Source organism: Sphingomonas sp. CARO-RG-8B-R24-01, from assembly GCF_022662295.1.
Lineage (GTDB): Bacteria > Pseudomonadota > Alphaproteobacteria > Sphingomonadales > Sphingomonadaceae > Sphingomonas.
The window spans coordinates 279,873-335,553 of sequence record NZ_JAKNQI010000004.1 but is presented as its reverse complement, the minus strand read 5'-3'; the positions used below and the strand labels follow the sequence as shown (position 1 = coordinate 335,553).

The window sequence follows — 55,681 nt, the reverse complement described above, 5'->3', positions numbered from 1 at the left end:
CCGGGGAAGCAGATTTGTGGTTTCGAGCTCGGGTATATCGGCTGGATTCGCGCGCGGCGCATCCGGCGGGGGTGCCGATCGCGTCCGGCGGAATCCGCCGCACCCTTTCCTTAACCCTTCCCCGGCGGAGGCCGGGGCCCAGTAGCGAAGGTTTTTGCAACTGTGCGCAGCCTGCGACCATTCCGGTTGCGCTTCTGGGCCCCGGCCTTCGCCGGGGAAGCAGATTTGTGGTTTCGAGCTCGGGTATATCGGCTGGATTCGCGCGCGGCGCATCTGGCGGGGGTGCCGATCCCGTCCGGCGGAATCCGTCGCACCCTTTCCTTAACCCTTCCCCGGCGGAGGCCGGGGCCCAGTAGCGAAGGTTTCTCAACTGTGCGCAGCCTGCGACCATTCCGGTTGCGCTCTTGGGCCCCGGCCTTTGGCGGGGAAGCGTAGCGTAGCGGAAGTCCAGCGTAGGGGGGCTTATCGCAAGCGTCCGGGGGAAGCATCGAACCGATCGCTTCCCCTCAAACCGAAACAATCCTAGACCGGCGCGCATGACCCGTCTCGTATCGCCGACCACCCCCGCGCTGTCCGTCGTCATCCCCTGCTACAACGAAGCCGCGTGCCTCGACGTGCTCCACGCCCGCGTCTCCGGCGCGGCACGCGCGGCGGTGGGGGACGATTACGAGATCCTCCTCATCAACGATGGCTCGCGCGACGATAGCTGGCCGGTAATGCAGCGCCTCGCCGCCGCCGACCCGCGGCTGGTGGTGATCAACCTGTCGCGCAACCACGGGCATCAGCTCGCGCTGACCGCGGGGCTCGACCTGTGCAGCGGCGCGCAGATCCTGATCATCGATGCCGATCTGCAGGATCCCCCCGAACTCCTCACCGACATGCGCGCGGCAATGGCGTCACAGGGCGCGGACGTGGTCTATGCGGTGCGCCGCAAGCGCGAGGGGGAGACGCTGTTCAAGAAGGCGACCGCCGCCGCCTTTTATCGCCTGCTCGACCGCGTGACCGATACCGCGATCCCGCTCGATACCGGCGATTTCCGGCTGATGAGCAGGCGGGCGCTCGATGCGTTCCTGTCGATGCCCGAGCAGGCGCGCTTCATCCGCGGGATGGTCGCGTGGGTCGGGTTCAAGCAGATCCCCTTCCCCTACGACCGCGCCGAGCGCCATGCGGGCGAGACCAATTACCCCTTGAGCAAGATGATCCGGCTCGCGTTCGACGCGGTCACCGGCTTCTCGACCGCGCCGTTGCGGTTCGCGAGCCACCTCGGGCTCGCGCTGACGGGGGCGTCGCTGCTGCTGTTCCTCTATATCGCGGTCGGCTTCTTCAGCGGCAGTGCGGTCGCGGGCTGGACCTCGACGATGCTCGTCGTCGTGCTGCTCGGCGCGTTCCAGATGTTCGTGCTTGGGATGATCGGCGAATATCTCGGGCGGCTCTACGTCGAATCGAAGCGCCGCCCGCTGTACATCGTCGGCGACGTCGTCGGCCCGATCCAGGGCCGCGCGACGCTCGGTTATCGCGCGGAGGACCCCGCCGCCGACAGCAACGTCACGATCGAGACCCCCGGCGACAGCGGCACCCTGCCGACCAGGTGACGCTCGAACCGGAAGATCGTCTCGAACAGGCGGTTGAGCACGGGCGGCGGGGGTGAATCGTCGCTGTCGTCGCGCCCGGTCATCCGCCCCGCGACGCGCGCGGCAGCGGCAAGCGGGAACAGCAGCGAATTGAAATAGCGCAGGCCGTTGGACTTGAGCCCCGCGTCGCTGATCGCCGTGGCGAGCGTTGCCTTGGAATAGCGCCGGTGGTGGTGGTTGACCACGTCGTGCGCGCTCCACATCCAGCGATGCGCGGGCACGGTGACGAGAATCTTGCCGCCGGGCTTGAGGCACGCCGCCATCGCGCGCAGCGCCGCCACGTCGTCCTCGATATGCTCGACCACGTCGAGCACCGCGATCAGGTCATACGCGCCGCGCTCGATCCCCGGGAGCATCGGCAGCGGTGCGGCGCTGATCGGGCGCCCCAGCCGTTCGGCCGCGATCTCGCGCGCGGCGGGGTCGATCTCGATCGCCTCGACCGAGCCGAACGCCGCGAGCATCGGCAGGTTGTGCCCGGTGCCGCAACCGATCTCGAGGATCCGCGCGTCCTTGGGCAGACCGCCCTCGCGCGTCAGATAATCGGCGAGGATGTCGCGCCGCGCGCGATACCACCAATGCGTCGAATCATGCGCCGCCATCCGGTCGTAAACGATGCGATCCATCAGCCGAACACCCACATGCGGTTGAGCGCGAAGGTCGCCAGCGGGACGACCGAGACCGCGAACAGCAACGGCACCCAGGTCGGCTGGTGGAACCAGCCGGTGACGATCCAGGTGATCAGCGCGTTGAGCACCAGCCCGAACGCCTGCACCGCGACGAACTTGCCGTGCTGCTTGCCGCTGTTGTCGCGCGTGCCATGCCCCTTGAAGCTCCAGTAGCTGTGGAGCGGGAAGCCGACCAGCACCGCGACCGCGAAGGCGAACGGCACCGCGTAAACGGCATGGGCCGGCTCGAACACATAATGCGTCATCGGCAGGTAGACCGCGGCATAGACGATGGTCGACAGCCCCCCTGCGATCCCGAACCGGATGATCTGTCCGAGCATGCCGCTGTCACGCAGGCTTTGAAACTGTCGGTTGAGTGCTGTCACGTTCGCTTGCCCTTTACGCCTGCCGCACTAGAGGGCGTTCTCATTCTAGGAAAGCGTTTTGGATGAATGACGGTTCGCTGGCGCGCACGGTGGAGCGCGATTGGGTTCGCCTGAGCCTGCTCGCCTGGGCACTGGTCGCACTCTATTACGTGATCAATCGCTGGACCGGAATCCATTACCTCCAGCTCGGCGACACCGACGACAACATGCGGCTGATGCAGGTCCGCGCCTGGCTGAACGGCCAGGGCTGGTACGACCTGCGGCAATATCGCATGAACCCGCCGCACGGCTTCGACATCCACTGGAGCCGCATCGTCGACCTCCCGATCGCCGCGTTGATCGTGACGCTGCGTCCGTTCGTGGGATCACGCGAGGCGGAGATGCTCGCGTGCGGCATCGCGCCGTTGCTGCCGCTGAGCATCGCGATCCTTGGGCTTGGCGCGACCGTGCGGCGGCTGGTCAGTCCGGCCGCGTGGCCGGTTGCGATCGCGGTGCTCGTGTTCTGCTGCGTGGCGACGATGCTGATGTTCATGCCGGAGCGGATCGACCATCACGGGTGGCAGCTCGCCATGCTGAGCCTCACCGTCGCCGGGCTGTGCGATCCGCGCGATGCGCGCGGCGGCGCGATCGTCGGGCTGGCGAGCGCGGTGTCGCTGTCGATCGGGCTCGAGATGCTGCCCTATGCCGCGATGGCGGGGGCGATTCTCGCGCTCCGCTGGATCTGGGACCGCGACGGCGCGCGCCGCCTGACCGTCTATGCGCTCTCGCTCGGCGGCGGATGCGCGATCGGCTATGCCGCGTTCGCCTCCTACGCCAACAGCGTGGCGCGCTGCGACGCGCTGACTCCGGTATGGCTGAGCGTGATGGTCGTGGCGGGCGCGCTGCTGTTCGCCATGGCCTGGGCCAACCCCGCGAACCGCTGGGTGCGGCTTGGCCTCGCCGTGCTGGCGGGGGGCGTGATCGTCGCGGGGTTCGCGCTGGTCTTCCCGCAATGCCTCGGCCGCCCCGAACAGGTTTCGCCCGAGCTCGCCGCGAGCTGGCTCAACAATGTGCGCGAAGCCAAGCCGATCTACAGCCACCCGTTCCGCACCGCCTTTCCGATCGTCGTCCTGCCGATCATCGGGGTGATCGGCGCCGCGCTGGCAAGCTGGCGGGCGCGCGGCACCGCGCGAGGGGGGCTTTGGGCACCCGTACTGCTGTTCGTCACCTTCGCCGCGCTGATGCTGTTGTGGCAGGCGCGCGCGGGCCCCGCGGCGCAGATGCTGGCGGTCCCGGGCGCGGTTGCGCTGATCTGGCTGTTCGTCCCCGTCATGCAGGCGAGCAAGAGCGTCGTGGTCCGCGTGCTTGGCACAGCAGCGGTGGTGGTGCTTGCCTCAGGCAGCTTCGCGGGCGCGGTGATGACGCCGATCGACCTGCGCTGGGCCGGGCTCAACCTGCAATACAGCCCGCCCGACCGACCGACCAGGCGTGTCCAGATCATCAACCGTGCCAGCGCCTCCTGCCCGACGATGAGTGCGATGACCCCGCTCGATCGCGTGCCGGCGCAGACGGTCTTCACCTTTGTCGACCTGGGGCCCCGGCTGATCACGCTGACGCATCACAATGCGATCGCGGGGCCGTATCACCGCAATGGCGACGCCATCCTCGACGTGCAGCATGCCTTCAAGGGTACGCCGGAGAATTTTCGCGCGATCGCGAAGCGGCATGGGGCGACGCTGCTGCTGGTGTGCCCGAACATGTCGGAATCGACCAATTACCGCGTGCGCGCGCCCAACGGCTTTTACGCGCAGCTCGCGCATCGCAAGACGTTCGACTGGCTGGAGCCGATCGACTTGCCGCGGGGGTCGCCGCTGCGGTTGTTCCGGATCAAGCCTGCGTGAATGCGGTATCGGACCGATCGCTGGGACGGTCGGGCTGGAAATGCGACGCGTGCGACGGGACGCTGGCCGGGCGCAGGCGACTCACGCACTTTTGACCGAGCGGTGGATGAAACAAAAGCCACCAGCCTTTCGGCCGGTGGCTTTCATCAGCGCATCGCGGCGATCTTACGCGTAGGCCACCGCTGCCTTTTGCTTACGACGACGGACCGTTCCGCCGATCATCCCGAGACCGGTGATCATCAAGCCCCAGGTTGCCGGTTCGGGGACGGCGGACGTCCCGAAGGTGACGTCGTCCAACCCGGCGTTGCCAACGGCGCTGGCCAGGGTGAACGACTTCGCCGTGCCGGAGAACGCCACCGAACCAGCAGAAAACGCATTATCCAAGCTGGCGATATCCGCCGCGAAGGTCCGCGTGCTCAGAAGGCTTCCGGTACCGTTCAGCCCGGAGAATACCGATATCGTGCCGGTACCGAAAAAACCGTACAGAAAGTTGAGGGACTGGAATCCTGCCGCGAAGGTGCTGGTCGCGACGGCGGCGCTGTTATAGGCGATCGTGCTGCTGGGCGACCCGGCCCCGACATAGCTGCTGAAATTGGTGAAGGCGACCCCGATGTTCGGGCCGCTCGACCCATTTGCGGCAATACCGCCATTGTAATAGTCGTTGATCAGAACCTGGTCCGGCACCCCCTCAAAGGTGACGACCGTGGTAGCGGACGCCGGAACCGCGGCAACGGCTAGAACCGTCGCGGCGAAAGCATGCTTGATGGCATTCATGGTCTTTCTCCTACCCCGTCATTCGGGTAGTGAAACCGAAGCAAACAGCGTGCCGGACGTAGTTTGCCAATCATCTGAACTTCGTCGTCAAGTCGGGACAGCGTCATCTGTAAGGTTTCGTTACGAGTCGGCCCTATTCGGTCACGACAGTTTACCGACCGGATGTACGATCATAGATTTACTTCACAATTATTACAAGACGTCCTCCCGATACGGAAAGACATCCGCCCGGTACTTACCGTTCGACCGCCTCCGGCACCGTCGAACGTCGGTCGTCGCCTGCGACGTTACGCCAGGCTCACCCGGATCCCGTCGATCACGAACTGCACCGCCAGCGCCGCGAGCAGCACGCCCAGCAACCGCGTGATCACCGCCTCGATCTTCGCGCCCAGCACGCGCATGATCGGCCCCGCTGCGAGCAACGCCACCAGCGTCAGCAGCAGGATCGTGACCAGCGCCCCCAGCACGACCGCGGAGCGCTCGATTCCTTCGTTGCGGCTCATCAGCAGCATCACCGACGCGATCGACCCCGGCCCCGCGATCATCGGCATCGCCATCGGGAAGATCGAAACGTCCTCCACTTCGGGCGTGCCGGCAATCTTGGCGGCGCGGTCCTCGCGGCGTTCGGTGCGCTTTTCGAACACCATTTCCAGCGCGATCAGGAACAGCATGATCCCGCCCGCGATGCGGAACGAGGCGAGGCTGATGCCGAGCCCGTGGAGCAGCGCCTCGCCGAACAGCGCGAACACCAGCAGGATGCCCGATGCGACCATCACCGCGCGGATCGCCATCGAACGCGCGTGGACCGGGGACGCGCCCGCGGTCAGCCCGGCGTAGATCGGCGCGCAGCCGGGAGGATCGATCACCACGAAGAAGGTGATGAGCGAGGAGATGTAGAGTTCGATCATGCCCCGATCGCCACCCGGGCGGCGATCACAGGGCCGTCTCGTCGAGCACCACGCCTTCGCGCCGTGCCGCCGACACGAGCGTGTTGCGCAGCAGGCAGGCGATCGTCATCGGGCCGACCCCGCCCGGCACCGGCGTCACCGCGCCCGCGACGCTCATCGCGCCTGCGAAATCGACGTCGCCGACGAGCCCCGCCTCGGTCCGGTTGATCCCCACGTCGATCACGGTCGCGCCGGGCTTGAGCCAATCGCCCTTGACCATCTCGGGCCGTCCGACCGCCGCGATCACGATGTCCGCGCGCTTGACCACGCTCGACAGGTCGCGCGTGCGCGAATGCGCGACCGTGACGGTGCAGCTTTCGGCGATCAGCAATTGCGCCATCGGCTTGCCGACGATGTTCGACCGGCCGATCACCACCGCGTCGAGCCCGGTCAGGTCGCCGAGCGTATCCTTCAGCAGCATCACGCAACCAAGCGGGGTGCACGGCACGAAGCCTGCGATCCCGGTCGCGAGCCGTCCGGCATTGACCGGGTGGAAACCGTCGACATCCTTGTCGGGATCGATCCGCGTCGTGACCGCGAGCTCGTCGATATGGCCGGGGAGCGGGAGCTGGACGAGGATCCCGTCGATCGCGGGATCGGCATTGAGCGTGTCGACCAGCGCGAGCAGGTCGTCCTGCGCGACGTCGACCGCGAGGCGATGCTCGACGCTGATCATCCCCGCGCCCTGCGTCGCCTTGCCCTTGTTGCGGACATAGACCGCGGAGGCCGCATCCTCGCCCACCAGCACGACCGCGAGGCCGGGCGCGCGGCCGGCGGCCTCGGTAAAGGTCGCGACCTGTGCGGCGATGCGCGCGCGCAGGCCGGCGGCGAACGCCTTGCCGTCGATGAGGGTAGCGGTCATGTCGAGCCCTTCCGGATCAGAGCGGCGCGCCGACCAGCAGGTGCGCGTCGTAATTGTTGAGGACGATACTGATGATCCGCAGCGTCAGCAGCAGCGCGAACGGTGCGAGATCGATCTGCCCGAAATCGGGGAGGATCCGGCGGAACGGGCGGTACAGCGGTTCTGTCCCGCGGTTGAGGCCGTTGTAGATCGAGCGCACCAGCTCGTTGTAGGTATTGATGATATTGAACGAGACGAGCAGCGACAGGACCACCTGGATCAGCACGATCGTCGTGATCGCGCTGATCAGGACCTGCAATATCTGGATGATCGTATGCAAAATGGCGTCTCCGGGCGTTGAGCTGTGCGATCCTAGCGGTATCTCGCAAATGCGAACACCCCCTTAGCGTCTCGCGACGGCACCGGATCGTTTCGCCCCCCCCGGACGCCGTTCCGCCCCACCTTCCGTCATGCTGAACTTGTTTCAGCATCCACCGCGCGACGGGCCCGGACCGGACTCGCTGTGCGGTGGACCCTGAAACAAGTTCAGGGTGACGGCAGAAGTATAGGTCGGTCGCTCAGCGCCGGACCAGCGTCCCCGCCCCACGCTTGGTGAAGATCTCGAGCAGCATGGCATGCGGCACGCGCCCGTCGAGAATGACCGCCGCGCCGACACCGCTCTCGACCGCGTGGACGCACGTCTCGAGCTTGGGGATCATCCCCCCCGAGATCGTCCCGTCGGCGCGCAGCCGGGCGACGCCCGCCGGATCGAGATCGGTGACGAGCTCCTTGTCCTTGTCGAGCACGCCGACCACGTCGGTCAGCATGAACAGCCGTTCCGCGCCCAAGGCGGCGGCGATCGCGCCCGCCATCGTGTCGGCGTTGATGTTATAGGTATGGCCGTCGGTGCCGATCGCGATCGGCGCGACCACCGGGATGATCCCGGCCTCGGACAGCGTATCGATGATCCGCCGGTCCACGCCGACCGGCGTGCCGACGAACCCGAGATCGACGTGCCGCTCGATCCCCTGCAGCGTATCGGGCGTCTCGCGCCCGACCTTGACCGCAGTGACGAAGTTCGAATCCTTCCCCGAAATGCCGACCGCGCGGCCGCCCGCCTGGCCGATCCAGCCGACGATTTCCTTGTTGATAGAGCCCGCGAGCACCATTTCGGCGATCCGCGCGGTTTCCGCATCGGTTACGCGCAGACCGTCGACGAACCGCGATTCGACGCCCAGGCGCTTGAGCATCGCGCCGATCTGCGGCCCGCCGCCGTGGACGACGACCGGGTTGATCCCGACCGCCTTCATCAGCACGACGTCCTCGGCGAAATCGCGCGCGGCCTCGGGGTCGCCCATCGCGTGCCCGCCATATTTCACGACGAAGGTCTTGCCGGCATAGCGCTGCATGTAGGGCAGCGCCTCGACCAGCGTTTCGGCCTTGGCGAGCAAGGCTGGAGCGGGGGAATGATCGGTCATGCCCGCGCCTTATCTCGGATGGCATGGATGCGAAAGCCACAAGCCGTCACCCCGGCGAAGGCCGGGGCCGTGTGGTTATTTGAGCGCGGCGGGACGCCGGGGTGCGGTATCGACGGTTTTGCCCGCTGGCATGGCGGCCCCGGCCTGCGCCGGGGTGACGGGAAGGCAACAAGTCGACTTTCACAGAGGTCTCGCCGTCGACGGGGTGACGGTTAAGCGCGATCCAGTCGCCGCCCGATGCCCACCACCAGATAGATCAGCGGTGGCACCAGCACCGCCGACAGCGTGACCTTCGCGAGCATCTGCCCGGCGAGCAGCGACCCGATCGGGAACACGCCGTAAAAGGCGATCGTCACGAACAGCAGCGTGTCGACGATCTGGCTGAGGATGCTCGAGATCCCCGCGCGCAGCCACAACAGCCCGCCCGTCTCGTTGCGCTTCAACCAGCTGAAGATCGTGACGTTGAGCGTCTGCGAAATCCCGTAGGCGACGATCCCGCCGAGCCAGATCCGCGGCGTGCCCCCCATCATCAGCGCGAACGCGTCGCGCCGCGCGGGCTCCATCGCGGGTGCGGCGGGGGCGGCGAGCACGGCGATCGACAGCAGGATCGATGCGATCAAGGGCACGAACCCGATCTGCACCAGCCGGTTGGCGACCGTCCGCCCATGCAGTTCCGCCACCGCGCTCGACACGACGACGAGCAGCAGGAAGGCGAAGATCCCGGATTCGACCGCGAGCGGCCCGATCCCGACGAGCGGCCCGAGCAGCGAGATCGGCCCGAGCGAGACCTGCTTGTTGCCGAGCACTCCCGCGATGCAGACCATGCCGCCGTAGAAGATCGAAAAGGCGAAAAGCGAACGCGGGATCGCAGGAGCAGGTGTCGTCATCGCGCGGGACGCTAGCGGAATGTTCGCAAAAAGGGAATCGGTTCCCCCGTCTTGTGTTCCTGCGCAGGCAGGAACCCAGAGTTACATATGACAGGGCCCGTAACCCTAGGCTCCTGCCTGCGCAGGAGCACGACCTAGTTTATCCCAAACCAGCCGCCCGCCCCCTAGCCCTATCCGCGTCTGCGTGTATGGTCCCCACCCGTTGCGCGCCGTAATTTGGGGAGTGCGCGCGAAACTGCGGGGAATACGTGGACAAATTTCCGATCGGCATCCTGGGCATCGTCGTGATCCTGGGGCTTGCCATCCTGTTGTCGACAAATCGCCGCGCGATCCGGCTGCGCGTGGTCGGCGCGGCGTTCGCGTTGCAGGTGACGATCGCGATCCTCGTGCTCCACAGCACGATCGGCCGCCAGATGATCGAGGGCATGTCGCGCGGGGTGTGGAACCTGCTCGGCTATGCCAAGGCGGGCACGACGACGATCTTCGGCGGGCTCGCGAGCGACCCGACCTTCGGGACGGCGTTCGCTTTCTCGGCGCTTCCCGTCATCATCTTCTTCGCGGCCCTCGTGTCGATCCTCTACCATCTCGGGATCATGCAGTTCGTGATCCGCTGGGTCGGCGGCGCGATCGAGAAGGTGATCGGCGTGTCCAAGGTGGAAGCCTTGTGCGCCGCCGCCAACATCTTCGTCGGGCAAAGCGAATCGCCGCTGGTGATCCGCCCGTATCTTGCTGGCCTTACCCCGCCGCAACTGTTCGCGGTGATGACGGTCGGCATGTCGGGCGTCGCGGGGACGATCCTGCTCGCTTACGCGACCTTCCTCGGCCAGGGTGCTTTGCCCTATCTGCTCGCGGCGTCGTTCATGTCCGCGCCGGGCGGGTTGCTGATGGCCAAGATCATCATGCCCGACGAGACGACGGCACCGGCGGGCGAACTCGCGCTCGGCGACGATCCCGAGGAAGCGGTGCTCCACGTCGCCGAAAAGGCGCTCGAGGAAGAACGCGCCGCCAACATCATCATGGCCGCCGCCAACGGCGCGCAAACGGGCGTTCGGATCGCGGTTGCGGTCGGCGCGATGGTGCTCGCGTTCGTGGGGCTGGTCGCGCTGGCGAACGGGATCCTCGGCGGGATCGGCGGATGGTTCGGCTATCCCGATCTGAGCTTCCAGGGGATGCTCGGCTTCGTCTTCGCGCCGGTCATGTTCCTGCTCGACATCCCGTGGACCGAAGCGCGCGCGGCGGGCGAATTGTTCGGGCAGAAGATCGTGCTCAACGAATTCGTCGCGTTCATCGATCTCGGCAAGCTCAAGACCCTGTCGCCGCACACCACCGCGGTGGTGACCTTTGCCTTGTGTGGCTTTGCCAATTTCTCGTCGATCGCGATCCAGATGGCATCGGCGGGGAGCCTCGCGCCCAATCAGCGCCCGATGATCGCCAAGCTCGGCCTGCGCGCGCTGGCGGCGGGGAGTCTGGCGAATCTGATGTCGGCGGCGCTGGCCGGGTTGTTGCTGGGGTAACGGTCTGAAGGCGCGTTGACGATCCCCTCCCCCCTTCCGTTCGCCCTGAGCGAAGTCGAAGGGCCGGCGTGGCGCGGGGGCTTCGACTGCGCTCAGCCCGAACGGATGTTTGGAGCGTAAGTGGGTCGGGTGCGGCTTCAGGCCAGCACCGCCACCTCCGCCACATCCTCCGCGCGCCGCGCATAACGCCGCGCGAGCGTCGCGCAGACGAATAGTTGCGCCTGGTGGAACAGCATCAGCGGCAGCACGATCAGGCTGACCGAATGCCCCGCGAACAGGATCGTCGCCATCGGGATCCCGCCCGCCATGCTCTTCTTCGACCCGCAGAACACGATCGCGATCTCGTCCGGCTTCGAGAAACCGAGCCAGCCGCTGAGCAAAGTCGTGATCGCCAGGATCAGCGCGAGGATCACCAGGTCGATCGCCAGCACGATCGCGAGATCGCCCGGCGACAGGCTGGTCCACACCCCCGCGACCACCCCGGCGCTGAACGCGGCATAGACGACCAGCAGGATCGACCCGCGATCGACCACCGACGTGATCGTGCGATGCGCGACCAGCCACCCGCCGATCAGCGGTCGCGCGACCTGCCCGGCGACGAACGGCAGCAGGATTTGCAGCGCGATCCCCTCGATCGCATGGAGCGACACGCCGCCCCCGACCGAGCGCAACAGCAACGCGACCAGCAACGGCGTCAGCACGACCCCGAGCAGGTTGGAGACCGACGCGCTGCATAGCGCCGCGGGCACGTTCCCGCGCGCGATCGAGGTGAACGCGATCGATGACTGGACGGTCGACGGCAGCAGGCACAGATACAGCAGACCGACCGCGATATCCTGGGGCAACCAGCCGCGCGTCGCCCAATACGCGCCAAGCCCGATCAGCGGGAAGATCAGGAAGGTGCTCGCGAACACCAGCGATTGCAGCCGCCAGTGCGTGATCCCCGCCCACACCGCGCCGGGCGACAGCCGCGCGCCGTACAGGAAGAACAGCAGCCCGACCGCGATCGTGACGCTGCCTTCCGCAATGGGCTGTGCGGCCCCACGCGCCGGAAAGGCGAACGCCACCGCGACCGTCGCGATCAGCAGCAGCAGATAGGGGTCGATCGGCAGGCGGCGGATCATCGTGCGAAAAGCAGTCATCGTGGTAAGTCCCTTCGTCCTGCCCCGAAGTACGTCGCGCCGACGTCATGCACAATCATGATGGACACGATAACAGTCATCATGCATCGTGATGACCATGGACAGTATCGGGCCCGACCTGCTGCGCGCCTTCCTCGCCGTGCTCGAAACGGGCACCTTCACTGCCGCGGCCCGCGCGCTCGGCACGCGCCAGTCGACCGTCAGCCAGCAGATCAAGCGTCTGGAAGGGCTGACCGGGCGGCGGCTGTTCGCGCGCGACACGCACCGCGTCGCGTTGACGGTCGAGGGGGAAAGCTTCGTCGATCCGGCGCGACGCATCCTCGAGGCCTATGACACGATGGACCGCCACCTGACCGGCGTACCGCTGCGCGGTCGGCTGCGGTTCGGCGCATCGGAGGATTTCGTGCTCTCGGCGCTCCCCGACGTACTCGCCAGCTTTGCGCGGCGGCATCCCGAGGTGGACCTGCTCGTAACCGTGGGACTGAGCGAGATCCTCTATGATGCGTTCGACGCGGGGCAGCTCGACATCATCCTCGCCAAACGTCGGTCGGGCGATCCGCGCGGAGTAACCGCGTGGCGCGAGCAGGTCGCCTGGGTCGCGCGGCCCGACTATTCCCTGGACCCGACCGTGCCACTCCCGCTGCTGCTGTATCCGCCCCCCAGCGTCACCCGATCGCTCGCGATCGCCACGCTCGACGCAGCGCGGCGTGCGTGGCGTGTCGCCTTCACCAGCGCGAGCCTCAGCGCACTGACCGCCGCCGCGCGCGCCGGAGTCGGGATCATGCCGCATTCGCAGCGACTGCTGCCCGCCGGGTTGGCGCGGGTCACGCCGGAGGGGCTGTTGCCGGTCTTGCCGGAGATCGAATTCATCATCCTCGGCCCCGGCCGCGGCGAGCGGGTCGCCGAAGCGCTGACCCGATCGATCCTGCACTGGGCGAGCCTGGGATAGCCGCCGCGGCCGGTCCGCCTGGAAACTCTCCGGGCGGATCTGCCCCCCGGCTGTCGTGCCATGACCCTTTGTTCGGAACGATTTGCGCCGTCCGGCCTTCCTCCCCTGACACTCGGGAGAATGATGATGGAAGACGCACGGCTGTGGAGCTTCGAGGAAAGCCTCTGGACCGAAGGGCCTGACAATTACCGCGAAAAGGTCGACCCCGAGGTGGTGATGGTCCTCCCCCGCCCGCCGTTCGTGCTGCAGGGTACAGCCGCGATCGACGCGGTCGCCGACACGCCGGTGTGGGACAGCGCCGAGCTCACCGAACGGACCGTCTCGCGCCCGCAGGAAGGGCTGATCGTGATCGGCTATCACGTCCACGCGCAGCGCGGCGATGAGGCCTATGAAGCGCATTGTTCGTCGGTGATCCGTCGGCTCGAGCACGAAGTGTGGCGCGTCGTCCAGCATCAGCAGACCCCTGTGTTGACCAAGTCGGTCGAGCGGTAATCCCGGAGGCGATGATGAGCGACGACACCACAATTCAGGTCCGCCAGCGCGAGATCGCGACCGAGCATCTGCTGTTCAAGCTGATGGAATATGTCGAGGATAAGCATCCGGGGCTGCTCGATTATCTCGAGGGGAGCCTGGATCATCTAGGCGATCCGGCAAGCGACGGGACGCAGGATGACGAGGCCGTGCGCGGGATCGCGCGAAAGATGATCGTGGGCGCGCGGAAGCAGGGGATGGCGTCGGGCGACTGATTTGCGCGCGAACGTCCCCTGCGCTTTTGCACTTCCCCGGCGGAGGCCGGGGCCCAGGCGAAGTGGCTGAGGTAACGAAGCGCAGTCCTTCGACTTCCCCGTTTCGCTACTGGGCCCCGGCCTTCGCCGGGGAGGCGTTCGGTGTGGCTGACGGTGGTATTTCGGGAACGCTTTCTTCAGCCTCGCGTGCGCTGATTTAGCTTTTCCTCCCTAACGGTGCACTTCCCCGGCGAAGGCCGGGGCCCAATCGAAGTGGTCGAGGTAACGGAGCGCAGTCTTTCGACTTCCCCCGTTTCGCTCCTGGGCCCCGGCCTTCGCCGGGAAGGCGTTCGGTGTGGCTGACGGGGGTATTTCGGGAACGCTTTCTTCAGCCTCGCGTGCGCTGATTTAGCTCTTCCTCCCTAACGGTGCACTTCCCAGGCGAAGTGGTCGAGGTAACGGAGCGCAGTCTTTCGACTTCCCCGTTTCGCTCCTGGGCCCCGGCCTTCGCCGGGAAGGCGTTGGGTGTGGCTGACGGTGGTATTTCGGGAACGCTTTCTTCAGCCTCGCGTGCGCTGATTTAGCTTTTCCTCCCTAACGGTGCACTTCCCCGGCGAAGGCCGGGGCCCAATCGAAGTGGCTGAGGTAACGAAGCGCAGTCCTTCGACTTCTCCCGTTTCGCTCCTGGGCCCCGGCCTTCGCCGGGGAAGAGCGAGAGGGGGCAATGACGGACGCTACCCCAGCATCGCCTTCTTGAGCTTGGCATGCGCCGACGCCTTGATCTGGCACACCCGCGCCGCGCCGACGCCGATCACCAGCCCGATCTCCTCGAGGTTCATTTCCTCGACATAATAAAGCTGGATCACCAGCGCCTCGCGCTCGGGAAGCGACGTGATCGCGGTGATCAGCGTGTCGCGTTCTTCGCTCTCCGAAAGCTGCGCGAAGGCGTCGGGTTCGTCGCTTGCGAACCACGGGCCTTCGTCCGAATACAAATCCTCGATCGGCTCCAATCGAACCGGCTGCGCGCTTGCATAATCGATCCGCAGTTTCTCGTGCGACACGCCCAGCCGCGCCGCGACCGCCGCCTCGTCGGGCGCGCTTCCAAGCTCGGTCGTCATCGCCGCCACCGTCTGCGCATACAGCCGCTTGCGCTGCATCGCGCCGCGCGTGAGCGTAGCCGAACGCCGCAGCGCATCGATCATCGCGCCGCGCACGCGCGTCATGAGATATTGCTCGAACGTCACCTGCCCGCGCTCCTCGAACGCACCTGCCGCCTCGACCAAGGCGACCAGCCCGATCTGGACGAGATCCTCGACCTCGACCGAGGAGGACATGCTGCCGTGGACATGCCACGCGATCCGCCGGACTAGCGGCAAATGCTTCTTCGCGAGCAACTTGAGGTCGGGCGCGGCGGCGGTGCGGCCATAGACCAAAGGCTGCGCATCCGAGAAGGCGGTGGGCGAAAGCTGCATCATGCTGGGAGAGCTCCGGGAGCGCCGATCACGGCGACGACTTCGACGGCTTTTTCTTCCGGCACTTCGAAGAAGCTCATCACCGGAATGTCGGGCAGGCAGGTCTTGACCAGCTTGCGGATCGCGACGCGGATCGCGGGCTGGACGACGAGCGCGAACGGCTTGGCCTCGTCCACCAGCGGCTGTGCCGCGCGTTGCAGCGCATCGACGATGCGACGGCCGAGATCGGGCTCGATCGTGTGGCGGCGCGACGGATCGGCGCGCATCGCCTGGCCGAGCAGCCCCTCGAGCCCGCCCTCCAGCGTCATTACGCGGAGCGGCTCGCGCACGCCGCAGATCTTTCCGATGATCAGCCCGCCGAGGTCGGGGCGGATCGCCTCGATGATTTCCTCGGCATCGGCGGTGCGCTGCGCGGCGACCGCGATCGCGGCGGCGATCCGGCGGAATTCCTTGAGCGGGATGTTCTCCGCGAGCAGCCCCTTCAACACCTGCGTCAGCGTCGTCAGCGGGAGCGGGTTGGGCGACAGCGACGCGACGAGGCTGGCGGCCCGGTCCTTCAACCCGTCGAGCAGCGACTGGACTTCGTCGGGGCCGAGCAGCTCGGCCGAATGCTGGGTCAGCTGGTGGTTGAGGTGCGTCGCCATGACGGTGCCCGGATCGACCACGAGATAGCCCGCACCCGTAGCCGCATCCGCATCCCCCGCCGCGATCCACACCGCGTCGAGCCCGAAGGTCGGGTCCTTCGCGCGCTTGCCCATCAGCCCGCCGATCGCCTGCCCGGTGTCGAGCGCGAGCATTTCGTCGGGCGAGACGCTGTCCTCGCCGACGACCACGCCGCCGACGATGATCCGGTAGGTGTAGGGCGGCAGGTTGATGTCGTCGCGGACGCGGACCTGCGGGATGACGAAGCCCATGTCCTTCGACAATTGGCGGCGGACCCCGGTGATCCGGCCCATCAAAGGCGCACCGCGACGTTCGTCGACCAGCGGCACCAGGCCGTAACCGATGTCGAGGTTGACCTGCATGAGGTCCGACACTTCGTCCCAGCCGATCTTCGAATGATCGACCGGCTCGGGCGCGACCACCTCGACCGGGGCCGGGCGGCGCGACGCCTGGCGCATCTTCCACGCGGCGAACCCGGCGAGCCCGGCGGCGGGAAGGATCACCAGATGCGGCATCCCCGGCATCAGCCCGAGCAGCGCAAGGATGATCGCGACCGGCGTCCACGTCCGCGCCGAGCCGAACTGGCTGCCGATCTGGCCCGCGAGATCCATGCTGGAGGTGACGCGAGTCACGATCGCGGCGGCGGCGATCGACAGCATCAGCGACGGGATCTGCGCGACGAGCGCATCGCCGATCGCGAGCAGCACGTAATTATGCGCCGCATCAGCGATCGTCATGCCGTGGCTGACGGGGCCGAGGATCAGCCCGCCGACGATGTTCGCGGCGAGGATCAGCAGGCCGGCGACCGCGTCGCCCTTCACGAACTTGGACGAACCGTCCATCGAGCCGTAGAAATCGGCCTCGGTTGAGACCTCGATCCGGCGCGCCTTGGCTTCGTCGGGGGTGATCAGCCCGGCGTTGAGATCCGCGTCGATCGCCATCTGCTTGCCCGGCAACGCGTCGAGCGTGAAGCGCGCGCTGACTTCGGACACGCGGCCCGCGCCCTTGGTGACGACGATCATGTTGATGATCACGAGGATCGCGAAGACGAACAGGCCGACGACATAATCGCCGCCGATCAGGAACGTCCCGAACGCCTCGATCACGTGGCCCGCGGCGCTCTCGCCCTCATGCCCGTGGACCAGCACGACGCGCGTGGAGGCGACGTTGAGGCTCAGGCGGAACAAAGTGGCGAACAGCAGCACGGTCGGGAAGGCGGAGAAATCGAGCGGCTTCTGCGCGTTGAGGCTGACCATCAGCACCGCGAGGCTGATCGTGATGTTCATGATGAAGAACACGTCGAGCATCGCCGCCGGAATCGGCACGACCATCAGCACGACGAGCAAAAGGATCGCGACCGGCAGCGCGGCGGAACGCAGCAGCGGCATCACGCCACCGGGCTTGGGGGACAGTGCCACTGGATCAGGCTCCCATCGTCGCGAGCATCATGTACGCGAGCCGCGCGGTATTCGGGGTCGGGCGGAGCAGGCTCGCGGTTTCGGTGCGGGTGCCCGACAAGCTCGACGTTCCGCTGAGTTGGGCGAGCGTATTCTGCGCCCAGACCGCGGCGTTGGAGGTGGATTCCTCGCCATTGCCGGGAATGACGTCCGCGCCCCATTCGCCGAGCCGCGTTGCGGACAGGCCCGAAGTGCCATCGCTTCCCTGCGTGCCGCTCGCCGCGTCGAGCTTTGCGGCGAAACGGCCGTAGATCTGGCCGAGCGAGCGCGACGCGCCAGTCGAATCGTAGAAGACGCTGCGGTTGGCATTGGCGGCGGCGGGGAACATAGCCGCGCCGCTGCGGTCGGGATTGGTCTGCATCGCGGTGAGGAACTGCCGCGCGCCGCCCAGGCCAAGGAAATGCGCCATGTAGAGATCGGTGCTGGTCGCGGCGCGCCCGAGCGACCCTTCGATCGCGCCCTTGTTGTCGCTGGCGTGCGCCGCCGCCATCAGCGAGGCCGCGGTCGGATCGTTGCGGAGCGACAGGATCGCCTGGCGGGTCGCGGGGTCGTTGACGACCGCCTTGCCGCTCGCGCTGGTCGAGATCGCGTTCGCGGCCCAGCCGAGGCCGTGTTCCGCGCCATGCGCCTTGACCACGCGCAACCAGCTCTGGTCGACGAACTGATACAGGCCGCTCGCGCTCGACGATCCCGAATGCGCGTTGGCGCGCATCCCGCTCTCGAGCTTGGCCTGGCCCATCAGATAGTTGAAGTCGATGCCGGTTTTCTGGCTTGCGTTCGCAATCGCGCTGCGAATCGATCCGCCCGCGCCGGATGCATCGACGGCCCCGTTCAGAATGGAAAGCGGATTGAAAGGCATTGGTCCCCGGCTGTTGATCCGCGATGAGGCGGACAGCCCGGTATCAGCAAGAGACGTGCCAGTTTTCGGGGGGTGCTGCTTCCTTCAACTGTCTGCTTCCCCGGCGAAGGCCGGGGCCCAGTCGAGGAGCAGAAGTGGCGAAGGTCAGCGCTTCGTTATGAAAACCTGCGCGACTGGACCCCGGCCTTCGCCGGGGAAGCGGTTATGAAAAGGTAGCGACGCCGCCGCCCTTCAGGCGAACGCCGCCAGCCCCATCCCCGCGCGATACACCGTGCCCGGTGCCGCCCCCATCGCCATGCCGGCCGAACCGGTCAGATTTTGCAGGCGGCGGCGAACATTTGCCGCCATCAGGTTGACGTAGATCCGGCAGGTGTCGTTCAGCCGCTGGGCTTCCTGGGCCAGCGCGCGCATCTCAGCGCCCGGCGGCGTGTCGCCGAATGCCGCAACCGCTTCGATCCGCATCAATTTGTCGGTCGTCGCGCGCTCCAGCGCACCGACGTCGTTGGTCTTGAGCGCGGCGATCTCCGCATGAAGCGCTTCGATCACGGCGATCAGCGCGTCTCGGCGCGTTGCGGGGGGCGTCATTTCTTGGGGCTCCAGTTGAGCTTCAACGCAAGCATGCGATCCGCGATCGTGTCGGGGGTGATCGGATAGGTCCCGTTGCGCACCGCACGGCGGACATCCTCGACATGCTGGCTGTCGACCGGCACGCCCTTGCCGACCTCCGAGGCAATCGCCGACAGTTCGAGCGGCTGCCGCGCGACCTCGGCGGGTTGCTTTGCCACGCTGGCGACCGTCGTCACCGGCGTGGTCGATACGACCAGCCGATCCGGCGTTGAAACAGTCTTGGGTCCGATCGCGTCCACCACATCAGCACCTTTGGGAAGAGATGACGAAGGGTATAACGACCGGTTGCGGCAAAGCTTAAATCATTCTGTCCAACCCGGCAGGGTCGCGCTGCCCGCGGCGATCGCGACCGCCTGGACCGGGTTCTTCTGGTCGTCGACCTTGACCATGAACCGCCCGCCCACGACCGCATCGCCGACCGCGACGCCCTCGCGCGTGATCGAGAAGCCGGGCGACCCCGCACTGATCGTCACCGGATCGCCGCGCTTGATGACATAGACCGCCTTGATCGCGGCGGGCTGCGCGCTCGGGGTGATGACCAGGGGGCTTGCGCCCTTTGGCAGGACGGCGGGGAGTTTCACCGCAACGAACAACCGCCATTCGGGACCGGTGCAGGTCACGACCACCGCATCATGCGTATCGGTGCGCCACGCCATCGACACCATCGGACAGGCGGCAAGCTTCAGCCGCGCATCCACGGGCGTGCGCGCGCCGCCTTCATTCCCGACGCCGTGGCCGGTGAAGGCGGCAACCGCGCGATCGATCGCGCCGGTATCCTGGAACGGCGCAGCGAAGGCGGGCGCGGCAAAGGCCGGGATGGCGACGAGGCCGAGGAACAGCAGCGGCAAACGGCGCATGATGGATCAGGTCCTTGTATGGGCGGCAGGAGGAGCGGCAACCGGCGCGGCAACGGATTGCCGGTTGCCGGCAAACCCCGTCGTCACGCTGACGCTGCGGCGACCGGGATGACCGGCAGCGGTAAGGGCAATGCGGCGGGGGTCGATCCCATGGGCGATCAGGACGCTGGCAACGCTACGCGCGCGGTCGGCGGCCAGCAGCGCCGGACTCTGCGTCGCCGCGTCGACGTCGGTGGTGGTGCCGTCGACCATCCCGGTCACCGCAAGGGTGGCGCGCGGATCGCGCAGCGCCTCGGTCGCCCAGCCGACCAGCGGCGCGACCGGGGCCGGCACCTCCGCCGACCCCGGCGCAAAGCCGTCCAGCGCGCTGGCCGCGACCGGCATCGGCGCCGGCGGAACGTCGGCACCGGTATCCGCGCCCCCGAAACCGGCGCGGATCCCGCGGGCCAGCGTGCCTCCGTCGAGCTGATTGGCCTGCATGAAGACGAAGAACGCGACGAGCAGCAATGCCAGATCGGCGAGCGTCATCAGCCACGCCGGGCGCGCGGGGGCGATTTCAGGAAGGTCGTCGTCGCGCGCGATCATGCCGATTTCGCCACGGCGAGCGGTCGGCGCGGCTGTTCGCGGGTTGCCAGCGCGATCAGCGGGGGTTCGAGCCGCAACCGCTCGACCGCCTCGTCGCGCGCGATCCGGCGGAGCCGGGCGGCGATCGGTGCCAGCACCAGATTGGCGAGCAACGCGCCATATAAGGTGGCGAGCAACGCCACTGCCATCGACGCGCCGATCGCATGCGGATCCTGCATTTTGACGAACATCCCGACCAGCCCGATCAGCGTGCCGACCATCCCCATCGCAGGGGCGGTCTCGGCGGCACCGGACCACAGCTCCGCGACGGCGGCGGCCCGTTCGGCACGCGCGCGGCGGCGCTGGCGGAGCAATTCCGCGATGTCCTCGGGCGCGGCCCCATCGACGATCGCGGCGACCGCGGCGGCGATGTCGGGGTCGGCGATCACCGAGCGGTCGAGCGCGAGCACGCCGTGTCGCTTGGCGATCCGCCCGAACGCGGCGATCTGATCGACCAGCGGATCCGCCGCAAAGCGCGGCGCAGCCAGCGTGCGAAGCGCCGCCATCCCCCGGCCGATGTCCCCCGCGGGGGTCCGCAGCGCCGCAGCGGTCACCGTACCGCCGACGACGATGGCGAAGGCGATGGGGTCGAGGAACGGGGCAAGGGTCATGGACATCGCAGGACGCACTGCAAGCCGTGGGCCAAACTGGTGACGGTTTAGGTTTGGTCTAACCCCGCCACTCCGGCTTGTGCGAGACTTTTGCCGAAGTCGGTTCCCGCCCCCCCCGTTTGCTGTTTCCCGCGAAGGCGGGAATCCAGAGCCAACCAAAACAACAGCCAACAGCTCTCGCGACTCCTGGGCTCCCGCTTTCGCGGGAGAACACGGATGGTTTCGCAGAGGTCTCGCTTTTGCCGACGCGACGGCAGGGGGGCGGCAACCGGTTTGCCGCCGTCCGGCAAGCCATTGCCGCTTTTCCACCGCTTTGCTTGCCGGCCCGACCCCATGCGCATTTGGCACGCCCCTTGCTGAGACCTGGCTGCGCAATCATGCGCTGGAGACGGGCGATGCCCAGCGAAGGACTGTTCGGGGTACATGGGGCGGCACTCGAGGTGCGCTCGCAGCGCATGGGTGTCCTTGCGTCCAATATCGCGAACGCTTCGACTCCCGGGTTCAAGGCGCAGGACATTGATTTCAATACCGCGCTGGCGACCGCCGAGAATGCGGTCGACACCGGCGGCAGCGCCAGCATCGCCGGCGCCATGCGCTACCGTACCGCGTCGCAGCCCTCGCTGGACGGCAATACGGTCGAACTGTCGACCGAGCAGACCGCCTTCGCCGAGAATGCTGTCGCCTACCAGACGACGCTCTCCTTCCTCAACGGGCGGATCGGCCAGATCACCCGTGCTCTGAAGGGCGAATAACAGATGGCCGAACAACCGCTTTCCATCTTTCAGGTCGCCGGGCGCGCGATGTCCGCGCAGCTCGTGCGGATGAACACCACCGCGTCGAACCTCGCCAATGCGGGCGCGGTCACGAGCAGCGCGGAGACCGCCTACAAGACGATCAAGCCGGTCTTCCGCACGCAATATGACAAGGCCTCCGGTCTCGCGACCGTCAATGTCGAGAGCATCGTCACCGCGGGCGAAGGCCCGACCAAGGTCTACGATCCGTCGCATCCGCTCGCCGACAAGGATGGCAACATCTGGCAGTCGGGCGTCGATGAAACCCGCGAGCTGGTCGACATGATGGAGACCTCGCGGAGCTACCAGAACAACGTCGAGGTCATGCAGACCGCGAAGTCGCTCATCCTCGATACCCTCAAACTGGGACGCTGATCATGGCCTCCACTTTCGACTCCACGCTCACCAGCCTCGGCATCAATGCCAGCAGCACCGCCGCGGCGAATGCCGCCAAGACGTCGTCCTCCTCGTCGCTCGGCACCGGCGATTTCCTCAAGCTGATGACCGCGCAGCTCAACAACCAGGACCCGTTCTCACCGGTCGACAACACCCAGATGGTCGCGCAGCTCGCGCAGATCTCGAGCACGTCGGGGATCGCCGACATGGGCACCACCCTGAAGGCGATCCAGGACAAGCTCGGCGCGACGACGCCCAGCGACGCGCTCGCCTATGTCGGCAAGACCGTGCTGACCGAAGGGTCGACCGCCTACGGCCGTTCGGCGGGCGGCCTCGCCGGCGCGGTCGAGCTCGACAAGGATGCGACCGACGTCACCGTGTCGATCAAGGACGCCAACGGGCAGACGCTCAACACGCTGTCGCTCGGCGCGCAGAAGGCCGGCACCGCGACCTACGACTGGGACGGCAAGACCGCGGACGGCGCGGAGGCGGGAACCGGCCCGTTCACCGTCTCGGTCAATGCGGCGAACGGCGGGGCCAGCGTCACGTCGCGCAATCTCGTCTGGGCGCCGGTCGCCGCGGTTTCGCTGCCCGCGTCGGGCGAGCCGATGCTCACCCTGCCCGGCATCGGGCAAGTCGCCGCCAGCGCCGTCCGCCAGGTCGGCTGATCCCCTTCCCGTCTAATCGATTCACAGGAGCAACCCGATGTCCTTCTATACCTCGCTCAGCGGCCTGCAGGCCGCGCAGACCGAACTCTCGACCGTCTCGCACAACCTCGCCAACGTCTCGACCAACGGCTTCAAGAAGAGCCGCACCGATTTCGCCGACGTCATCGCCTCGAGCATCGCGACCGATCCGACCAAGCTGGTCGGCTCGGGCGCGGTGGTGAAGTCGAACCGCCAGCAGTTCGGCGAGGGCAACCTCAAGACGACCGGCTCGTCGCTCGACCTCGCGATCACCGGCGACGGCTTCTTCGCGGTCAAGACCAGCGGCGTGAACACCGCGACCGCCTACACCCGCAACGGCGCGTTCCAGGTCGATCCGGCGACGCACAACATCGTCGACGCGCAAGGGTCGGCGCTGCTCGGCTATCCGGTCGACGCGAAGGGCAACACCACCGCCAGCGGCACCGACGGCCTGATCGCGCTCAACCTGCCCGAGACCAACGGCACGCCCGCGGCCACCGCCAACGTCGCGCTGAAGATCAACCTGTACGCCGCGGCGTCGACCCCGTCCGCGCCCTTCTCGCCGACCAACGCATCCAGCTACAACAGCTCGACCGCGACGACGATCTACGATTCGGCGGGCAAGGCGAGCACGCTCACCAGCTATTATGTCCATACCGGTGCCGATTCATGGTCCGTCCACAGCTATGTCGGCGACCAGGAACTCAAGGTCGGCGGATCGAATGCGGGAACGCCGGTGACGTTCGATGCGTCCGGCAACCTGTCCTCGACGCCGTCGTCGGTGACCTATGACTCGTTCAATCCGACCACCGGCGGCGTCGCGCAGACGATCAAGCTCGACCTGACGGGATCGACGCAACAGTCGAGCCCCTTCTCGGTCAACGCCAAGACCGCGGACGGTGCCTCGGTCGGCGAGCTCGCCGGCGTGTCGGTCGACAAGCAGGGGATCGTCTCGGCCAATTATTCGAACGGCGACACGGTCGCGCTCGGCAAGGTCGCGCTCGCCAACTTCGCCAACCCGACGGGCTTGCGCCAGACCGGCAACAGCTATTGGTCGGCGACCGGCATTTCGGGGTCGGCCGCGCTCGGCTCGGCGAACGAGAACGGCTTCGGGTCGCTCAGCGCGGGCACGCTCGAGGGCTCGAACGTCGATATCACCGAGGAACTGGTCGATCTGATCGCCGCGCAGCGCAACTTCCAGGCGAATGCCAAGGCGCTCGATATCAACGGCCAGATTTCGCAGACCATCTTCAACATCCGCAACTGATCTAGGCAGAACCGGAGCGCAGCATGGACAAGCTGGTCTACACGGCGGCGACGGGGCTCAAGGCGCATCTCGCGTCACAGGCCGCGATCGCCAACAACATGGCGAACGCCTCGACGACCGGCTTTCGCGCCGATCGCGTCGTGTTCGACCGGCTGTCGCTCAAGGGCTCGCCGCTCGAATCGCGCGAGCCGACCTCTGGCGACGTGCTCGACGCGGACCGCAGCTCCGGCGCGATCCAGCAGACCGGCCGTTCGCTCGACGTCGCGATCACCGGCGACAGCTGGCTCGCGGTCCAGTCGCCCGACGGGAGCGAGGCCTACACCCGGCGCGGCGATCTGCAGGTCGCGCCGTCGGGCGTGCTCCAGACCGGCGACGGCTTCCCGGTGATGGGGTCGGGCGGCCCGATCACCGTGCCGCCGGCGCAAAGCATCGCGATCTCGGCGGACGGCACCGTGTCGATCGTTCCGCAGGGCGGCGACGCCAAGAACCCGCAGGTGATCGACCAGCTCAAGCTGGCCAACCCGACCGGCACCAAGACGGTCAAGGGTCTCGACAACCTGCTCTACGTCAAGGGCGGCGGCACGCTGCCGCAGGATCTCGACGCCAAGGTCGAGAGCGGCGCGCTCGAGGGATCGAACGTCAACATGACCCAGGCGCTGGTCGACATGATCGAGAACCAGCGCAGCTACGAAGTTTCGGCCAACATGATGAAGTCGGCCAAGGACATGGACGAAAGCGCTGCATCTGTGATGCGGCTGCCGAGCTGAAGGAATAGACGATGGGCAGTGCAGCCATGCATATCGCGCGGACCGGGCTTGATGCCCAGGACATGCGCATGCGAGTCATCTCGAACAACCTCGCGAACGTCAACACGACCGCGTACAAGAAGGACCGCGCCGCGTTCGAGACGCTGGCGTACCAGACGGTGACCGCGCCGGGCGCGCCGAGCACGTCCGAGACGAAGTACGCGACCGGGCTCAACCTCGGCACCGGCGTCAAGATCCAGGGGACCGCGCGGATCGACACGCAGGGATCATTCCAGTCGACCAACAACAGCCTCGACCTCGCGCTCGACGGCGACGGGTATTTCCAGGTGCAGATGCCGGGCGGCACGCTCGGTTACACCCGCGCGGGCAATTTCTCGCGCTCGCCCGAGGGGTTGATGATCACCAGCGAGGGCTATCAGGTCCAGCCGGGCATCACCGTGCCGCAGGGCGCGACCGCGATCACGATCGGCACCGACGGCACCGTCTCGGCGACGATCCCCGGCCAGACCACCCCGAGCGAGCTCGGCCAGATCCAGGTCGCGAGCTTCCCCAATTCGGCCGGGTTGCTGAGCAAGGGCGACAATTACCTGACCGAGACCGCGGCGAGCGGTGCCGCCAACCTCGGCATCGCCGGGCAGGACGGACGCGGCAATATCCGCCAGGGGCAGCTCGAGGGATCGAACGTCAACGTCGTCGAGGAGCTGGTCGACATGATCGAAACCCAGCGCGCGTATGAGGTGAATTCAAAAATGATCACCGCGACCGACGAAATGCTCAAATATGTTAATCAAAATATCTGATGGCTAGAGTCATGAAGCCGTTCGCCATCCAGCTGATCGTCGGATTTGCGCTGTTTTTGCCCAGCGCGGCCGAGTCGCGCCTGCTCGGCAAGAAGACGCCGCCGGTCGATTTCTCGGCGGCGATGCCCGAACCGGCGCTTGCGCCGGCGGCCGCGACGGGATCGATCTTCCAGGTCGGCGACGGGTATGCGGCCCTGTATGAAGGGACCCGCGCCCGCCGCGTCGGCGATCCGCTGACGATCGTGCTGGTCGAGCGCACCGCGGCGTCCAAGTCGGCGAACTCCAAGCTCGATTCGTCGGGCAGCCTGGCGTTCACCCCGCCGACCACCGGGCGGCTCGCGCTGTTCCAGGGGACCGACATCGCGACCAGCGGCAACCGCAACTTCAAGGGCGGCGGTGCCGCCGACCAGTCGAACACGCTGTCGGGCGAGATCAGCGTCACGGTCAGCCGCGTCCTGCCCAACGGCACGATGCTGGTACAAGGCCAGAAGCGGGTCACGCTCAACCGCGGCGACGAGTTCGTCCAGATCAAGGGGCTGATCCGCACCGCCGACATCGACGCCGACAATCGCGTCCCGTCGACCCGGGTCGCCGATGCGCAAATCGCCTATACCGGCAAGGGCGACGTCGCGCGGGCGAGCCGCCAGGGCTGGCTCGGTCGCTTCTTCTCCGTCGTGAGTCCGTTCTGATGCTGCGTCTGCTGCTGGCCACGCTCCTCGCGCTCGTCGTCGCGGCCCCCGCCTCGGCCGACCGGATCAAGGATCTCGGCGGGTTCCAGGGGATCCGTACCAACCAGCTGACGGGCTATGGCGTGGTCGTCGGGCTGCCCGGCACCGGCGACGACAATCTCGAATATACCATTCAGTCGATGAAGGCGGTAACCTCGCGCTTCGGGCTGCAATTGCCCGCCAACGTCAATCCCGGGCTCAAGAACGCGGCGGTGGTGATGATCACCGCCGAACTGCCCCCCTTTGCCAAGCCCGGGCAGAAGCTCGACATCACCGTCGCCTCGATGGGCAAGGCCAAGTCGCTGCGTGGCGGTGCGCTGATCCTGACGCCGCTGCTCGGTGCCGACAACCAGATCTATGCGATGGCGCAGGGCAACCTCGCGGTCGGCGGCCTCGGTGCCGAGGGCAAGGACGGGTCGCAGATCGTCATCAACATCCCTTCGACCGGCCGCATTCCCGAAGGCGCGACGGTCGAGCGCGCGGTCAAGACCGGGTTCGAGAACACGCCCGCGCTGACCTTCAACTTGGCGCGCGCCGATTTCACGACCGCGCAGAACGTCGCGGGTTCGATCAACGCGCGCTTCGGCACCGGCGTGGCGCAGGCGGTCGACGCCGTGTCGGTCTCGGTCCGCGCGCCGATCGGCGGGGACGTCCGCGCGACCTTGATGAGCGAGATCGAGAACCTCACCGTCGTCTCGGCCGAGCCGCCCGCCAAGGTGATCGTCAACGCGCGCACCGGCACCGTCGTGATCAACTCGGCGGTCCGCGTCAGCACCGCCGCGATCACCCACGGCAAGCTGACCGTGCGGATCGACGAGAACGAACGCGTCAGCCAGCCCGCGCCGTTCAGCCAGGGCCAGACGACCAAGGCGCAGAAGTCGGGCATCGCGGTCGACGAGGAAAAGCACCCGATGTTCCTGATCGCGCCCGGTCCCAAACTGTCCGACGTGGTCAAGGCGATCAATGCGATCGGCGCGTCGCCCGCCGACCTGGTCGCGATCCTCGAGGCGCTCAAGGAAGCGGGATCGCTCAAAGCGGAGTTGATCGTATTGTGAGTGACGTCCCTGCCCTTCCCCCGGTCAACGCGCCTTCGGCGGTCGGTGGTGTCGCGACCGACACCAGCCGGCTGTCGAACCGCGCCAACCTCGATGCCGCCGGCAAGAAGTTCGAGGCGGTGTTCACCGGCATGATGGTCAAGGCGATGCGCTCGACGCATCTCGCCGAGGACGATCTGTTCGGGTCCAAGGGTATGGATACGTTCAAGGAAATGCAGGACACGCAGGTCGCGCAGACCATGGCCGCGCACGCGCCGCTCGGCATCGGCAAGGCGATGACCGCGTTTCTCGCGAAATCGCAGGCAGGCGTGCAGGCCGGGCTGCAGACGACCCCAGCGGCGCCCCCCGCAGCGACGAGTGAGGCCAAGACGCCATGAGCGACATGCTGAGCATCGGCGCGAGTGGCGTCAAAGCGTATCAGACCGCGCTGACCACCGTTTCCGACAATATCGCCAATGCGTCGACGCCGGGCTACGCCAAGCGCACCACCGACCTGTCCGAGATCGCGCCCGCCACCGGGCTGAACTCGGCGACGGTGAACGGCAGCGGGTTCGGCGTCACGACGTCGGGCATCACGCGCTCGGCCGATGCGTTGCGCGATGCCGACGTGCGCACGTCGCAGTCGGATCTCGCGCGCAGCGACACCAGCATCACCTGGCTCGGGCAGATCGAGACCGCGCTGACCGGCAACCAGCTCGGCGACCGGCTGACCAGCTTCTTCAACGCGAGCAAGGCGGTCGCCGCCGATCCGACCGCGACGACACCCCGCGCCGCGCTGCTCGAACAGGCGACGGCGGTCGCGGGATCGTTCAGCGCCACCGGCAAGGCACTCGACCAGCTCGACAGCAACGTCGACGTGACCGCCGCCAATGCGGTCTCCACGCTCAACGGGCTTGGCGCCTCGCTCGCGAAGGTCAACGACGGGCTGTCGCGGGTCAAGCCCGGCTCCGTCGGCGCGGCGCAGCTGGCCGACCAGCGCGATTCGATCCTCGATCAGATGAGCGCGATCAGCGACGTGTCGGTGTCGATCGATTCCTACGGCCGCGCCGCGGTCAAGCTCGGCAACGCGGGCGGTCCGTCGTTCGTTTCGGGCAACCAGGCCGAGACGCTGCAATTCGCGCGCGGTACCGACGGCGTCATCGCCTTTTCGCTGCAGCGTTCGCAAGCGAACGTCACCCCGTCCGGCGGCGCGCTGGCGGGCGTGGTCGAAGGCGCGCAGCGGATATCGGATGCGCGGATCAAGCTCGACGCGACCGCGACGTCGTTCACCGACGGCGTCAACGCGGTGCAGCAGGGCGGCGCGGATCTCGATTCGAAAGCCGGCACCGCGCTGTTCGCGACCGGGACCAGCCCGACCGACATTACCGTAGCGCTGACCGACCCGCGCGGCGTCGCCGCGGCGGCAGTCGGCGCGGGACCGCGCGACAATAGCAATCTCGGCAAGCTCGATACGCTGCGCACCAGCGGCGCCTTCGAATCGAACACGACCGCGCTCGTCTCGGGCAATGCCGCCGCGCTCGCCGCGCGCAAGCAGGTCGCCGATGCGCAGGGCGCGATCCGCACCAACGCGCTGTCGGCGCGTGACGCGGTGTCGGGCGTCAATCTCGATACCGAAGCGGTCGACCTGCTGCGCTTCCAGCAGGCCTATCAAGCGTCCAGCCGGGTGATCCAGGTCGCCAAGGACACGCTCCAGTCGATCCTCGACCTCCACTAGGCCCCGGACGGAACCCGCCATGCAAATCGGCACCAGCCTGTTTTTCGATCGCACCTCGGCGCAGATGACAAGTCTGTCCGCGCAGACGAGCACGCTCAACACGCAGATCGCGACCGGCAAGAAACTGACCGCGCCGTCGCAGGACGTGGTCGCGTACAACCGGCTCGCGTCGATCAAGCAGGCGGATGCCGACCAGTCGGCCTATTCGAGCAACATCAGCCTGGCAAAGTCGCTGCTGGAACAGTCCGATTCGACGCTGACTGCCGTGTCCACGCAGCTTCAGCGGGCGTCGGAGCTGACGATTCGTGCCAATACCGGCACGCTCAACGACGACGATCGCAAGACCATCGCGACCGAGCTCAAAAGCATCCTCGACGATCTGGTCAGCCTCGCCAACACCAGCGACGCGCGTGGCCAGCCGTTGTTCGGTGCTGCGACCGGCACCGCCGCGGTCACGCAGGCGGCCGATGGCACGGTGTCGCTTGGCGGGACCGGGGAGCTCCCCGCGATCCCGGTCGGCGACGGCACCTCGGTATCGGCGACCGACAGCGCGGAGCGCGTGTTCGGCAACATCAAGACCAAGGCGGGCGGCAAGACCGACGTGTTTGCCATCCTGTCCAGTTACATCACCGCACTCGACGCCGGCGGGGACGTTTCGACAGCCTCTTCCGACGCGATCGACGGGCTCGGCGCCGCGCAGACGCAGGTCAACAACGTGCAGGGATCGGTCGGCGCCCGTGCCGCGCGACTTGACATCGTGTCCTCGCAGGCGACCGACGCGGCCACAGCGCGCGAGAGCGACCGTACCGGGCTCGAGGACACCGACCTGTCCGCAGCGATTACGGAATTGCAGAAGCAGATGACGATCCTGTCGGCGACCCAGGCGAGCTTTACCAAGCTGAGCAGCCTGTCGCTGTTCACCTATCTGCGCTGATTCCAGCACCGTCACCCCGGCGCAGGCCGGGGCCGCGATGTCAGGGGGCACAACCGGCGATACCGCGCCCAGCCGTCCTGCCGCGCCCGGGTAACCGCGCGGCCCCGGCCTTCGCCGGGGTGACGCAAGGTAGCGCTTCGCCGGGAACCGCAAGAATTAACGCCAGCCCCACTGCTGGTTAACCGTTTTGCTACGGAATCCCCCTAGACCGTAACCATAGCGGCCAATGCGGGTCGCGAGCGTCTTGCAGCATCGTCCAACGCAGCGTTTACAAGGGCTTACCGCCACTCATGTTTCCCGCAATCGGCCTCGTCGTTCTCCTCGTGATGATTTTCGGCGGCTTTGCCATCACTGGCGGCGCGCTGGGTCCGGTGATGGAAGCGATTCCGCACGAAATGCTCATCATCGGCGGCGCCGCGGTCGGCGCGCTGATCATCGGCAATTCGATGAAGGAACTGAAGGCGCTCGGCGGCGGCTTCATGAAGGTCTTCAAGGGCCCGAAATACAAGAAGCAGGACTATCTCGACGTCATCTTCCTGGTGTCGAAGCTGATGAAGATGCTCCGTACCGAAGGGCCGATCGCGCTCGAGCCGCATGTCGAGGATCCCAAGTCCTCCGCGGTCTTCGCCGAATATCCGCGGCTGCTGTCGGATCATACGCTCATCAACCTGATCGCGGACACGTTGCGGCTGGTCGTCGTCTCGTCGGGGACGCTCGACGTCCATGCGGTCGAGGACGTGATGGACAACATGATCAAGACCCACCACCACGAGGTCGAGGGCCCGCACGGGACGATCTCGAGCCTCGCCGACGCGTTGCCCGCGCTCGGCATCGTCGCGGCCGTGCTCGGCGTGGTCAAGACGATGGGCTCGATCGACAAGCCGCCCGCGATCCTCGGCGCGATGATCGGGTCGGCGCTGGTCGGTACGTTCATGGGCGTGCTGCTCGCGTACGGGATCGTCGCGCCGCTCGCCAACCGGCTCAAACAGGTGATCGAGGCGGATGGCGCGATCTATCACGTGGTCAAGCAGATCATCATCGCCTCGCTCCACGGCCACCCGCAGCCGCTGGTGATCGAGGCGGCGCGCTCGGGGATCGCGCATTCGAACCAGCCGGGCTTCGCCGAAGTCTTCGACGGCCTGCGGGCGCGGTGACGTGATAGTTCACTATCAAACCGTTGGCGCGATGCGTTTCAAAGCAGGAAATCTCGCACAAAGCCACAAAGCCGCAAAGCGGTCCGCATCGGTCGGTGGCCCGATCGAGGCACGGCAACGCGAGAACAAGACGCCCTCTTCTCTTCGTGACTTTGTGGCTTTGTTCGAGCCAAACTTACTCGGTTCAACGCCTCCCCGGGGAAGTGCCTACGCCGATGCCGTCTCTGCGCTTCGCGCGGTGGCGATGCTGTGTGATCCGGTCGTGCTCGGGAACCGCCGCTGATGGCCGCGCGCGCGCCGCATGGGACCAACCAGCCGCCCAAGATCATCTACAAGAAGATCTATATCGAGGGCCACGGCGGCCATCACGGCGGGGCTTGGAAGGTCGCCTACGCGGATTTCGTCACCGCGATGATGGCGTTCTTCCTGCTGATGTGGCTGCTCGGCGCGACCAACGAGAAGCAGCGCAAGGCGCTCGCCGACTATTTCTCGCCGACGCTCGTCCAGCTCAAGCAGAACAGCGCCGGCTCGATGGGGCTGTTCGGCGGCTCGTCGATCACCGACAAGGACAATTACCAGCACAAGGCGTCGCAGACCGGCACCCGCGCGATGACCGTGCCGATCGACGCGACCGGCGGGATGCAGGTCGGCTCGGGGCAGAAGGGCACGCTCAAGGACCGGACCGCGATGTCGGTCGAGGATCGCAAGAATTTCGAGAAGATGCGCCGGCAGGTTCTGTCATCGATGGCGTCCAACCCGCAATTGGTGAAACTGTCGTCGCACGTCCGCTTCGTCCGCACGCAGAACGGGTTGCGGATCGACCTGCTCGACGATGCCGATTATTCGATGTTCGACCTCGGCACGACCCAGCTCGAACCGCGCGCGTCGGCCCTGCTCGGGCTGATCGCACAATCGATCAAGGGCACCGCCAACCCGATCATGATCCGCGGCCATACCGATAGCCTCGGCTACGGCGATCCGCTCGCGATGAACAACTGGATGCTGTCGAGCGCGCGGGCCGAAGCGACGCGGCGACGCCTCGCCGCCGGGGGCACGCCCGAGAATCGCTTCAACCGGATCGAGGGCGTGGCGGACCGCGAGCCGATCATCCCGACCAACCCGACCGACCCGCGCAACCGTCGCGTCGCAATCACGCTGCTGTACCGCGCCACCGCCTTCGGCGAGTGATGCGCGAGACCCTCGCCCTGCGGCTTGCGACCGCCGCGCTGTTCACGGTGCTGGCGCTCTATGGCCTGTCGACGCTCCCCGATCTCGCGGCACGCTGGGGGCTGACCGGCGGAAGCTTCGCGGCGATCGCGGTATGGGGTGCGCTCGCCACGGTCGGGATCGCGCGGTTGCGCGAGCGACCCGGCGCGAGCGGGCTCGTCCTTCTGTGCGCCGTCATGCTGGCGTTGCGCGTCGGCGCCGCGTGGATCGGCGCGGGGCGTGTATCGCCCGGCGACCCGCAATCCTACCGGGTCCTGGCGCAGGGCCTTCTCGCCGGGCGCGGGCTGGTCCTGTACGAACCCTATTTCGGATCCGACTGGCGCGCGCTGTTCCCGCCGGTCTATCCGGTCGTGCTCGCGGCATGGGGCGCGGTACTCGGCTTCTCGACCGCGTCGCTGCTCGCGCTGGGCACGCTGACCGATCTTGGGACCGCCGCGTCGATCGCGAAACTGGGCGCGCGGCTCGGCGATCCGCTCGCGGGGCGGCGGGCAGCGTGGCTGTATCTGGTGTGGCCGTCGGTGCTGTTCTCGGCACCGCTCGCGCAGAAGGAGTCGCTGTGCGCGCTGCTCATCGTGCTGCTCGCGCTGGCGTGGCTGACGCCGCGTGCGGGCTGGCGCGGTGCGGTCGCGCTCGGCGTGCCGGCGGGGCTGCTCGCGCTGACCCAGCCCGGCGAGGCGCCGCTTGCCGCCCTGTTCGGCATCGTGCTGCTGGCCCGGAGCGGATGGGGACCAATGGTGCTGTTCGGCTTGCGCGGCGCGATGGTCGCGGTCGTCGTGCTGCTGCCCTGGTGGGTCCGCAACTGGACGCTGTTCCACACCTTCGTGCCCTTGACGAGCGCGAGCGGGGCAAGCCTGTGGATCGGCAACAATCCCGCCGCCACCGGCAATTGGGAGCCACCACCGCCCGCGCTCAAGGGCTTGCCCGAACTGACCTACACCGCGCGGATCAAGGCGATCGCGCTCGAGTGGATCGAACACCATCCCGCCGCCTTCCTCCGGCTGACCGCGACCAAATTGGTCCGCGCGACGGGGATCGGGGTGTTCGGGGTGATCCGGCTGGAGGCGATGCACCCGTCGATCCCGCGCGCGCTGGCTGCGCTGTTGTGGCCGGTCGCACAGCTGGCGCAGATCGCGCTGCTCGGCGCCACGGCGATCCGCCAGGGCCGTTTGCCGCTCGCCCTGCTGCTGCTGATCGCGGCGTGCGTCCTGCAATGGGTGCTGTTCGGCGTGTGGTTCGAATTCGGCGAACGCCACCGCGAATGCGCGACCCCCTTCCTCCTGCTTGCCTTATGCTGGGCAATCGACCGCCAGACGGTTGAGAAGCAGCCGCCGAACCCCTAGTTTGGAGTCGTGAGCACAAACGCCGTCACCGCCCGCATCGCCGACGGCGTCGCCGCCATTCCAGCGGCGGACTGGGACGCCTGCGCCGGCGCGACCAACCCGTTCGTGGGCCATGCCTTCCTGTCGATCCTGGAAGCCTCGGGCAGCGCCACGCCGCGCGCCGGCTGGCAACCGATCCCGATCATCGTCGACGGCCCCGACGGCCGCCCCGCCGGAATTGCGCCGGCCTATGCCAAGAGCCACAGCCAGGGCGAATATGTCTTCGACCATGCCTGGGCGGATGCGTGGGAGCGCGCGGGCGGTGCCTATTATCCCAAGCTGCAGGTCGCGGTGCCCTTCTCGCCCGTTCCCGGCCCGCGGCTGTTGCTGCGCGATCCCGCCACCGCGCCCGCGCTGATCGCGGCGATCGAGGCGGTGACCGACCAGCACCAATTGTCCTCGGCCCACGCCACGTTCGTCACGCCCGACCAGCTTCCCGCGTTCGAGGCGGCGGGCTGGCTCTTGCGCGAAGGCACCCAATTCCACTGGCAGAACGACGGTTATGCCGGGTTCGACGCTTTCCTCGACGCGCTCGCCAGCCGCAAGCGCAAGGCGATCCGCAAGGAACGTGCCGCCGCGGTCGAGGGGCTGACGATCCGCCATGTCACCGGCGCGGACATCACCGAGGCGGACTGGGACGCGTTCTGGCGATTCTACCAGGACACCGGCGCCCGCAAATGGGGCCAGCCGTATCTGACACGGCGCTTCTTCACGCTGCTCGGCGAGACGATGGCGGACAAGGTGTTGCTGATCTTCGCGGATCGCGACGGCCGGCCGATCGCGGGGGCGCTCAACCTGATCGGCGCGGAGACGCTGTACGGCCGCTATTGGGGCTGTACCGAGGAGGTCCCGTTCCTCCATTTCGAGCTGTGCTATTACCAGGCGATCGACGCCGCGATCGCACGCGGGCTCAAGACGGTCGAGGCGGGCGCGCAGGGCGAGCACAAGCTCGCGCGCGGCTATGTCCCGGTGCCGACCTGGTCCGCGCATTACATTCCCGACCGCAATTTCCGCCGCGCGATTTCGGACTTTCTCGCGCGCGAACGCGCCTCGGTCGAGGCGGACCAAGACTATCTCGGCGAACTGACCCCGTTCCGCCGCGGCTGATCAGAACGGCGTCGGCATCGGGCGCGAGCGCAGGCGCAGCGATTCGTCGCTGACCTTGATCCCCGGCGCGCCATGATCGACGCGGAACAGCACGCTCGTCCCGTCGCGCCAGATCGGCACCAGCCCCTCGTTGAAGCGCGGGTCATAGGCGGGGGGACGGATCAGCCAGACATAGTCGAATGCGTTGCGCGGGAACCTGGCCATCGCCATGTTGATCGGACGCCACCATTCGCGCGGGCATTGCACGCTGGTGACGATTTGCGACGGATCGTGCGCGAAGCGTTGCGCGGGCAGGTAGCGCGTCGTCAGCAATTGCGCGCCCGCCATCGACCATTGGTCGTTGGTATAGGCGAGCCGCCGCTCGAGCGCGATGGCGGGCAGATGCTCGAGCCGGCTCATCACCCACGGGTTGCCGCATTGCTCGCCCACGAACGACACCAGCCGCGCGCCCACCGGCAGGCGTTCCAGCGCCTTGAGTTCGCGGTCGTAATCGTCCGCGAACATCCAGAAGCTGGCGGTCGTCGCGGCGATCCGCACCAGCACGAACGCCAGTCCCAGCGCCGCCAGCGTCGCGCTTCCGCGAATCGACAGACCGGGGCGGGGCCGCAGCGCGATCACCGCGATCCCCAGCATGAAGGGCGCAAGCCGCATGTCGGCATAGGCCGAGCCGAACACGATCCGCGGGAGCACGATGTAGACGAGCAGCAGGAACAGCGCGGACAGCAGCAGGTTGCGCGAATATTCGATGCTCGGGTCGCGGATCCCCTTGAACAGGATCAGCAGGACGACCGCGATCGAGGCGATGTCGAAGGTGACCCAGCGATCCTTGAACGTCATCGTCAGCCAGCGGATCTTGGCACGCCAGTCGAACCAGTCGGCGGTCTGCCCGCCGACATGTTCGCCGCTGCGCCACACCACCATCAGCACCAGCGGCAGCGCGAGCGGCAGGCAGCCGAGTCCGGCGAAGAACGCCGCCTTGACCCAGCTCTTGACCCCGTGCTCGCCGCGCGTGTCGTGCTGCCGGATCAATTCGCCCGAGAAGGCGAGCACACCGAGCACGCCCCAGCCAAAGGTGTGGCACAGCCACAAGGCGCAGGAGAAGGGCACGAAGATCGCCGCGCGCAACCGCAGATGCCCGAGCCGCGCCAGCCGCAGCCACAGCGCATAGGCGTTGAGCGCGATCGCCATCGACAGCGCGAAATTCACGAACCCGAACTGGATCGGATAGCTGTAGGCGATCGGCAGCGCGAACAGCGCGGTCGGGGGGATCCGCCCGTGCACCTCGCGCGCGATCCACAGATACCCCGTCACGATCAGCAGTGGGATCGTCATCACGATCAGCTTGACCGACAGTTCCAGCCCGAAAATCTTCGACAGCGGCACGATCAGGATGTCGATCCCGAGATTGCCGATCAGTTGCCAGCTGAAATTATACCAGTTGCCGAGCCACGGATGCTCGCCGATCGCAAGCTGGACGCGATAACGCCCCATGTGCCCGGGCAAGTCGACGAGCGGCGCGATTTCCGGGCGTACCAACGGAATGATCGCGACCAACGCCATCAGTGCGACGAACGCGCGTGTCTGCCACCAGTGGAGCGGTGCGGTATCCCCCTGCATCCCGGGCTCTTACCGCGTTGGTCCGGGTAGAAACAAGTCGCGTTCTACGGGCTTGCGATGGGCCGTCGGGAAACCCGCGCCCTCAATACATGTGCTGCCCGCCGTTGATGCTCAGCGTCGATCCGGTCACGAACCCGCCTTCTTCCGAACACAGGAAGGCGACGCCGCGCGCGATTTCGCTCGCCTGGCCGAGCCGGCCGACCGGAATCTTGGCGACGATCTTCTCGAGCACGTCGGCGGGGACCGCGGCGACCATGTCGGTGTCGATATAGCCCGGCGCGATCGCATTGACCGTCACCCCGGCACGCGCGCCTTCCTGCGCCAGCGCCTTGGTAAAACCGTGGATGCCCGATTTGGCGGCGGCGTAATTGACCTGGCCATATTGCCCGGCCTGCCCGTTGATCGACCCGATGTTGACGATCCGCCCCCATTTGCGATCGCGCATCCCGGGGAACACGCCCTTCGCCATGTTGAAGCAGCCGCCGAGATTGGTGTCGATCACCTCTTTCCACGCCTGGTAGCTGAGCTTCATGATCGTGCCGTCGCGCGTGATCCCCGCATTGTTGACGAGCACGTCGACGGGGCCGAGCTGTTCGACCACGGCCGCGCAGCCCGCCTGGCATGCGTCATAATCCGATACGTCCCATTTGAACGCGGCGATTCCGGTCCGTTCGGTAAAGGCGCGCGCGCGCTCGTCATTGCCGGCATAATTGGCGGCGACGGTCATTCCGGCCTCTTGCAGCGCAAGGCTGATCGCCTCGCCGATCCCGCGGGTGCCGCCGGTTACGATCGCGACGCGTGCCATGCATACTCTCCTGATGGATCTTTCAGTCCCACGCCCTTGCTATGCGGGGTTGGCCCAGCCTTCAAGTTCGCGCGCCAGTAAAGTGCGCAACATTTTGATGCCGATCTCGCTGGCATTAAGGCACGGAATATACGCGAAATGGGTACCCCCCTTGCCTTCGAAGCTCTCGAGCCCGCGGATCGCGAGTTCCTCGAGCGTCTCGAGGCAGTCGGCCGAGAAGCCCGGCGCGAAGATCGCGACCTTCTTGATCCCCTGTGCGGGCAATGCCTCGAGCGTCAGGTCGGTCGCGGGCTCGAGCCACTTCGCCGGGCCGAAGCGCGACTGGAACGACACGATCAGCTTCTTGCCAAGCCGCTCGCCGAGCAACCGCCCGGTCTTCTGGCAATGGCAGTGATAGGGATCGCCGAGTTCGAGCGTGCGCTTGGGCATCCCGTGGAAACTCGCGATCAACGCGTCCGGCTCGAAATCGAGCGCAGCGACACCCGCCTCGATCGATTGCGCGAGCGCCTCGATATAGGCTGGCTCGTCATGATAGGGCGGGAGCGTCCGCAGCGCTGGCTGCCAGCGCATCTTCGCCAGTTCGGCGAACGCCTTGTCGTTGGCGGTCGCGGTCGTCGCGGCGCAATATTGCGGGTAGAGCGGCGCGATCAGGATGCGGTCGCAGCCGGCGTCCTTCATCGCCTGCAACCGCTCGCCGATCGCGGGCTTGCCGTAGCGCATCGCCCAGTCGACCATCACGTCCGGCCCGAACGCGCCCTGAAGCGCGGCGTTCTGCGCCTTGGTGATCGCGGCCAGCGGCGAGCCGTCCTCGGTCCAGACCTGCGCATAGGCATGCGCCGACTTCTTGGGGCGGGTATTGAGGATGATTCCGCGCAGGATCGGCTGCCACAGCAGCGGCGGAATTTCGACCACGCGCCGGTCCGACAGGAACTCGCCGAGATAGCGTTTGACCGACCGCGTATCGGCGCCGTCGGGCGTGCCGAGGTTGGTCAGCAGCACGCCGATCCGGCGCGGCTTGACCGGCGGATGGCCGGGAGGAAGAACAGCTTGCATCACTTGGTTCCCGGAACGAGCGGAAGACACCGCAAGCGATAGCCCGTAGCGGCTTGCAGCGCATTGGCAATCGCAGGCGCAACCGGTGGGACCGCGAGTTCGCTCACCCCCCCGGGATCGGCCTCGCTGGAGATCAGCTCGACCGTGATATCCGGCGTATCGGCGAGGCGTGGCAGGCCCAGATCGCCGAAACTGCGCGCGTCGGGCAGACCGCGCGTGAAACCGGTCGATCCCCCCGTCGCCGCCGCCATGCCGAACAGCAATCCGCCCTCGATCTGCTGGCGCACGAGATCGGGGTTGATCTGCCGTCCGCAATCGACCGCGGCGACGATCCGGTCGACGCTGACCGCCTGCCCTTCGCCGACATGCGCCTCGACCAGCACCGCGATATGGCTGCCGCGAAAACTGTGGCAGGCGATCCCCTGCCCGCTTCCCGCGATCCCGCCCTCCCATCCGCCGAGGGATGCCGCGGTCGACAGGCACCGCGCCAGCCGCGCGTCGCCGCCGAGCATCCCGATCCGGTACGACAGGGGCTCGGTCCCCGCCAGATGCGCGAGTTCGTCGAGGAAACATTCGGTGAAGAAGGCGGTGTAACTATGCGCACCGGAGCGCCAGTGCCCGGTCGGGACGCCGATATCGGCGGGGTGATGGTCGATCGCATAGGCCGGCATCCGGTACGGCGGCACCGCACCCGCGATCGCATAGGGGTCACCCGATGGCGTCAACGCAAGCGCCGTACGAAAACCCGCGTCCTGCGCGAACAGACGCGCAGCGACTTCCTGTCCGGTAGCAGAGGCGGCGATCCGGGCGCGCCAGCCGAGGATCTGGCCATTGGGACCAAGCCGCGCCGCCATGCGAGCCATCGCTGGCGGCCGGAAGCGATCGTGCAGCAGATCCTCGACCCGCGACCAGGTCAGCTGGACCGGACGCTTGAGCGTCACGGCGAGGATTGCCGCCTGCTCGGCGCAACGATGATCCAGATTGGCACCGAACGCGCCCCCCACCAGCATCGGGTGGACGACCACCCGGTCCGTCGCGATCCCCGCCGCCGCCGCGGCCGCATCGCGCGCCATCGCGGGGGCCAGCGTCGGCAACCAGAGCTCGAGCCGTCCATCGGCAAAGCGTGCGGTCGCGGTCATCGTCTCGACCGCGGCATGCGCGGCGAGCCCGACCTGATACTCGGCGGTGATCAACCGTGCGTCCTTGAACGTCGCATCGACGTCGCCGACCGCCGACAGTCGCCTGCCTGGCGTATCGAGCGCGCCCTGCAGCGCCGCGCGGATCGTGGCACTGGTGACGATCGCGCCCTGCGTTTCGAACCGCGGGGCAAGCGCATCCAGCGCACGGTTGGCTGCCCACCAATGGTTGCCGATCGCGGCGACCCAACGGTCGTTGGTCACGACCTGAAGCACGCCGGGGATACGGTCTGCCGCGGCGCGATCGACCCGGACCAGCTGGGAACTGCCGCCCGGTGCCTGACGGATGCTGGCGAAGACCATGTCGGGCAACCGCACGTCCCCCGCGAAATTGGCGGAGCCGTCGACCTTGGCGGGTGCATCGAGCCGGGGCAGCGATTGGCCCGACAGGCGGGTGTCGTCTTCGTTGACGCGCATCGGCAGGGCGTCGGGCAAGCTGCCGCGTACCGCTTCCGCCGCGAGATCGGCAAAGCGCAGCCGGTCCTTCCCGTGGAAGACGAACCCGCCCCGCGTGTCGCACGCTTGCCAGTCGACCTGCCAGCGCGCCGCCGCCACCTTGCACAACAACACGCGCGCCGCCGCGCCCGCCTGGCGGAGGTCATCCTCGAACGTGCGGACCGAACTCGACCCGGCGGTGACCATCATCCCGATCCGCACGGCATGCGCGTCGCGCCACCGTCCCGCCACCGTATCGCGCGCGGTTTCGAACAGCTCGTCGGCGCCCAGCGCATTGGCATAGAGCGGGTTGAGCGGTGCGGGTTCGACCGCGATCGTCCGCCAGTCCGCGCCCAGTTCATCCGCGACGATCTGCGGCAAGGCGGTATAGACCCCTTGCCCATGCTCGGCCTGCGGCACCGCGACCGTGACATGCCCGTCATCACCGATCTTGATCCACGCGCCGAAGATCGTCTCGCCCGTGTCGGCGGTCAGATTGGGCAAATAGTGCCGCGGCCATAATGCCCAGGCGAGGATGAGCCCGACGCCCGCCCCGCCGCCGATCAACAGTCCGCGACGGGTGACCCCGGCGGCAGGGGGCGATGAGGGCAGACGCGGGCGCATTGTGGTCGCTGTATCGCGGTGATCGGGCCGGGGAAAGCGCGAGACGTCGTTTGATGTGCGGTTCGTCCGGTCGAGCGGGAGGACGGTTGCTCCCGCCCGGCTCCTCGGGCCAAATGCCATCCGCCCCGCGCGGGCAGGGTTCCACGCCGGCTGACCGTGCGATGCGGGGCGACCATCCGTTGCGCTATACCCCCACGCCAGCCTGTTCCGCCGCCACGAGCGCGCGATACGACGTGCGTAGCGTGACCTTGTCGATCTTCTCCGTCCCCAGCCGCGGCAGCGGCGTATCGACGATCCAGATCCGTTGCGGCACCTTGAACGCGGCGACATGCGCGAACAGGAAGGCCGAGAGTTCGTCGACACTTACCCGCTGATCCGCGCGCAACTGGACGACCGCGCCGGGCACTTCGCCGTAGCGCTCGTCGGGCAAGCCGAACACCGCCGCCTCGGCCACGCTCGGATGCTGGTAGATCGTCGCCTCGACCTCCTGACAGGAGATGTTCTCGCCCCCGCGGATGATGATGTCTTTCTTGCGATCGACGATGAAGAGATAGCCGTCCGCGTCGAGATAGCCGATGTCCCCGGTCAGGAAGTAACGGTCGGCGGTAAAGGCGGCGGCGGTCGCATCGGGACGGCCGTAATATTCGCGAAAATTGCAGATCGAGCGGATCGCGACTTCGCCGCGCAGGCCCTGCGCCACGGGCTGCCCGCGATCATCGAGGATCGCGAGATCGACCAGCGGCGCGGAGGCGCGCCCGGTCGAATTGGGCTTGTCGAGGTAATTGTCGCGGAAATTGCCGCAGCCGATGCCGTTGGTTTCGGTCAGGCCATAGCCGAGCAGGGGCTTGGGACCGCCCATCTCGTCCGCGATGCGGCGAACGTGCTCGACCGGGCGTGGTGCGCCCCCTGCGGCAAAATCGGTGACCGTCGACAGATCGTAATGACCGCGGTTGGGGTGCGTCAGGATCTCGAAGCTCATCAAGGGAACGCCGACGAAATAGCTGACCGTCTCGGCCTGGATCAGCCGCATCGCTTCCTCGGCATCCCATTTGGGCATCAGCACTAGCTTTCGTCCCATCGCGAAACTCTGGAGGAAGACCGGGACCTCCGCGGTGACGTGGAACAGCGGCACGTTGAGCAGGGTCGCGGGTTGGCCCTCGGGCGGACTGCCGTCCTGCGTCGCGATGCTCAGCATCATCAGCGCCTGCGCGAGATAGTTGAACACGCCTTGCGTCACGGCGCGGTGGTCGCTGATCGCGCCCTTCGACTGGCCGGTCGAGCCCGAGGTGAACAGGATCGTCGCGGCATCCTCCGGCGCGACCACGGGGAGCGCGACATCCGCCGGATCCAGGCCGGCAAGCGCCGCCTTCAACGGCAGGGTGTCGTCGATCGTCACGATGGGTACGCCGAGTCCGTCGATCGCCGCGATCCGGCGGGCACGGGTCGGATCCGCAAACACCAGGCTGCATTCGACATCGGTCATCGCCGCGCCGAGTTCCTCGGCCTGCCACCAGCCGTTGAGCAGCGTGGCCACGCCACCCGCCATCACGATCCCCATGTAGAGCACGATCCACGACGGCGAATTGCGCATCGCGATCCCCACGCGGTCGCCGGGCAGGATCCGGTAATGCGCGACCAGCGCCTGCGCGACGCAGTGGGCCGCGCGGTGGACCTGCGCGAAGGTGAGCCGTTCGTCGCCCGCGACGAGGAAGGTCTTGTCGGCATGTTCGGCGCAATAATGCGCGAAATAGGGCGGCAGCGTCTGCGGAACCCCGGTGATGATCGGGAGATCCAGACCATCGACCGAAACGCGCCCGACGGCCAGCGGACCGCCCGGTCCCGTCAACGCGGCGAGGGTCGCATCCATACGGCCGTCCAATATGCTCGGCATCTCATTCTCCGTTTCGTCTTGTCGCTTGGTCTTGTCGCCAGTCGCCTTTATGGAGGCGCAAATCCCAGGGGAAAAGCCTTGATCCTGACTGCCGCCCTACCCCTGCTCGCCGATGCGACGACCGCCGCCACCGCCGTTGGAGCGGGCGGCCATTTGCGGTTCGAGGACCTGCACCTCAACCCGGTCGCGCTCGACCTGCATTTCTTCCAGATCAAATGGTATTCGCTTGCCTATATCACCGGCATCCTGGTCGGCTGGTGGTATCTGCTCAAGCTGATCGCGCAGCCGGGAAGCCCGATGGCGCGGCGGCATGTCGACGATCTGGTGTTCTACGCGACGCTCGGGATCATCCTCGGCGGGCGGCTCGGATACGCCATCTTCTATGCGCCCGACATGCTGCTCAGCCCGTGGCGGCTGATCCGGCTGTGGGACGGGGGCATGTCGTTCCACGGCGGGATGATCGGCACGTCGATCGGGATCATCCTGTTCGCGCGCAAGGAAAAGCTCGATTGGCTGCGGATCCACGATTATCTGGCGTGCGCGGTGCCGTTCGGGCTGTTCTTCGGGCGGATCGCGAATTTCATCAACGGCGAGCTGTGGGGCAAGCCGTCGAACGTCGCCTGGGCGATCATCTTCCCGCGCACCGGCAACGACGTCCCCCGCCACCCGAGCCAGTTGTACGAGGCGGGGCTCGAGGGAATCGCGCTGTTCGCGATCCTGTGGTTCGCCTTCTGGCGCACCAAGGCGCGCTATGAGCCGGGGCGGCTCGTCGGGCTGTTCCTGGTCGGCTACGGGCTCGCGCGCTTCACGGTCGAGTTCTTCCGCGAACCCGATTCACAGTTCAGCGGCACCTTCTTCGCGACGACGATCCACATGGGGCAGGTGCTGACGCTGCCGATGATCCTCGGCGGCCTGTATCTGGTCGCGACCGCCAAGGGGCGGCGTACGCGAGTCGTGCCGATCGCGGGGGATGCAAGCGTCGCTTGACCGGCGGCCCCTGGACCCGTCACCCCGGCGAAGGCCGGGGCCGTCCGGTTATCCAGGCGCGACGGTACGACGAAGCGCTGTATCGCCGGACACGCCGCCCAACATGGCGGCCCCGGCCTTCGCGAGGTCTCTGCGAAAGTTGGAGTTACCGACGTGTCACTTGCTGTTTTCCCGCGAAGGCGGGAATCCAGAGCCCAGCAGAACAACGGCTTACAGTTCTTGCTACTCCTGGACTCCCGCCTTCGCGGGAGAACCGCGATGGTTTCGCATAGGTCATGCCTTCGCCGGGGTGACGGTAGCGTGGTGGAGGGCGACGCACGGGACAGCCCCCTATCCACCACGCTTGCGGACCGCGCCGTGGCGGGGCATTGCGCGCCGACGATGACGGACGATACACCTTCCCAGACCCCGCCTGCTCCCCTCGCCGACCGGCTCGCCCGCGCGATCACGCTCGCGGGGCCGATCTCGATCGCGCAGTTCATGGCGGCGGCGAACCAGCAGTATTATGCGACCCGCGATCCGCTCGGCACGGGCGGCGATTTCACCACCGCGCCCGAAATCAGCCAGATGTTCGGCGAGCTGATCGGGCTGTGGGGTGCCGACCTGTGGGACCGCGCGGGACGCCCGGAGGCCGCCTGGGTCGAGCTCGGCCCGGGGCGTGGCACGCTTTCCGCCGATGCGCTGCGCGCCGGGCGCAAGGCGGGGTTCGCGCCGCCGGTGCATTTCGTCGAGACCAGCCCGGTCTTGCGCACCGCGCAGCAGGAGCGCGTCGCGGACGCGGCGTTCCATGATTCGATCGACACGCTCCCGACCGATCGCCCGCTGATCGTCGTCGCCAACGAATTCTTCGACGCGCTGCCGATCCGCCAGCTTGTGAAAGGTGCGGCGGGGTGGTTCGAGCGGCTGGTCGCGTGCCAGGACACGCTGTTCCTCCCGATCGCGGGCACGCAGGTGCCCGACGGCGTCATCCCCGAAGCCTTGCGCGACACCGCCAACGGCGCGGTGATCGAAACCTCTCCCGCGAGTGTCGCGATCCTGCGCGGGCTCGCGCAGCGGATCGTCGCGCAGGGCGGCGCGCTGCTGATCGTCGATTATGGCTATAACGGCCCCGCGATCGGCGACACGTTGCAGGCGGTGCGCGGCCACGCCTTCGCCAACCCGTTCGATGCGCCGGGCGAGCAGGACCTGACCGCGCATGTCGACTTCGGCACGCTCGGCGCGGCGGCGCTGGTCGAGGGCGCACGGGTCGAGGGGCCGGTCGACCAGGGCGCGTTCCTCGCGGCACTCGGGATCGATGCGCGCGCCGCCGCGCTGTCCAAGGCAGCGCCCGACCGCGCGGACGGGATCGCTGCCGACAAGGCCCGGCTAACCGAGGCGATGGGTACGCTTTTTCAGGTCCTTGCGGTGTCGGCACCCAATTGGCCGACACCTGCGGGGTTCGCATGATCCAGTATCGCGACGCACGAACGATCGATGGCCCCGCACTCGCCGCGATGGCGCGCGAGTCGTTCACCGAGACGTTCGGGACACTGTACGATGCGAAGGACCTGAATGCGTTCCTCGACGAGGCGTTCGGGCCGAACGGCTTGCCGTCGCAACTGTCCGACCCCGATTTCGCGATCCGCCTAGCGCTCGACGACGGCAAGATCATCGGCTTCGTCAAGATGGGGCCGGTCACCTTCCCCGGCGAATGGCGCCCCGATGCGATCGAACTGTACCAATTTTACGTGCTCTCCCCGTGGCATGGCAGCGGCGTCGCGCAGGAGATGATGGCGTGGGCGCTCGACCATGCGCGCAGCCACGGCGCACGCGAGGTGATCCTCAGCGTCTATGTCGACAACCACCGCGCGCACCGTTTCTACGAACGCTATGGCTTTCGCGATATCGGGCGGATCGCGTTCCGCGTTGGCACGACGGTGGATGACGACAATCTGATGCGGCTGGTGCTGTGACCCCTGACAAGAATCTCGTTCCGGTCATTCGTGCGCGCACGCTGGAGGGCGTCGCACACGGCTTCCTCGGGCGTGAGGGCGGCGTTTCGACCGGGGTCCATGCCGGGCTCAACGTCGGGCTTGGGTCGGACGACGATGCCGCCGCAATCGCCGAGAACCGCGTGCGTGCGACCGACGCGGTGCTGCCCGGCGCGGCGCTCGTCACGCTCTTTCAGGTCCATTCGGGCGACTGCATCACCGTCACCGCGCCGTTCGCGGACGACCAGCGCGCGCGCGCCGACGCGCTCGTCACGGATCGCCCCGGCCTCGCGCTCGGCATCCTCACCGCGGATTGCGCCCCCGTCCTGTTCGCGGATGTCGCGGCGGGGGTGGTCGGCGCGGCGCATGCGGGGTGGAAAGGCGCGATCGGCGGGGTGACCGACTCGACGATCGCCGCGATGGAAGCGCTCGGCGCGCGGCGCGATCGCATCACCGCCGCGATCGGCCCGTGCATCGCGCGCGCGAGTTATGAGGTGGACGATGCCTTCGCTCGGCGGTTCGAGCAGGACGACCCCGCCAACGAACGCTTCTTCGCACCGGCGCGGGCTGGGCATCACCAGTTTGATCTCGAATCCTATGTCGTCCACCGGCTCGCCGCCGCCGGCCTCACCCGGATCGCCGCGCTCGGGCTCGATACCTATGCGGATGAGACGCGCTTCTACAGCTACCGCCGCGCCACGCATCGCGGGGAGCCCGGCTATGGGCGGCAGATCGCGCTGATTGGTCTGGGCGCGGAGACGGTCCGCGCCTGAGAGGGCGCGTTTCTCCATCCGTTCGTTTCGGGCGCAGCCGAGCGATGGTAGAGCGAGTCGCCCGCAATCGTCTGTCTCGCTCCTGGGCCGCGGCCTGCGCCGGGGAAGCGGAAGTGTAGCGAGCGCACGCCCACCGAAAACGCCCTTCCCCGGCGAAGGCCGGGGCCCAGTAGCGACGGCCGAGGTAACGAAGCGCATCCGCCCGCAATCCCCTGTCTCGCTCCTGGGCCCCGGCCTGCGCCGGGGAAGCGGAAACGTGGCAAGCGCGCGCCCACCGAAAACTTCCTTCCCCGGCGAAGGCCGGGGCCCAGGAGCGACGGTCGAGGTAACGAAGCACAGTCGCCCGCAATCGTCTGTCTCACTACTGGGCCCCGGCCTGCGCCGGGGAAGCGCAAACGTGGCGAACGCACGCCCACCAAAAACTTCCTTCCCCGGCGAAGGCCGGGGCCCAGGAGCGACGGTCGAGGTAACGAAGCACAGTCGCCCGCAATCGTCTGTCTCACTACTGGGCCCCGGCCTGCGCCGGGGAAGCGGAAACGTGGCGAGCGCGCGCCCACCAAAAACTTTCTTCCCCGGCGAAGGCCGGGGCCCAGCAGCGAAGGCCAAGGTAACGATGCGCGGCCGCCTGCCCAGAAACCCACCACAACGCCAGCTTCCCGACATCGCCCGAAACGAACGCATTACAGGGTGGAATCCCCGCCCCGGACAAGCGGCATGGTATCAAATGACACTATCCCGCGTTACGGAGGGGCATATCCTTCAGCAAGGCAGGACCTACTTTCATGGCGCAGACCCCCACTCCCCCGATCGACGCGACCGGCGCGGACGAAGCCGACCTGACCGGCGTCGCGCCGCGCACCAAGGCAAAGCCCTCGGTCGAGAAGATCGGCGACCGCAAGCTCAAGCCGTCGACGCTGATGATGGGCCACGGCTATGATCCGATGCTGTCGGAAGGCTCGCTCAAGCCCCCGATCTTCGCGACCTCGACCTACGTCTTCCCCAATGCCGCCGCGGGCAAGCGCCATTTCGAGGGCGTCACCGGCAAGCGTCCCGGCGGGTCGCAGGGCCTCGTCTATTCGCGGTTCAACGGCCCCAATCAGGAGATCCTCGAGGATCGTCTCGGCGTGTGGGAAGAAGCCGAGGACGCACTCGTCTTCTCGAGCGGCATGTCCGCGATCGCGACGCTGCTGCTGTCGATGGTCAAGCCCGGCGACACGATCGTCCATTCGGGTCCGCTCTACGCCGCGACCGAGACGCTGATCGCGCGCATCCTCGGCCGCTTCGGCGTCCAGTGGCTCGATTTCCCGGCAGGCGCGACCCGCGAGGAAATCGACGCGGTGATGACCAAGGCGGCGACCGGCAATGTCGCTTTGATCTATCTCGAAAGCCCCGCCAACCCGACCAACGCTTTGGTCGACATCCAGGCGGTGCGCGCGAGCCGCGACGCGATCTTCACCGGCGAGAACAAACCGCCGATCGCGATCGACAACACCTTCCTCGGGCCGCTCTGGCTCAAGCCGCTCGAACATGGCGCGGAGATCGTCGTCTATTCGCTCACCAAATATGCCGGCGGGCATAGCGATCTGGTCGCGGGCGGCGTGCTGGGTTCGAAGGAGCACATCAACACGATCCGGCTGATGCGCAACACGATCGGCACGATCTGCGACCCCAACACCGCGTGGATGCTGATGCGCAGCCTCGAGACGCTCGAGCTCCGCATGAGCCGCGCGGGCGAGAATGCGGTCAAGGTCTGCGCCTTCCTGCGCGATCATCCCAAGGTCGAGCGCGTCGGCTATCTCGGCTTCCTCGCCGATACCCCCGGCATGGAGCGTCAGGCCGACATCTATGCCCGCCACTGCAGCGGTGCGGGCTCGACCTTCTCGCTGATCGTCAAGGGCGGCGAGACCGAGGCTTTCGCCTTCCTCGACGCGCTCAAGATCGCCAAGCTCGCGGTCAGCCTCGGCGGGACCGAGACGCTCGCGTCGCACCCGGCGGCGATGACGCATCTGTCGGTGTCCGACGAGCGCAAGCAGGCGCTCGGGATCACCGACAATCTCGTGCGCATCTCGATCGGTGTCGAGGATCCGGACGATCTGATCGCCGACTTCGCGCAGGCACTCGATTCGATCTGACGCGTTCATCCACGGATCAGACGGGTGCGCCTAGGCGCATCCGTCGGTTCTTCGTGGAAGGCGATCAGCATGCGAGCATTTGTAATGGCAGCGGCGGCAGTGGCCGCGCTGCTCCCGGTGGCGGCCACGGCCGCGATCCCCAAGGGTGTGTGGACCAACCCCAGGAAGAGCGTCCGCGTGGTGTTCCAACCGTGCGGCGACGCGATCTGCGGCAAGGTGATCGCCGCCACGCCGCAGGCCGAGGCGGATGCCAAGCGCGGCGGTGGTGCCCCGCTGGTCGGCGCGATGCTGTTTCAGGATTTCCGCCAGGGCGACTCGGGGATGTGGTTCGGCTCGGTGCTGGTGCCAGACCTCGGGCAGACGATCTCGGGGACGATCCGGCAGGTCGATGCCAATACGCTGGTCGGCGAGGGCTGTGTGATCGCCAACATCGGCTGCCGCACGCAAACCTGGACGCGGGTAAAGTAGGGCCGCCTCCCGGCGACTGTCGTCACCCCGGCGAAGGCCGGGGCCGCCACGGTATCTGAAAGGCAGTCGGACAAAGACGCAGCCGAAGCGCACACAATGCAGCGGCCCCGGCCTCCGCCGGGGTGACGACAGCGGCCACCCGGCCCCGACGAACCACCGCGGGACGCTACCCTCAGCCGTCGCCGACGCGCTCGATATCCGCGCCGACCGCGCTCAGCTTCTCCTCGAGCCGCTCATACCCGCGGTCGAGATGATATACGCGGCTCACCTGGGTCTCGCCCTCGGCCACCAGCCCCGCGATGATCAGGCTCATCGACGCGCGCAGGTCGGTCGCCATCACCGGCGCACCGACCAGCCGGTCGACCCCGTGCACGACCGCGGTGCGCCCCTGGACGCGAATGTCCGCGCCCATCCGTGCCAGTTCCGGCACGTGCATATAGCGGTTCTCGAAGATCGTCTCGGTCAGCGTGCTTTCGCCGGGGGCCATGCACAGCATCGCCATCAACTGTGCCTGCATGTCGGTCGCGAAGCCCGGGAACGGCGCGGTCGACGCCGTCACCGGCCGGAGCGGGCCGTTCGCTTCGACGAACAGATTCTCGCCGCGTTCCTCGACCGTGACGCCCGCCTGGCGGAGCGCCTCGATCGTCGCGATCATGTCGCTGGCCTTCACGCCGACCAGTTCGAGCGCCCCGCCCGTGATCGCCGCCGCACAGGCATAGCTGCCCGCCTCGATCCGGTCGGGCATCACGCGATAGGTCGCGCCGTGCAAACGGTCGACGCCCTCGATCTCGAGCGTGCTCGTGCCGATCCCCGAAATCTTCGCCCCCATCGCGACGAGCAGGTTGCACAGATCGACGATCTCGGGCTCGCGCGCGGCATTCTCGATCCGGCTGCCGCCCTTCGCGAGCGACGCCGCCATCACGACATTCTCGGTCGCGCCGACCGACACGACCGGGAAGGTGTACGTCCCGCCCGACAGCCGCCCGCCCGGCGCGATCGCCTTGACATAGCCCGCCGCCATCTCGAGCTGCGCGCCGATCGCTTCCAGCGCCTTCATGTGCAGATCGATCGGGCGATTGCCGATCGCGCAGCCGCCCGGGAGCGACACCGTCGCCTCGCCCGCGCGCCCGAGCAGCGGGCCGAGCACGAGGATCGACGCGCGCATTTTCCGCACGATGTCATACGGCGCTTCGGTCGCGGTCAGCTTGCCCGCGCGGATCGTCATCACGCGACCGAAATCCTCGGGTCGTGCACCCTCGATCCGGGTCGAGCAGCCGAGCTGGTTGAGCAGATGCCCGAAACTGTCGACGTCGGCGAGCCGCGGCAGGTTGCGCAGCGTCACCGGCTCCTCGGTCAGCAACGCGCACGGCATCAGCGTGAGCGCGGCGTTCTTCGCGCCGGAGATGGGGAGACGGCCAGAGAGGCGGTTACCGCCCCGAATGAGAATACGGTCCATCGATCTCGTTTATCGCCTTGCCCCGCGCGCGCAAGCTGCCGCGCAGCGAATACCGGTCGAACGGATCGTAGCCACGTTGATCGACTTTAATGCAATGTTCCGGCCACGCTGCTTTGTGACAGAAGAACAAGGGGTGATCACCGCGTGCCAGGAAGTTGTTTCGCCGAGCGTCTCGGCGATGTGGTTGAACTGACGGCGTCGGAGCAAGAGGCGCTCGGGCGCCTCGAGGAGCGCGAGCGGGCGCTTCGGCGCAACATGACGTTGCAACGCGAAAACGACCGGGCGAACGAAATCTATATCCTGCGCAAGGGCACGGTGATGAGCTCGGTCCTGCTGGACGACGGCAGCCGCCAGATCCTGCGGTTTCATTTCGCGGGAGACCTGCTTGCGGTGTCGAACATCATCTACGGGGATGCGACCGAGACGATCACCGCGCTGAGCGATTGCGTGGTCTGCCCGTTCGAGCGGACCGCACTCAGCGCCCTGATGTTCGAACACCCCCGGATCGCCGCGCTGATCCTGGTCTACAACCAGATCGAACGCGCCGCCTTGACCGACCGGCTGGCCGCGCTGGGACGAACCTCCGCCAAGACGCGCGTAGCGGCGATCCTGATCGAGATCCGCAACCGGATCCGGGTGCTGGACCGTACCGTCACGAGCAGCTTCACGCTCGGCCTGACGCAGGAGGAGATCGGCGATGCCACGGGGCTGACGGCGGTTCACGTGAACCGGATGCTTCGGCAGCTCGAGGAGGAGGGGATGATCGCGCGCGAAGCAGGACGGGTCCAGTTCCTCGACGAGCGCGGGTTGACCCGTGCCGCCAATTTCGTCGATCGCTACGCCAACCTGGACCTGGGCTGGCTTCCCGCGGGGCGCTGACGCCCCGACCGCAGGGTCAGGCCTTTTCGAGCATGCACTGCAACGGATGCTGGTTCTGCCGCGCGAAGTCGAGCACTTGCGCCACTTTGGTCTCCGCGACCTCATAGCTGAAGATGCCGCACACGCCGACGCCCTTCTGGTGCACGTGGAGCATCACGCGAGTCGCCGCTTCCATGTCCATGCGGAAGAATCGCTGGAGCACGAGCACGACGAATTCCATCGGCGTATAATCATCGTTGAGCAGCAACACCCGATACGGCGTCGGCTGCTTGGTCTTGGAGCGCGTCCGCGTGGCGACTCCGGTGCTGCCATCACGATCGGAATCGTCGGTTCCGTCGTCGCGGCGCTCAGCCATGGAGATGAGAAAGGGGTGGGTCATGCAGCGCTAAAATATGGCATTGCAACCGGTCAGGGCAAGGGGTTCGCGCAAACGAAAAGGGCGGCTCCGATCCGGAACCGCCCTTTGCCGTTACAAAAGGGAACGCTCAGGCGGCGACCTTGACCTTTTCGACCGCAACCGCGACCCGGTTCGAGATCGGCTGTGCGATTTCGCCGAGCAGCTTGACATAGCCTTCGGTGAACTTGGCGGTCTCGGCCATCATCGAATCCATCGCCTGCTTCGTCATCTCGCTGTGCAGCTTGAAGAAGTCGGTCGGCGACTTGATCGACGCGAACTGGCTCGCGGTGGTGCTGGCCTTCTCGACCGTGGAGCGGACATAATCGCTGGTATAGCGCGCGATGTCCTCGGCGCCCTTCGCAGCGATCTTGCTCGACTCGACGACTGCTTCGAGGTTGCCCTTCGAAAACTCGTTCATGTCGGCGATCATTTTCGATCCCTTCTCCATCGCGGTCTTCGCGCGATCGTTGACGTCGGCGAACATCGTCTTCGCCTGGGTCTGCGCGGTGTCGGCAGCGGTATTGATCGTGGCGTCCATGGTGCTCATTTCCTTCTGCATGACGGCCGTCGCGGGCGCGATGGCGGGGGTTGGAGGTGAAACAGGTTCCGGGGCAACCGGCCCGGCAACAACGACAGGCGACGGGGTCGCCGGCTCGGCCTGAGCCACCGGCTCCGGTGACGGCGACGGCACGCCGACTGGCGCAACGACCTTGGCGAGATCGCGAACGTCGGGCGAAGCCTTGGGAGCTACCGCAGGCTTCGGCGCGGGCTTGTTCGCGACCGGCTTGGCGATAGCGGTGGGCGTCGCGGTGGGTGAGGCAACAAACGGTACCGGTGGCACGTCCGACTCGCTGCCGGCAGCCGATGCGATCGACTTTGCAATTCCCTTGGACGGGGCGGACTTAGGGCCTTTGGTGGCCATGACCGTTTCTCCTGCAACGCTGTTGTTGCAGTGCAATATAGTTGAAAATGATCCTAGTTGCAACAGGCGTGTTGCAGTGCAGCATCCAGATTTCGACATGTCAGGGGTCTGAAAAGGCTCACTTATCGGGTTCGTACGTAGATTCCCGGAGCATCGCCGAGCGGGACGAGCATTCCCTCCCCCGGCGTACGTGATCCGGTTGCGGGAACCTGCTCCTGCCCGATCGCGCGAAGCCATTCCAGCCAGTCCGGCCACCAGCTGCCCTTGGTCTCCCGCGCTCCGGCAACGAACGCCTCGAAATCGTCGACGGGGGTGTCATTGCGCCAATATTGGTACTTCCCGGCTGAAGGCGGGTTCACCACACCCGCGATATGCCCCGATCCGGCAAGCACGAACCGCCGCGGTCCGGTGAGGTGCCGCATCATCGCCCAGACGCTTTCGGGCGGCGCGATATGATCCTCGCGCCCGGCCTGGATATAGGCCGGCGTGGCGACCTTCGACAGGTCGATCGGCGTGCCGAGCGCGGTCATCTCGCCGGGCTTGGCGAGGCGATTGTCGCGGTACAGGTCGGTTAGATAGGCGATGTGCCAGGCCGCCGGCAGGTTGGTCGTATCACCGTTCCAGTGAAGCAGGTCGAACGGCGCATAGTCCTTGCCGAGCAGGTAGTTGTTGGTGACATAGTTCCAGATCAGGTCGCGCCCGCGCAGCTGGTTGAACACCGCCGCCATGTAGCGCCCGTCGAGAAAGCCGTCCGGCGTCAGCGAACGGATCAGCGCGAGCTGCTCGTCCGAGACGAAATGGAGCAGCTCGCCCGCCTTTTCGAAATCGACCTGCGCGGTGAAGAAAGTGGCACTCGCGACCTTGTCCGCCTCGCCCCGCGCCGCGAGGATCGCGAGCGTCGCGGCCAGCGTCGTCCCCGCCACGCAATAGCCGATGGTATGGACCGCCGGCACGTCGAGCCCGCTGCGGATGGTGTCGATCGCCTCGATCTGCGCGGCGATGTAATCGTCCCACACGACATGCTTCATCGTCGCGTCGGCGGAGCGCCACGACACCATGAAGACCGTGATCCCCTGCTCCACCGCCCAGCGGATGAAGCTCTTCTCGGGGCTGAGGTCGAGGATGTAAAAGCGGTTGATCCACGGCGGAAAGATCACCAGCGGCGTCGCCAGTACGGTCTCGGTCGTCGGGCTGTACTGGATCAGCTCGTACAGGTCGGTGCGCAGCACCACCTTGCCTGGCGTCATCGCAATGTTGCGGCCGAGCTCGAACGCACTCTGGTCGGTATGCGTCAGCTGCCCCTTGCCGAGATCGGCGAGCATGTTCTGCAACCCCTTGAGCAGATTCTCGCCGCGCGTCGCGATCGTCTTCTCGAGCACTTCGGGGTTGGTGGCGGGGAAGTTGGTCGGGCTCATCGCATCGAGGAAGCCGCGCGCCGCAAAACGCATCTGCTCGCGCTGCCGCTCGTCGACGCCCTGCAGCGCATCGACCTGCGCCAGCATCGTGTCCGCCACCAGGAAATAGCTCTGGCGGATGAAGTCGAACACCGGGTCCTCGTGCCAGCGCCTGTCCTTGAAGCGCTTGTCGCGCGCCTGGTCGGGCGACTCGGCGCGCGGGGCAGGCGTCGCCGGATCGAGCATGCGTTGCCACAGCGTCAGGCTGTCGGTCCAGAAATCACGCGTGCGCGCGATCGTCGCAGGATCGGTCAGCCCCGGGATCGGCGGAAGCAGCGCGTCGCCCGCGGTCATCGTCGCCAGCCCCTGCTCGAGCATCATCTGCTGCGCGCGGCCCAGCACCCAGGTCCAGTGCTGCATGTCGGCGAGGCTGGGCAGCGCGCCGGTCGGTTGGGTCGTATCCGAATCAGCCATGGCATCCTCGATCCTGTTTGCGCTCTTCTACCGCGCGTGCGCGGCGCCGTCATGCCGGATCGCGCCGACTATCAACCGCTTGGGCGCATTGGGAAGTTCCGAACTATGCTGACTCGGATCTACCTCCCGTTCGTTTCGAGCGAAGTCGAGAAACCTGCACTGTGCCCGGTTTCTCGACTTCGCTCGAAACGAACGGACAGAGGGAAGTCGGCAAGAATAGCCCGCATTACCCCCCGCGACAGCTCTGGGGTGACGAAGCGCGTGCGATTGGCGTAAGGATCGGTCTCCTCAAGCCGGGTTTCGCGCAATGTCCGACGATTTCTACCGCATCAAACGCCTGCCGCCCTATGTCATCGCCGAAGTCAACGCGATGCGCGCGGCGGCGCGTGCGAGCGGCGAGGACATCATCGATCTCGGCATGGGCAACCCCGATCTGCCGCCGCCGCCGCATGTCATCGACAAGCTCGTCGAGGTGGCGCGCAAGCCCGACGCGCACGGCTATTCGCAGTCCAAGGGCATCCCCGGGCTGCGCAAGGCGCAGGCGAATTACTATGGTCGCCGCTTCGGGGTCGATCTCGATCCCGAGACCGAAGTGGTCGTGACGATGGGATCGAAGGAAGGGCTCGCCAGCCTCGCCACCGCGATCACCGCGCCGGGCGACGTCGTGCTCGCGCCCAACCCGTCCTATCCGATCCACACCTTCGGGTTCATCATTGCAGGGGCCACGATCCGCGCGGTGCCGACCACGCCCGACGAAGCCTATTTCGAATCGCTCGAACGCGCGATGGCGTTCACCGTCCCGCGCCCGTCGGTGCTGGTGGTCAACTATCCGTCCAACCCGACCGCCGAGGCGGTCGACCTCGCCTTTTACGAACGTCTCGTCGCGTGGGCGAAGGAGAATCAGGTCTGGATCCTCTCCGACCTCGCCTATTCCGAGCTCTATTACGACGGAAACCCGACGCCCTCGATCCTGCAGGTGCCGGGTGCGAAGGACATTGCGGTCGAATTCACCTCGCTCAGCAAGACCTATTCGATGGCGGGCTGGCGGATCGGCTTCGCGGTCGGCAATGCCAAGCTGATCGCCGCCATGGCGCGGGTGAAATCCTATCTGGATTATGGCGCATTCACCCCGATCCAGGCGGCGGCATGCGCCGCGCTCAACGGGCCGCAGGACATCGTCGAGACCAACCGTCAATTGTACCACAAGCGCCGCG

At 66.9% G+C, this 55,681-nt stretch carries 56 protein-coding genes (1 of these 56 running past the window's edge); 30 read left to right on the top strand and 26 right to left on the bottom strand.

All coding sequences use genetic code 11. From position 1 onward, the window contains the following. Window positions 1-536: 536 nt before the first annotated feature. Window positions 537-1,592: a glycosyltransferase family 2 protein gene (locus tag L8G49_RS11215; RefSeq protein WP_242185738.1), complete on the top strand. Its 1,056-nt coding sequence runs from the start codon at window positions 537-539 to the stop codon at window positions 1,590-1,592. Here the strand turns inward: L8G49_RS11215 and L8G49_RS11210 are convergent. Together L8G49_RS11210 and L8G49_RS11205 are read right to left on the bottom strand one after the other, a co-directional pair. Beyond that, entirely contained in the window at window positions 1,511-2,254 is a 744-nt protein-coding gene (locus L8G49_RS11210; RefSeq protein WP_242185737.1) for a class I SAM-dependent methyltransferase, read from the bottom strand. The two genes, L8G49_RS11215 and L8G49_RS11210, sit on opposite strands and share 82 nt — an antisense overlap. Continuing rightward, window positions 2,254-2,637: a GtrA family protein gene (locus L8G49_RS11205; RefSeq protein WP_242185755.1), complete on the bottom strand. Its 384-nt coding sequence runs from the start codon at window positions 2,635-2,637 to the stop codon at window positions 2,254-2,256. Before L8G49_RS11205 ends, L8G49_RS11210 begins: the two co-directional genes overlap by 1 nt. Before the next feature lie 107 nt (window positions 2,638-2,744). On the opposite strand from L8G49_RS11205, the gene L8G49_RS11200 reads away from it, so the two are divergent. Continuing rightward, a complete protein-coding gene (locus tag L8G49_RS11200) occupies window positions 2,745-4,562 on the top strand; it encodes an AcrB/AcrD/AcrF family protein (protein WP_242185736.1) in 1,818 nt (605 codons plus the stop codon). Between the two features lie 165 nt (window positions 4,563-4,727). On the opposite strand, the gene L8G49_RS11195 is transcribed toward L8G49_RS11200, so the two are convergent. From L8G49_RS11195 to L8G49_RS11170, 6 genes are all read right to left on the bottom strand, one after another. Next, complete coding sequence (locus L8G49_RS11195; protein WP_242185735.1) at window positions 4,728-5,336, bottom strand: PEPxxWA-CTERM sorting domain-containing protein; 609 nt, start codon at window positions 5,334-5,336, stop codon at window positions 4,728-4,730. 287 nt (window positions 5,337-5,623) lie between these two features. Beyond that, window positions 5,624-6,244 carry a MarC family protein gene (locus L8G49_RS11190; RefSeq protein ID WP_242138207.1) on the bottom strand — a complete coding sequence of 207 codons (621 nt, stop codon included), beginning with the start codon at window positions 6,242-6,244 and terminating at the stop codon, window positions 5,624-5,626. A 25-nt stretch (window positions 6,245-6,269) separates the two neighbouring features. Continuing rightward, complete coding sequence (gene folD, locus L8G49_RS11185) at window positions 6,270-7,145, bottom strand: bifunctional methylenetetrahydrofolate dehydrogenase/methenyltetrahydrofolate cyclohydrolase FolD (RefSeq protein WP_242185733.1); 876 nt, start codon at window positions 7,143-7,145, stop codon at window positions 6,270-6,272. Window positions 7,146-7,161: 16 nt separating this feature from the next. Further along, window positions 7,162-7,464 carry a YggT family protein gene (locus L8G49_RS11180; RefSeq protein ID WP_242138205.1) on the bottom strand — a complete coding sequence of 101 codons (303 nt, stop codon included), beginning with the start codon at window positions 7,462-7,464 and terminating at the stop codon, window positions 7,162-7,164. Window positions 7,465-7,702: 238 nt separating this feature from the next. Then, a complete protein-coding gene (argB, locus tag L8G49_RS11175; RefSeq protein ID WP_242138204.1) occupies window positions 7,703-8,602 on the bottom strand; it encodes an acetylglutamate kinase in 900 nt (299 codons plus the stop codon). 212 nt (window positions 8,603-8,814) lie between these two features. Then, window positions 8,815-9,489, bottom strand: a complete 675-nt coding sequence (locus L8G49_RS11170; protein ID WP_242138203.1) for a queuosine precursor transporter — start codon at window positions 9,487-9,489, stop codon at window positions 8,815-8,817. A gap of 248 nt (window positions 9,490-9,737) precedes the next feature. Between L8G49_RS11170 and L8G49_RS11165 the strand changes: the two genes are divergently transcribed. Then, window positions 9,738-11,003 (top strand): nucleoside transporter C-terminal domain-containing protein, encoded by a 1,266-nt coding sequence (locus tag L8G49_RS11165; protein ID WP_242185731.1) that lies wholly within the window; start codon window positions 9,738-9,740, stop codon window positions 11,001-11,003. Between the two features lie 137 nt (window positions 11,004-11,140). On the opposite strand, the gene L8G49_RS11160 is transcribed toward L8G49_RS11165, so the two are convergent. After that, window positions 11,141-12,145, bottom strand: a complete 1,005-nt coding sequence (locus L8G49_RS11160) for a bile acid:sodium symporter family protein (RefSeq protein WP_242185729.1) — start codon at window positions 12,143-12,145, stop codon at window positions 11,141-11,143. A gap of 91 nt (window positions 12,146-12,236) precedes the next feature. Between L8G49_RS11160 and L8G49_RS11155 the strand changes: the two genes are divergently transcribed. The 3 genes from L8G49_RS11155 (at window position 12,237) to L8G49_RS11145 (ending at window position 13,840) form a co-directional block, all read left to right on the top strand. Next, window positions 12,237-13,094, top strand: a complete 858-nt coding sequence (locus L8G49_RS11155; protein WP_242185726.1) for a LysR substrate-binding domain-containing protein — start codon at window positions 12,237-12,239, stop codon at window positions 13,092-13,094. Between the two features lie 120 nt (window positions 13,095-13,214). Beyond that, a complete protein-coding gene (locus tag L8G49_RS11150; RefSeq protein WP_242185725.1) occupies window positions 13,215-13,586 on the top strand; it encodes a DUF4440 domain-containing protein in 372 nt (123 codons plus the stop codon). Between the two features lie 11 nt (window positions 13,587-13,597). Then, window positions 13,598-13,840: a hypothetical protein gene (locus L8G49_RS11145; RefSeq protein ID WP_242185722.1), complete on the top strand. Its 243-nt coding sequence runs from the start codon at window positions 13,598-13,600 to the stop codon at window positions 13,838-13,840. A 713-nt stretch (window positions 13,841-14,553) separates the two neighbouring features. Here the strand turns inward: L8G49_RS11145 and L8G49_RS11140 are convergent. From L8G49_RS11140 to L8G49_RS11105, 8 genes are all read right to left on the bottom strand, one after another. Continuing rightward, a complete protein-coding gene (locus L8G49_RS11140) occupies window positions 14,554-15,294 on the bottom strand; it encodes a FliA/WhiG family RNA polymerase sigma factor (RefSeq protein WP_242185721.1) in 741 nt (246 codons plus the stop codon). Then, on the bottom strand, window positions 15,291-17,342 hold the full coding sequence (gene flhA / locus L8G49_RS11135) for a flagellar biosynthesis protein FlhA (protein ID WP_242138727.1): 2,052 nt from the start codon (window positions 17,340-17,342) through the stop codon (window positions 15,291-15,293). The genes L8G49_RS11140 and flhA overlap by 4 nt, the downstream gene beginning before the upstream one ends. Window positions 17,343-17,376: 34 nt before the next feature. Next, complete coding sequence (locus L8G49_RS11130; RefSeq protein ID WP_242185720.1) at window positions 17,377-18,270, bottom strand: lytic transglycosylase domain-containing protein; 894 nt, start codon at window positions 18,268-18,270, stop codon at window positions 17,377-17,379. A 231-nt stretch (window positions 18,271-18,501) separates the two neighbouring features. Beyond that, window positions 18,502-18,855, bottom strand: a complete 354-nt coding sequence (locus L8G49_RS11125) for a flagellar protein FlgN (protein ID WP_242185719.1) — start codon at window positions 18,853-18,855, stop codon at window positions 18,502-18,504. Next, window positions 18,852-19,136 carry a flagellar biosynthesis anti-sigma factor FlgM gene (locus tag L8G49_RS11120; RefSeq protein WP_242138194.1) on the bottom strand — a complete coding sequence of 95 codons (285 nt, stop codon included), beginning with the start codon at window positions 19,134-19,136 and terminating at the stop codon, window positions 18,852-18,854. Before L8G49_RS11120 ends, L8G49_RS11125 begins: the two co-directional genes overlap by 4 nt. A 63-nt stretch (window positions 19,137-19,199) precedes the next feature. Then, on the bottom strand, window positions 19,200-19,754 hold the full coding sequence (locus L8G49_RS11115; protein ID WP_242138193.1) for a flagella basal body P-ring formation protein FlgA: 555 nt from the start codon (window positions 19,752-19,754) through the stop codon (window positions 19,200-19,202). Between the two features lie 6 nt (window positions 19,755-19,760). After that, window positions 19,761-20,339: an OmpA family protein gene (locus L8G49_RS11110; protein ID WP_242185718.1), complete on the bottom strand. Its 579-nt coding sequence runs from the start codon at window positions 20,337-20,339 to the stop codon at window positions 19,761-19,763. Then, complete coding sequence (locus L8G49_RS11105; RefSeq protein WP_242185716.1) at window positions 20,336-20,989, bottom strand: MotA/TolQ/ExbB proton channel family protein; 654 nt, start codon at window positions 20,987-20,989, stop codon at window positions 20,336-20,338. Before L8G49_RS11105 ends, L8G49_RS11110 begins: the two co-directional genes overlap by 4 nt. A gap of 395 nt (window positions 20,990-21,384) precedes the next feature. Between L8G49_RS11105 and flgB the strand changes: the two genes are divergently transcribed. The 16 genes from flgB to L8G49_RS11025 all read left to right on the top strand — a co-directional run bounded on the left by flgB (window position 21,385) and on the right by L8G49_RS11025 (window position 34,994). After that, on the top strand, window positions 21,385-21,741 hold the full coding sequence (gene flgB / locus L8G49_RS11100; protein ID WP_242138190.1) for a flagellar basal body rod protein FlgB: 357 nt from the start codon (window positions 21,385-21,387) through the stop codon (window positions 21,739-21,741). A 3-nt stretch (window positions 21,742-21,744) separates the two neighbouring features. Continuing rightward, a complete protein-coding gene (gene flgC / locus L8G49_RS11095; RefSeq protein ID WP_242138189.1) occupies window positions 21,745-22,155 on the top strand; it encodes a flagellar basal body rod protein FlgC in 411 nt (136 codons plus the stop codon). A gap of 2 nt (window positions 22,156-22,157) precedes the next feature. Beyond that, window positions 22,158-22,844, top strand: a complete 687-nt coding sequence (locus tag L8G49_RS11090) for a flagellar hook capping FlgD N-terminal domain-containing protein (protein ID WP_242138188.1) — start codon at window positions 22,158-22,160, stop codon at window positions 22,842-22,844. Between the two features lie 37 nt (window positions 22,845-22,881). Further along, window positions 22,882-24,129, top strand: a complete 1,248-nt coding sequence (locus L8G49_RS11085) for a flagellar hook protein FlgE (RefSeq protein ID WP_242138187.1) — start codon at window positions 22,882-22,884, stop codon at window positions 24,127-24,129. A 23-nt stretch (window positions 24,130-24,152) separates the two neighbouring features. Then, window positions 24,153-24,896, top strand: a complete 744-nt coding sequence (gene flgF / locus L8G49_RS11080; protein ID WP_242138186.1) for a flagellar basal-body rod protein FlgF — start codon at window positions 24,153-24,155, stop codon at window positions 24,894-24,896. A gap of 11 nt (window positions 24,897-24,907) precedes the next feature. After that, a complete protein-coding gene (gene flgG, locus L8G49_RS11075; RefSeq protein WP_242138185.1) occupies window positions 24,908-25,696 on the top strand; it encodes a flagellar basal-body rod protein FlgG in 789 nt (262 codons plus the stop codon). Between the two features lie 11 nt (window positions 25,697-25,707). Then, the gene (locus L8G49_RS11070; RefSeq protein WP_242138184.1) at window positions 25,708-26,385 is read left to right on the top strand and encodes a flagellar basal body L-ring protein FlgH; all 678 of its coding nucleotides are present in this window, start codon (window positions 25,708-25,710) and stop codon (window positions 26,383-26,385) included. After that, a complete protein-coding gene (locus L8G49_RS11065; RefSeq protein ID WP_242185714.1) occupies window positions 26,385-27,479 on the top strand; it encodes a flagellar basal body P-ring protein FlgI in 1,095 nt (364 codons plus the stop codon). The genes L8G49_RS11070 and L8G49_RS11065 overlap by 1 nt, the downstream gene beginning before the upstream one ends. Next, window positions 27,476-27,856, top strand: a complete 381-nt coding sequence (locus tag L8G49_RS11060) for a rod-binding protein (protein ID WP_242185712.1) — start codon at window positions 27,476-27,478, stop codon at window positions 27,854-27,856. Before L8G49_RS11065 ends, L8G49_RS11060 begins: the two co-directional genes overlap by 4 nt. After that, entirely contained in the window at window positions 27,853-29,193 is a 1,341-nt protein-coding gene (flgK, locus tag L8G49_RS11055) for a flagellar hook-associated protein FlgK (protein WP_242185710.1), read from the top strand. Before L8G49_RS11060 ends, flgK begins: the two co-directional genes overlap by 4 nt. 19 nt (window positions 29,194-29,212) lie before the next feature. Next, window positions 29,213-30,127 (top strand): flagellar hook-associated protein FlgL, encoded by a 915-nt coding sequence (gene flgL / locus L8G49_RS11050; RefSeq protein ID WP_242185708.1) that lies wholly within the window; start codon window positions 29,213-29,215, stop codon window positions 30,125-30,127. Window positions 30,128-30,417: 290 nt separating this feature from the next. Further along, window positions 30,418-31,281, top strand: a complete 864-nt coding sequence (gene motA, locus L8G49_RS11045; protein ID WP_242138179.1) for a flagellar motor stator protein MotA — start codon at window positions 30,418-30,420, stop codon at window positions 31,279-31,281. A 31-nt stretch (window positions 31,282-31,312) separates the two neighbouring features. Further along, on the top strand, window positions 31,313-31,564 hold the full coding sequence (locus L8G49_RS11040) for a hypothetical protein (RefSeq protein ID WP_242185706.1): 252 nt from the start codon (window positions 31,313-31,315) through the stop codon (window positions 31,562-31,564). After that, entirely contained in the window at window positions 31,564-32,469 is a 906-nt protein-coding gene (locus L8G49_RS11035) for a flagellar motor protein MotB (RefSeq protein WP_242185704.1), read from the top strand. Before L8G49_RS11040 ends, L8G49_RS11035 begins: the two co-directional genes overlap by 1 nt. Next, window positions 32,469-33,848: a glycosyltransferase gene (locus L8G49_RS11030; RefSeq protein ID WP_242185701.1), complete on the top strand. Its 1,380-nt coding sequence runs from the start codon at window positions 32,469-32,471 to the stop codon at window positions 33,846-33,848. Before L8G49_RS11035 ends, L8G49_RS11030 begins: the two co-directional genes overlap by 1 nt. A gap of 9 nt (window positions 33,849-33,857) precedes the next feature. Then, window positions 33,858-34,994 (top strand): GNAT family N-acetyltransferase, encoded by a 1,137-nt coding sequence (locus tag L8G49_RS11025; protein ID WP_242185699.1) that lies wholly within the window; start codon window positions 33,858-33,860, stop codon window positions 34,992-34,994. Here the strand turns inward: L8G49_RS11025 and L8G49_RS11020 are convergent, their stop codons facing one another. The 5 genes from L8G49_RS11020 to L8G49_RS11000 all read right to left on the bottom strand — a co-directional run bounded on the left by L8G49_RS11020 (window position 34,995) and on the right by L8G49_RS11000 (window position 42,615). After that, entirely contained in the window at window positions 34,995-36,611 is a 1,617-nt protein-coding gene (locus L8G49_RS11020; RefSeq protein ID WP_242138175.1) for a hypothetical protein, read from the bottom strand. A gap of 82 nt (window positions 36,612-36,693) precedes the next feature. Next, the gene (gene phbB / locus L8G49_RS11015) at window positions 36,694-37,416 is read right to left on the bottom strand and encodes an acetoacetyl-CoA reductase (RefSeq protein ID WP_242138174.1); all 723 of its coding nucleotides are present in this window, start codon (window positions 37,414-37,416) and stop codon (window positions 36,694-36,696) included. Window positions 37,417-37,455: 39 nt separating this feature from the next. After that, complete coding sequence (hemH, locus tag L8G49_RS11010; protein WP_242185697.1) at window positions 37,456-38,469, bottom strand: ferrochelatase; 1,014 nt, start codon at window positions 38,467-38,469, stop codon at window positions 37,456-37,458. Then, complete coding sequence (locus L8G49_RS11005; RefSeq protein WP_242185696.1) at window positions 38,469-40,724, bottom strand: molybdopterin cofactor-binding domain-containing protein; 2,256 nt, start codon at window positions 40,722-40,724, stop codon at window positions 38,469-38,471. The genes hemH and L8G49_RS11005 overlap by 1 nt, the downstream gene beginning before the upstream one ends. A 184-nt stretch (window positions 40,725-40,908) precedes the next feature. Next, window positions 40,909-42,615 (bottom strand): class I adenylate-forming enzyme family protein, encoded by a 1,707-nt coding sequence (locus tag L8G49_RS11000; RefSeq protein WP_242185694.1) that lies wholly within the window; start codon window positions 42,613-42,615, stop codon window positions 40,909-40,911. Window positions 42,616-42,693: 78 nt separating this feature from the next. Here L8G49_RS11000 and lgt point away from each other — a divergent pair, with 78 nt between their 5' ends. The 6 genes from lgt (at window position 42,694) to L8G49_RS10970 (ending at window position 48,945) form a co-directional block, all read left to right on the top strand. After that, window positions 42,694-43,602: a prolipoprotein diacylglyceryl transferase gene (gene lgt, locus L8G49_RS10995; RefSeq protein ID WP_242185692.1), complete on the top strand. Its 909-nt coding sequence runs from the start codon at window positions 42,694-42,696 to the stop codon at window positions 43,600-43,602. 381 nt (window positions 43,603-43,983) lie between these two features. Then, window positions 43,984-45,048 (top strand): SAM-dependent methyltransferase, encoded by a 1,065-nt coding sequence (locus L8G49_RS10990; protein ID WP_242185690.1) that lies wholly within the window; start codon window positions 43,984-43,986, stop codon window positions 45,046-45,048. Beyond that, window positions 45,045-45,554 carry a GNAT family N-acetyltransferase gene (locus L8G49_RS10985; RefSeq protein WP_242138168.1) on the top strand — a complete coding sequence of 170 codons (510 nt, stop codon included), beginning with the start codon at window positions 45,045-45,047 and terminating at the stop codon, window positions 45,552-45,554. Before L8G49_RS10990 ends, L8G49_RS10985 begins: the two co-directional genes overlap by 4 nt. Then, window positions 45,551-46,345, top strand: coding sequence for a peptidoglycan editing factor PgeF (gene pgeF, locus L8G49_RS10980; protein WP_242138167.1), 795 nt, complete (start codon window positions 45,551-45,553; stop codon window positions 46,343-46,345). Before L8G49_RS10985 ends, pgeF begins: the two co-directional genes overlap by 4 nt. A 782-nt stretch (window positions 46,346-47,127) precedes the next feature. Continuing rightward, window positions 47,128-48,477 carry a cystathionine gamma-synthase family protein gene (locus L8G49_RS10975; RefSeq protein ID WP_242185688.1) on the top strand — a complete coding sequence of 450 codons (1,350 nt, stop codon included), beginning with the start codon at window positions 47,128-47,130 and terminating at the stop codon, window positions 48,475-48,477. A gap of 69 nt (window positions 48,478-48,546) precedes the next feature. After that, window positions 48,547-48,945, top strand: a complete 399-nt coding sequence (locus L8G49_RS10970) for a DUF2147 domain-containing protein (RefSeq protein WP_242138165.1) — start codon at window positions 48,547-48,549, stop codon at window positions 48,943-48,945. Window positions 48,946-49,117: 172 nt separating this feature from the next. Here L8G49_RS10970 and murA read toward each other — a convergent pair whose 3' ends face one another. Next, on the bottom strand, window positions 49,118-50,401 hold the full coding sequence (murA, locus tag L8G49_RS10965; RefSeq protein WP_242185686.1) for a UDP-N-acetylglucosamine 1-carboxyvinyltransferase: 1,284 nt from the start codon (window positions 50,399-50,401) through the stop codon (window positions 49,118-49,120). 180 nt (window positions 50,402-50,581) lie between these two features. Here murA and L8G49_RS10960 point away from each other — a divergent pair, with 180 nt between their 5' ends. Then, the gene (locus L8G49_RS10960) at window positions 50,582-51,280 is read left to right on the top strand and encodes a Crp/Fnr family transcriptional regulator (protein ID WP_242185682.1); all 699 of its coding nucleotides are present in this window, start codon (window positions 50,582-50,584) and stop codon (window positions 51,278-51,280) included. Between the two features lie 16 nt (window positions 51,281-51,296). Here L8G49_RS10960 and clpS read toward each other — a convergent pair whose 3' ends face one another. The 3 genes from clpS to phaC form a co-directional block, all read right to left on the bottom strand. Then, entirely contained in the window at window positions 51,297-51,635 is a 339-nt protein-coding gene (gene clpS, locus L8G49_RS10955; protein WP_131533747.1) for an ATP-dependent Clp protease adapter ClpS, read from the bottom strand. 130 nt (window positions 51,636-51,765) lie between these two features. Then, a complete protein-coding gene (gene phaP, locus L8G49_RS10950; RefSeq protein ID WP_242185681.1) occupies window positions 51,766-52,599 on the bottom strand; it encodes a phasin family protein in 834 nt (277 codons plus the stop codon). Window positions 52,600-52,721: 122 nt separating this feature from the next. Continuing rightward, the gene (gene phaC / locus L8G49_RS10945; RefSeq protein WP_242185680.1) at window positions 52,722-54,467 is read right to left on the bottom strand and encodes a class I poly(R)-hydroxyalkanoic acid synthase; all 1,746 of its coding nucleotides are present in this window, start codon (window positions 54,465-54,467) and stop codon (window positions 52,722-52,724) included. Window positions 54,468-54,774: 307 nt separating this feature from the next. Between phaC and L8G49_RS10940 the strand changes: the two genes are divergently transcribed. Continuing rightward, window positions 54,775-55,681: the 5' portion of an LL-diaminopimelate aminotransferase gene (locus tag L8G49_RS10940; protein ID WP_242185679.1), read on the top strand. 302 nt of this gene lie beyond the right edge of the window; the window shows 907 of its 1,209 coding nt (coding positions 1-907); the start codon lies at window positions 54,775-54,777; the stop codon falls past the right edge of the window.

Bases quoted from the DNA above. Each gene is read 5' to 3' on its own strand.
- L8G49_RS11215 (WP_242185738.1), top strand. From the start codon at position 537: ATGACCCGTCTCGTATCGCCGACCACCCCCGCGCTGTCCGTCGTCATC.
- L8G49_RS11210 (WP_242185737.1), bottom strand. From the start codon at position 2,254: ATGGATCGCATCGTTTACGACCGGATGGCGGCGCATGATTCGACGCAT.
- L8G49_RS11205 (WP_242185755.1), bottom strand. From the start codon at position 2,637: ATGCTCGGACAGATCATCCGGTTCGGGATCGCAGGGGGGCTGTCGACC.
- L8G49_RS11200 (WP_242185736.1), top strand. From the start codon at position 2,745: ATGAATGACGGTTCGCTGGCGCGCACGGTGGAGCGCGATTGGGTTCGC.
- L8G49_RS11195 (WP_242185735.1), bottom strand. From the start codon at position 5,336: ATGAATGCCATCAAGCATGCTTTCGCCGCGACGGTTCTAGCCGTTGCC.
- L8G49_RS11190 (WP_242138207.1), bottom strand. From the start codon at position 6,244: ATGATCGAACTCTACATCTCCTCGCTCATCACCTTCTTCGTGGTGATC.
- folD (WP_242185733.1), bottom strand. From the start codon at position 7,145: ATGACCGCTACCCTCATCGACGGCAAGGCGTTCGCCGCCGGCCTGCGC.
- argB (WP_242138204.1), bottom strand. From the start codon at position 8,602: ATGACCGATCATTCCCCCGCTCCAGCCTTGCTCGCCAAGGCCGAAACG.
- L8G49_RS11170 (WP_242138203.1), bottom strand. From the start codon at position 9,489: ATGACGACACCTGCTCCTGCGATCCCGCGTTCGCTTTTCGCCTTTTCG.
- L8G49_RS11160 (WP_242185729.1), bottom strand. From the start codon at position 12,145: ATGACTGCTTTTCGCACGATGATCCGCCGCCTGCCGATCGACCCCTAT.
- L8G49_RS11155 (WP_242185726.1), top strand. From the start codon at position 12,237: ATGACCATGGACAGTATCGGGCCCGACCTGCTGCGCGCCTTCCTCGCC.
- L8G49_RS11150 (WP_242185725.1), top strand. From the start codon at position 13,215: ATGATGATGGAAGACGCACGGCTGTGGAGCTTCGAGGAAAGCCTCTGG.
- L8G49_RS11145 (WP_242185722.1), top strand. From the start codon at position 13,598: ATGATGAGCGACGACACCACAATTCAGGTCCGCCAGCGCGAGATCGCG.
- L8G49_RS11140 (WP_242185721.1), bottom strand. From the start codon at position 15,294: ATGATGCAGCTTTCGCCCACCGCCTTCTCGGATGCGCAGCCTTTGGTC.
- flhA (WP_242138727.1), bottom strand. From the start codon at position 17,342: ATGCCGCTGCTGCGTTCCGCCGCGCTGCCGGTCGCGATCCTTTTGCTC.
- L8G49_RS11130 (WP_242185720.1), bottom strand. From the start codon at position 18,270: ATGCCTTTCAATCCGCTTTCCATTCTGAACGGGGCCGTCGATGCATCC.
- L8G49_RS11125 (WP_242185719.1), bottom strand. From the start codon at position 18,855: ATGACGCCCCCCGCAACGCGCCGAGACGCGCTGATCGCCGTGATCGAA.
- L8G49_RS11115 (WP_242138193.1), bottom strand. From the start codon at position 19,754: ATGCGCCGTTTGCCGCTGCTGTTCCTCGGCCTCGTCGCCATCCCGGCC.
- L8G49_RS11110 (WP_242185718.1), bottom strand. From the start codon at position 20,339: ATGATCGCGCGCGACGACGACCTTCCTGAAATCGCCCCCGCGCGCCCG.
- L8G49_RS11105 (WP_242185716.1), bottom strand. From the start codon at position 20,989: ATGACCCTTGCCCCGTTCCTCGACCCCATCGCCTTCGCCATCGTCGTC.
- flgB (WP_242138190.1), top strand. From the start codon at position 21,385: ATGCCCAGCGAAGGACTGTTCGGGGTACATGGGGCGGCACTCGAGGTG.
- flgC (WP_242138189.1), top strand. From the start codon at position 21,745: ATGGCCGAACAACCGCTTTCCATCTTTCAGGTCGCCGGGCGCGCGATG.
- L8G49_RS11090 (WP_242138188.1), top strand. From the start codon at position 22,158: ATGGCCTCCACTTTCGACTCCACGCTCACCAGCCTCGGCATCAATGCC.
- L8G49_RS11085 (WP_242138187.1), top strand. From the start codon at position 22,882: ATGTCCTTCTATACCTCGCTCAGCGGCCTGCAGGCCGCGCAGACCGAA.
- flgF (WP_242138186.1), top strand. From the start codon at position 24,153: ATGGACAAGCTGGTCTACACGGCGGCGACGGGGCTCAAGGCGCATCTC.
- flgG (WP_242138185.1), top strand. From the start codon at position 24,908: ATGGGCAGTGCAGCCATGCATATCGCGCGGACCGGGCTTGATGCCCAG.
- L8G49_RS11070 (WP_242138184.1), top strand. From the start codon at position 25,708: ATGAAGCCGTTCGCCATCCAGCTGATCGTCGGATTTGCGCTGTTTTTG.
- L8G49_RS11065 (WP_242185714.1), top strand. From the start codon at position 26,385: ATGCTGCGTCTGCTGCTGGCCACGCTCCTCGCGCTCGTCGTCGCGGCC.
- flgK (WP_242185710.1), top strand. From the start codon at position 27,853: ATGAGCGACATGCTGAGCATCGGCGCGAGTGGCGTCAAAGCGTATCAG.
- flgL (WP_242185708.1), top strand. From the start codon at position 29,213: ATGCAAATCGGCACCAGCCTGTTTTTCGATCGCACCTCGGCGCAGATG.
- motA (WP_242138179.1), top strand. From the start codon at position 30,418: ATGTTTCCCGCAATCGGCCTCGTCGTTCTCCTCGTGATGATTTTCGGC.
- L8G49_RS11040 (WP_242185706.1), top strand. From the start codon at position 31,313: ATGCGTTTCAAAGCAGGAAATCTCGCACAAAGCCACAAAGCCGCAAAG.
- L8G49_RS11035 (WP_242185704.1), top strand. From the start codon at position 31,564: ATGGCCGCGCGCGCGCCGCATGGGACCAACCAGCCGCCCAAGATCATC.
- L8G49_RS11030 (WP_242185701.1), top strand. From the start codon at position 32,469: ATGCGCGAGACCCTCGCCCTGCGGCTTGCGACCGCCGCGCTGTTCACG.
- L8G49_RS11020 (WP_242138175.1), bottom strand. From the start codon at position 36,611: ATGCAGGGGGATACCGCACCGCTCCACTGGTGGCAGACACGCGCGTTC.
- phbB (WP_242138174.1), bottom strand. From the start codon at position 37,416: ATGGCACGCGTCGCGATCGTAACCGGCGGCACCCGCGGGATCGGCGAG.
- hemH (WP_242185697.1), bottom strand. From the start codon at position 38,469: ATGCAAGCTGTTCTTCCTCCCGGCCATCCGCCGGTCAAGCCGCGCCGG.
- L8G49_RS11005 (WP_242185696.1), bottom strand. From the start codon at position 40,724: ATGCGCCCGCGTCTGCCCTCATCGCCCCCTGCCGCCGGGGTCACCCGT.
- L8G49_RS11000 (WP_242185694.1), bottom strand. From the start codon at position 42,615: ATGCCGAGCATATTGGACGGCCGTATGGATGCGACCCTCGCCGCGTTG.
- L8G49_RS10990 (WP_242185690.1), top strand. From the start codon at position 43,984: ATGACGGACGATACACCTTCCCAGACCCCGCCTGCTCCCCTCGCCGAC.
- L8G49_RS10985 (WP_242138168.1), top strand. From the start codon at position 45,045: ATGATCCAGTATCGCGACGCACGAACGATCGATGGCCCCGCACTCGCC.
- L8G49_RS10975 (WP_242185688.1), top strand. From the start codon at position 47,128: ATGGCGCAGACCCCCACTCCCCCGATCGACGCGACCGGCGCGGACGAA.
- L8G49_RS10970 (WP_242138165.1), top strand. From the start codon at position 48,547: ATGCGAGCATTTGTAATGGCAGCGGCGGCAGTGGCCGCGCTGCTCCCG.
- murA (WP_242185686.1), bottom strand. From the start codon at position 50,401: ATGGACCGTATTCTCATTCGGGGCGGTAACCGCCTCTCTGGCCGTCTC.
- clpS (WP_131533747.1), bottom strand. From the start codon at position 51,635: ATGGCTGAGCGCCGCGACGACGGAACCGACGATTCCGATCGTGATGGC.
- phaP (WP_242185681.1), bottom strand. From the start codon at position 52,599: ATGGCCACCAAAGGCCCTAAGTCCGCCCCGTCCAAGGGAATTGCAAAG.
- phaC (WP_242185680.1), bottom strand. From the start codon at position 54,467: ATGGCTGATTCGGATACGACCCAACCGACCGGCGCGCTGCCCAGCCTC.